Source organism: Tabrizicola oligotrophica (genome assembly GCF_011008935.1).
Lineage (GTDB): Bacteria > Pseudomonadota > Alphaproteobacteria > Rhodobacterales > Rhodobacteraceae > Tabrizicola_A > Tabrizicola_A oligotrophica.
Genome location: NZ_JAAIVJ010000007.1, coordinates 54,784 through 108,874, shown reverse-complemented (window position 1 = coordinate 108,874; position 54,091 = coordinate 54,784). Strand labels below are relative to the sequence as shown.

58 protein-coding genes and 1 tRNA gene (2 of these 59 running past the window's edge) are annotated in these 54,091 nt (G+C 64.5%); 29 read left to right on the top strand and 30 right to left on the bottom strand.

Annotated elements, in window-relative coordinates; translation table 11 throughout:
* Positions 1–506, bottom strand: the 5' portion of a protein-coding gene (locus tag G4Z14_RS12730; RefSeq protein ID WP_164626311.1) for a FliH/SctL family protein. The gene continues 82 nt to the left of window position 1, outside the view; the window shows 506 of its 588 coding nt (coding positions 1–506); it begins with the start codon at positions 504–506; its stop codon lies beyond the left edge, outside the window.
* On the bottom strand, positions 506–2,098 hold the full coding sequence (fliF, locus tag G4Z14_RS12725) for a flagellar basal-body MS-ring/collar protein FliF (RefSeq protein WP_164626309.1): 1,593 nt from the start codon (positions 2,096–2,098) through the stop codon (positions 506–508). Before fliF ends, G4Z14_RS12730 begins: the two co-directional genes overlap by 1 nt.
* Positions 2,099–2,221: 123 nt before the next feature.
* Here fliF and G4Z14_RS12720 point away from each other — a divergent pair, with 123 nt between their 5' ends.
* From G4Z14_RS12720 to G4Z14_RS12675, 10 genes are all read left to right on the top strand, one after another.
* Complete coding sequence (locus G4Z14_RS12720) at positions 2,222–2,701, top strand: flagellar basal body-associated FliL family protein (RefSeq protein ID WP_227751713.1); 480 nt, start codon at positions 2,222–2,224, stop codon at positions 2,699–2,701.
* A gap of 12 nt (positions 2,702–2,713) precedes the next feature.
* On the top strand, positions 2,714–3,100 hold the full coding sequence (locus G4Z14_RS12715; RefSeq protein WP_164626305.1) for a DUF6468 domain-containing protein: 387 nt from the start codon (positions 2,714–2,716) through the stop codon (positions 3,098–3,100).
* Entirely contained in the window at positions 3,097–3,657 is a 561-nt protein-coding gene (locus G4Z14_RS12710; protein ID WP_164626303.1) for a MotE family protein, read from the top strand. Before G4Z14_RS12715 ends, G4Z14_RS12710 begins: the two co-directional genes overlap by 4 nt.
* Positions 3,658–3,713: 56 nt before the next feature.
* Positions 3,714–4,583 (top strand): flagellar motor stator protein MotA, encoded by an 870-nt coding sequence (gene motA, locus G4Z14_RS12705; protein ID WP_164626301.1) that lies wholly within the window; start codon positions 3,714–3,716, stop codon positions 4,581–4,583.
* Entirely contained in the window at positions 4,580–6,793 is a 2,214-nt protein-coding gene (locus G4Z14_RS12700; protein ID WP_164626299.1) for a hypothetical protein, read from the top strand. The genes motA and G4Z14_RS12700 overlap by 4 nt, the downstream gene beginning before the upstream one ends.
* 109 nt (positions 6,794–6,902) lie before the next feature.
* Positions 6,903–7,541 carry a lytic transglycosylase domain-containing protein gene (locus tag G4Z14_RS12695; RefSeq protein ID WP_164626297.1) on the top strand — a complete coding sequence of 213 codons (639 nt, stop codon included), beginning with the start codon at positions 6,903–6,905 and terminating at the stop codon, positions 7,539–7,541.
* Complete coding sequence (flhA, locus tag G4Z14_RS12690; protein WP_164626295.1) at positions 7,542–9,614, top strand: flagellar biosynthesis protein FlhA; 2,073 nt, start codon at positions 7,542–7,544, stop codon at positions 9,612–9,614.
* Positions 9,611–10,384, top strand: a complete 774-nt coding sequence (locus tag G4Z14_RS12685; RefSeq protein ID WP_321573045.1) for a flagellar biosynthetic protein FliR — start codon at positions 9,611–9,613, stop codon at positions 10,382–10,384. Before flhA ends, G4Z14_RS12685 begins: the two co-directional genes overlap by 4 nt.
* The gene (gene flhB / locus G4Z14_RS12680) at positions 10,381–11,457 is read left to right on the top strand and encodes a flagellar type III secretion system protein FlhB (RefSeq protein ID WP_164626293.1); all 1,077 of its coding nucleotides are present in this window, start codon (positions 10,381–10,383) and stop codon (positions 11,455–11,457) included. Before G4Z14_RS12685 ends, flhB begins: the two co-directional genes overlap by 4 nt.
* A complete protein-coding gene (locus tag G4Z14_RS12675; RefSeq protein WP_164626291.1) occupies positions 11,454–11,792 on the top strand; it encodes a hypothetical protein in 339 nt (112 codons plus the stop codon). Before flhB ends, G4Z14_RS12675 begins: the two co-directional genes overlap by 4 nt.
* Before the next feature lie 6 nt (positions 11,793–11,798).
* Here G4Z14_RS12675 and G4Z14_RS12670 read toward each other — a convergent pair whose 3' ends face one another.
* Genes G4Z14_RS12670 through G4Z14_RS12630 form a run of 9 tightly spaced genes read right to left on the bottom strand, consistent with a single transcriptional unit; the run spans position 11,799 to position 16,277 of the window.
* Positions 11,799–12,281 (bottom strand): flagellar basal body-associated FliL family protein, encoded by a 483-nt coding sequence (locus G4Z14_RS12670; RefSeq protein ID WP_164626289.1) that lies wholly within the window; start codon positions 12,279–12,281, stop codon positions 11,799–11,801.
* A gap of 6 nt (positions 12,282–12,287) precedes the next feature.
* On the bottom strand, positions 12,288–13,007 hold the full coding sequence (gene flgH, locus G4Z14_RS12665; protein WP_164626287.1) for a flagellar basal body L-ring protein FlgH: 720 nt from the start codon (positions 13,005–13,007) through the stop codon (positions 12,288–12,290).
* Between the two features lie 11 nt (positions 13,008–13,018).
* Positions 13,019–13,441, bottom strand: coding sequence for a flagellar basal body P-ring formation chaperone FlgA (gene flgA, locus G4Z14_RS12660; protein WP_164626285.1), 423 nt, complete (start codon positions 13,439–13,441; stop codon positions 13,019–13,021).
* Complete coding sequence (flgG, locus tag G4Z14_RS12655) at positions 13,441–14,226, bottom strand: flagellar basal-body rod protein FlgG (RefSeq protein ID WP_164626283.1); 786 nt, start codon at positions 14,224–14,226, stop codon at positions 13,441–13,443. Before flgG ends, flgA begins: the two co-directional genes overlap by 1 nt.
* A 3-nt stretch (positions 14,227–14,229) precedes the next feature.
* A complete protein-coding gene (locus G4Z14_RS12650) occupies positions 14,230–14,940 on the bottom strand; it encodes a flagellar hook-basal body complex protein (RefSeq protein ID WP_164626281.1) in 711 nt (236 codons plus the stop codon).
* Positions 14,941–14,943: 3 nt separating this feature from the next.
* Entirely contained in the window at positions 14,944–15,210 is a 267-nt protein-coding gene (locus G4Z14_RS12645; RefSeq protein WP_164626279.1) for a flagellar biosynthetic protein FliQ, read from the bottom strand.
* Positions 15,207–15,491: a flagellar hook-basal body complex protein FliE gene (gene fliE, locus G4Z14_RS12640; protein ID WP_164626278.1), complete on the bottom strand. Its 285-nt coding sequence runs from the start codon at positions 15,489–15,491 to the stop codon at positions 15,207–15,209. Before fliE ends, G4Z14_RS12645 begins: the two co-directional genes overlap by 4 nt.
* A 12-nt stretch (positions 15,492–15,503) precedes the next feature.
* Complete coding sequence (gene flgC, locus G4Z14_RS12635) at positions 15,504–15,884, bottom strand: flagellar basal body rod protein FlgC (RefSeq protein WP_164626276.1); 381 nt, start codon at positions 15,882–15,884, stop codon at positions 15,504–15,506.
* A 9-nt stretch (positions 15,885–15,893) separates the two neighbouring features.
* The gene (locus tag G4Z14_RS12630; RefSeq protein WP_164626274.1) at positions 15,894–16,277 is read right to left on the bottom strand and encodes a FlgB family protein; all 384 of its coding nucleotides are present in this window, start codon (positions 16,275–16,277) and stop codon (positions 15,894–15,896) included.
* Between the two features lie 80 nt (positions 16,278–16,357).
* Here G4Z14_RS12630 and G4Z14_RS12625 point away from each other — a divergent pair, with 80 nt between their 5' ends.
* A complete protein-coding gene (locus G4Z14_RS12625) occupies positions 16,358–17,659 on the top strand; it encodes a FliI/YscN family ATPase (RefSeq protein WP_164626273.1) in 1,302 nt (433 codons plus the stop codon).
* A 74-nt stretch (positions 17,660–17,733) separates the two neighbouring features.
* Here the strand turns inward: G4Z14_RS12625 and G4Z14_RS12620 are convergent, their stop codons facing one another.
* From G4Z14_RS12620 to G4Z14_RS12595, 6 genes are all read right to left on the bottom strand, one after another.
* Positions 17,734–18,549 (bottom strand): DUF1217 domain-containing protein, encoded by an 816-nt coding sequence (locus tag G4Z14_RS12620; RefSeq protein ID WP_164626271.1) that lies wholly within the window; start codon positions 18,547–18,549, stop codon positions 17,734–17,736.
* Positions 18,546–18,950: a flagellar biosynthesis repressor FlbT gene (gene flbT / locus G4Z14_RS12615; RefSeq protein WP_164626269.1), complete on the bottom strand. Its 405-nt coding sequence runs from the start codon at positions 18,948–18,950 to the stop codon at positions 18,546–18,548. Before flbT ends, G4Z14_RS12620 begins: the two co-directional genes overlap by 4 nt.
* A complete protein-coding gene (gene flaF, locus G4Z14_RS12610) occupies positions 18,947–19,327 on the bottom strand; it encodes a flagellar biosynthesis regulator FlaF (RefSeq protein ID WP_321573042.1) in 381 nt (126 codons plus the stop codon). The genes flbT and flaF overlap by 4 nt, the downstream gene beginning before the upstream one ends.
* Before the next feature lie 68 nt (positions 19,328–19,395).
* Positions 19,396–20,928, bottom strand: a complete 1,533-nt coding sequence (locus G4Z14_RS12605; protein WP_164626267.1) for a flagellin N-terminal helical domain-containing protein — start codon at positions 20,926–20,928, stop codon at positions 19,396–19,398.
* Between the two features lie 218 nt (positions 20,929–21,146).
* Positions 21,147–21,467 (bottom strand): hypothetical protein, encoded by a 321-nt coding sequence (locus tag G4Z14_RS12600; RefSeq protein ID WP_164626265.1) that lies wholly within the window; start codon positions 21,465–21,467, stop codon positions 21,147–21,149.
* A complete protein-coding gene (locus G4Z14_RS12595; protein WP_164626263.1) occupies positions 21,454–21,750 on the bottom strand; it encodes a rod-binding protein in 297 nt (98 codons plus the stop codon). Before G4Z14_RS12595 ends, G4Z14_RS12600 begins: the two co-directional genes overlap by 14 nt.
* 1,639 nt (positions 21,751–23,389) lie before the next feature.
* On the opposite strand from G4Z14_RS12595, the gene fliK reads away from it, so the two are divergent.
* Together fliK and G4Z14_RS12585 are read left to right on the top strand one after the other, a co-directional pair.
* The gene (gene fliK, locus G4Z14_RS12590; protein WP_164626261.1) at positions 23,390–23,803 is read left to right on the top strand and encodes a flagellar hook-length control protein FliK; all 414 of its coding nucleotides are present in this window, start codon (positions 23,390–23,392) and stop codon (positions 23,801–23,803) included.
* A 12-nt stretch (positions 23,804–23,815) separates the two neighbouring features.
* Complete coding sequence (locus G4Z14_RS12585; RefSeq protein WP_164626259.1) at positions 23,816–24,484, top strand: flagellar hook capping FlgD N-terminal domain-containing protein; 669 nt, start codon at positions 23,816–23,818, stop codon at positions 24,482–24,484.
* On the opposite strand, the gene ubiB is transcribed toward G4Z14_RS12585, so the two are convergent.
* Both ubiB and ubiE read right to left on the bottom strand, forming a co-directional pair.
* A complete protein-coding gene (gene ubiB, locus G4Z14_RS12580) occupies positions 24,481–26,010 on the bottom strand; it encodes a 2-polyprenylphenol 6-hydroxylase (RefSeq protein WP_164626257.1) in 1,530 nt (509 codons plus the stop codon). The genes G4Z14_RS12585 and ubiB overlap by 4 nt on opposite strands.
* On the bottom strand, positions 26,010–26,768 hold the full coding sequence (gene ubiE / locus G4Z14_RS12575) for a bifunctional demethylmenaquinone methyltransferase/2-methoxy-6-polyprenyl-1,4-benzoquinol methylase UbiE (RefSeq protein WP_164626255.1): 759 nt from the start codon (positions 26,766–26,768) through the stop codon (positions 26,010–26,012). The genes ubiB and ubiE overlap by 1 nt, the downstream gene beginning before the upstream one ends.
* A 76-nt stretch (positions 26,769–26,844) precedes the next feature.
* On the opposite strand from ubiE, the gene mutM reads away from it, so the two are divergent.
* The 10 genes from mutM (at position 26,845) to G4Z14_RS12525 (ending at position 38,385) form a co-directional block, all read left to right on the top strand.
* Positions 26,845–27,696 carry a bifunctional DNA-formamidopyrimidine glycosylase/DNA-(apurinic or apyrimidinic site) lyase gene (gene mutM / locus G4Z14_RS12570; RefSeq protein WP_164626253.1) on the top strand — a complete coding sequence of 284 codons (852 nt, stop codon included), beginning with the start codon at positions 26,845–26,847 and terminating at the stop codon, positions 27,694–27,696.
* A 59-nt stretch (positions 27,697–27,755) separates the two neighbouring features.
* Positions 27,756–28,532: an enoyl-CoA hydratase gene (locus G4Z14_RS12565; RefSeq protein ID WP_164626251.1), complete on the top strand. Its 777-nt coding sequence runs from the start codon at positions 27,756–27,758 to the stop codon at positions 28,530–28,532.
* 148 nt (positions 28,533–28,680) lie between these two features.
* Positions 28,681–28,956, top strand: coding sequence for a 30S ribosomal protein S20 (gene rpsT / locus G4Z14_RS12560; protein ID WP_164626250.1), 276 nt, complete (start codon positions 28,681–28,683; stop codon positions 28,954–28,956).
* 563 nt (positions 28,957–29,519) lie between these two features.
* Complete coding sequence (gene dnaA, locus G4Z14_RS12555; protein ID WP_164626248.1) at positions 29,520–30,905, top strand: chromosomal replication initiator protein DnaA; 1,386 nt, start codon at positions 29,520–29,522, stop codon at positions 30,903–30,905.
* A 118-nt stretch (positions 30,906–31,023) separates the two neighbouring features.
* Positions 31,024–32,142, top strand: coding sequence for a DNA polymerase III subunit beta (gene dnaN, locus G4Z14_RS12550; RefSeq protein WP_164626245.1), 1,119 nt, complete (start codon positions 31,024–31,026; stop codon positions 32,140–32,142).
* A 69-nt stretch (positions 32,143–32,211) separates the two neighbouring features.
* A complete protein-coding gene (recF, locus tag G4Z14_RS12545; RefSeq protein ID WP_164626243.1) occupies positions 32,212–33,309 on the top strand; it encodes a DNA replication/repair protein RecF in 1,098 nt (365 codons plus the stop codon).
* A complete protein-coding gene (locus tag G4Z14_RS12540; protein WP_164626241.1) occupies positions 33,306–33,740 on the top strand; it encodes a VOC family protein in 435 nt (144 codons plus the stop codon). Before recF ends, G4Z14_RS12540 begins: the two co-directional genes overlap by 4 nt.
* Positions 33,737–34,357, top strand: a complete 621-nt coding sequence (locus tag G4Z14_RS12535) for a LysE family translocator (RefSeq protein WP_164626240.1) — start codon at positions 33,737–33,739, stop codon at positions 34,355–34,357. The genes G4Z14_RS12540 and G4Z14_RS12535 overlap by 4 nt, the downstream gene beginning before the upstream one ends.
* Before the next feature lie 81 nt (positions 34,358–34,438).
* Entirely contained in the window at positions 34,439–36,889 is a 2,451-nt protein-coding gene (gene gyrB / locus G4Z14_RS12530) for a DNA topoisomerase (ATP-hydrolyzing) subunit B (RefSeq protein WP_164626238.1), read from the top strand.
* Between the two features lie 14 nt (positions 36,890–36,903).
* On the top strand, positions 36,904–38,385 hold the full coding sequence (locus G4Z14_RS12525; protein ID WP_164626236.1) for a P-loop ATPase, Sll1717 family: 1,482 nt from the start codon (positions 36,904–36,906) through the stop codon (positions 38,383–38,385).
* Positions 38,386–38,396: 11 nt separating this feature from the next.
* Here G4Z14_RS12525 and G4Z14_RS12520 read toward each other — a convergent pair whose 3' ends face one another.
* Together G4Z14_RS12520 and G4Z14_RS12515 are read right to left on the bottom strand one after the other, a co-directional pair.
* Positions 38,397–38,957 (bottom strand): dimethylsulfonioproprionate lyase family protein, encoded by a 561-nt coding sequence (locus tag G4Z14_RS12520; protein WP_164626234.1) that lies wholly within the window; start codon positions 38,955–38,957, stop codon positions 38,397–38,399.
* A 21-nt stretch (positions 38,958–38,978) separates the two neighbouring features.
* Positions 38,979–39,054, bottom strand: a tRNA-Arg gene (locus G4Z14_RS12515).
* A 214-nt stretch (positions 39,055–39,268) separates the two neighbouring features.
* Here G4Z14_RS12515 and G4Z14_RS12510 point away from each other — a divergent pair.
* Positions 39,269–40,321 carry a LacI family DNA-binding transcriptional regulator gene (locus G4Z14_RS12510; protein WP_164626232.1) on the top strand — a complete coding sequence of 351 codons (1,053 nt, stop codon included), beginning with the start codon at positions 39,269–39,271 and terminating at the stop codon, positions 40,319–40,321.
* A gap of 1 nt (position 40,322) precedes the next feature.
* On the opposite strand, the gene G4Z14_RS12505 is transcribed toward G4Z14_RS12510, so the two are convergent.
* The 5 genes from G4Z14_RS12505 to G4Z14_RS12485 all read right to left on the bottom strand — a co-directional run bounded on the left by G4Z14_RS12505 (position 40,323) and on the right by G4Z14_RS12485 (position 47,011).
* A complete protein-coding gene (locus G4Z14_RS12505; protein ID WP_164626230.1) occupies positions 40,323–40,508 on the bottom strand; it encodes a DUF2783 domain-containing protein in 186 nt (61 codons plus the stop codon).
* A 4-nt stretch (positions 40,509–40,512) separates the two neighbouring features.
* On the bottom strand, positions 40,513–42,117 hold the full coding sequence (locus G4Z14_RS12500) for an FAD-dependent oxidoreductase (RefSeq protein ID WP_164626228.1): 1,605 nt from the start codon (positions 42,115–42,117) through the stop codon (positions 40,513–40,515).
* A gap of 9 nt (positions 42,118–42,126) precedes the next feature.
* A complete protein-coding gene (locus G4Z14_RS12495) occupies positions 42,127–42,669 on the bottom strand; it encodes a VOC family protein (RefSeq protein ID WP_164626226.1) in 543 nt (180 codons plus the stop codon).
* A gap of 128 nt (positions 42,670–42,797) precedes the next feature.
* Positions 42,798–46,052: an efflux RND transporter permease subunit gene (locus G4Z14_RS12490; RefSeq protein ID WP_164626224.1), complete on the bottom strand. Its 3,255-nt coding sequence runs from the start codon at positions 46,050–46,052 to the stop codon at positions 42,798–42,800.
* Entirely contained in the window at positions 46,049–47,011 is a 963-nt protein-coding gene (locus G4Z14_RS12485; RefSeq protein ID WP_164626222.1) for an efflux RND transporter periplasmic adaptor subunit, read from the bottom strand. Before G4Z14_RS12485 ends, G4Z14_RS12490 begins: the two co-directional genes overlap by 4 nt.
* A 158-nt stretch (positions 47,012–47,169) precedes the next feature.
* Between G4Z14_RS12485 and G4Z14_RS12480 the strand changes: the two genes are divergently transcribed.
* From G4Z14_RS12480 to paaK, 3 genes are all read left to right on the top strand, one after another.
* The gene (locus tag G4Z14_RS12480; RefSeq protein WP_164626220.1) at positions 47,170–48,198 is read left to right on the top strand and encodes an LLM class flavin-dependent oxidoreductase; all 1,029 of its coding nucleotides are present in this window, start codon (positions 47,170–47,172) and stop codon (positions 48,196–48,198) included.
* On the top strand, positions 48,195–48,605 hold the full coding sequence (locus G4Z14_RS12475; protein WP_164626218.1) for a PaaI family thioesterase: 411 nt from the start codon (positions 48,195–48,197) through the stop codon (positions 48,603–48,605). Before G4Z14_RS12480 ends, G4Z14_RS12475 begins: the two co-directional genes overlap by 4 nt.
* A 98-nt stretch (positions 48,606–48,703) precedes the next feature.
* On the top strand, positions 48,704–50,011 hold the full coding sequence (gene paaK / locus G4Z14_RS12470) for a phenylacetate--CoA ligase PaaK (protein ID WP_164626216.1): 1,308 nt from the start codon (positions 48,704–48,706) through the stop codon (positions 50,009–50,011).
* A 17-nt stretch (positions 50,012–50,028) separates the two neighbouring features.
* Here the strand turns inward: paaK and G4Z14_RS12465 are convergent, their stop codons facing one another.
* Genes G4Z14_RS12465 through G4Z14_RS12450 form a run of 4 tightly spaced genes read right to left on the bottom strand, consistent with a single transcriptional unit; the run spans position 50,029 to position 52,325 of the window.
* Complete coding sequence (locus G4Z14_RS12465) at positions 50,029–50,472, bottom strand: MarR family winged helix-turn-helix transcriptional regulator (protein ID WP_164626214.1); 444 nt, start codon at positions 50,470–50,472, stop codon at positions 50,029–50,031.
* Positions 50,469–51,299, bottom strand: a complete 831-nt coding sequence (locus G4Z14_RS12460) for a carbon-nitrogen hydrolase family protein (RefSeq protein ID WP_164626212.1) — start codon at positions 51,297–51,299, stop codon at positions 50,469–50,471. Before G4Z14_RS12460 ends, G4Z14_RS12465 begins: the two co-directional genes overlap by 4 nt.
* A gap of 3 nt (positions 51,300–51,302) precedes the next feature.
* Positions 51,303–51,557 (bottom strand): glutaredoxin 3, encoded by a 255-nt coding sequence (grxC, locus tag G4Z14_RS12455; RefSeq protein ID WP_164626209.1) that lies wholly within the window; start codon positions 51,555–51,557, stop codon positions 51,303–51,305.
* A gap of 36 nt (positions 51,558–51,593) precedes the next feature.
* A complete protein-coding gene (locus tag G4Z14_RS12450) occupies positions 51,594–52,325 on the bottom strand; it encodes a double zinc ribbon domain-containing protein (RefSeq protein WP_164626208.1) in 732 nt (243 codons plus the stop codon).
* A 30-nt stretch (positions 52,326–52,355) separates the two neighbouring features.
* On the opposite strand from G4Z14_RS12450, the gene G4Z14_RS12445 reads away from it, so the two are divergent.
* Positions 52,356–53,168, top strand: coding sequence for a methyltransferase domain-containing protein (locus G4Z14_RS12445; protein ID WP_164626206.1), 813 nt, complete (start codon positions 52,356–52,358; stop codon positions 53,166–53,168).
* Positions 53,169–53,217: 49 nt separating this feature from the next.
* Positions 53,218–54,091: the 5' portion of a ferrochelatase gene (gene hemH, locus G4Z14_RS12440; RefSeq protein ID WP_164626204.1), read on the top strand. Its footprint extends 185 nt past the window's final position; the window shows 874 of its 1,059 coding nt (coding positions 1–874); it begins with the start codon at positions 53,218–53,220; its stop codon lies beyond the right edge, outside the window.

The following is a 54,091-nucleotide window of genomic DNA, read 5'->3' as shown; positions in this document are numbered from 1 at the left end:
TTTTCCGCGCCGCCGAAGCGCAGGTAGACCTGCCCCTCTCCCAGCGAGGCCTCTTCCTCGATGCTCAGGGGCAGGCCGGTTGCCGCGGCGATGAGCGGCTCCACCGCCGGTCGGGCCAGCGGGTTCAACACCAGCGTAACGGGCGTTTCCGCCATGTCGGCGGCCAGAGGCATCAGTTGCTCCAGCACGATCCCGCCCAGCGCCTCGCGCGCAATGGCAGGAAGCAGCTTGCCGGCCATCGCTTCGAGCAGGGGTTCCAGCGCCCGCAGCACATGGCTGCGCGCCTCCTGATAGGTGAAGGACAGCGCCTGCAGACTGCGGGCAAGGTCTGCCCCGATCCGCGCCTGATCGCCGCTTTGCGCCGCCGTTGCATCTTCCCAGCCCGCCGCATAGCCGGAATCGTAGGAGGCCAGACGCGTCTCTTCCAGCGCCGAGGTATCAAGAACAACGGTGTCGGAGGCTGGTCCGCGCGCCTCGCTTTCAAAGACCTCAAGCCGCAGGACCATCAGGCGCGCTCCTCATCCTGCTCCATCCAGCCGCGCAGGATCTCGACGGTTTCGGCCTGGCGTTCCTCGATCAACCGGCGCAGACGCGAGACCGGATCGCCGGGCAGGCTTTCCTCGGCAAGCGTCAGCGCCGCGTATTCCGGCCCTTCCGCAATCTCGCCGGTCAAGACCTCGGCCCGGTCAGCCGCCAGGCCGGAGGCAAAGCCGGCGCCCGGCAGCTGAAGCGGCGCAGCGTCGGCCTGAAGCCGCGACCGGGACGTCAGAACCGGGCGCAGGACGAAGAGCCCCAGAACCAGCACGACCAGCGCCAGAACCACCATCTGGATTATCGACATCAGGTCGACAGGCTCCATCCCGGCAAGGATCCCGGCCTCGAGCAGCTCTCCGACTGCCGGATCTGGCCGGAAAGCCAGGGACTTGATGGTCAGGACATCACCGCGCGCCTCGTCAAGGCCGACCGCCGAGGCGACGAGTTCGCGCAGGACGGCCAGTTCATCCTCCCCGCGCGGTTCGATGCCCTGAGTGCCGTCAGCCGCCGTCACGCTTTGGCCATCTACCAGAACGGCCACGGAAATCTTCCGGATCGCGCCAGGGGTGCGCAAGACCTCGCGCTGGGTCTCGGACACCTCATAATTCACCCGCTCGCGGCTTTCGCTGGTCTCGCTCTTGCCGGCCGCCCCCGCCCCGGCATCCCCATCCGGCAGGTTCGAAGCAACCGTGACCGCCCCGCCCGGCTCGTTTGCCGTACCGCTTCGGTTTTCGGTTTCCTGCGAGATCGCCACCCGCCCCTGCGGGTCGAAGGTACGCTCGGTGATGGCTTCGCGCTCGGTTACCACCTCGACCGCGACCTCGACCACGGCTTTGCCCGCACCAACCCGCGCCTCCAGCAGGCGTTCGACGTTGCGGCGCAACTCGGCCGCGCGCGCCTCGCCGGCCGCATCCGGGCGAAGGCTGGCGTCTTCCCCCGGCAAGAGACCGGCCACGGCGTCAATCACCGCCACATCCGCGGGCTGCATGCCGGGAACTGCGGCGGCGACCAGATGCCGCAGTGCCCGCGCCTGCTCGGCCGGAAGCCCGCCAGCCGCCGTTGAAACCGTTACCGAGGCCTTGGCCTTCTGATCCTGCTGGAACGGTTTCGATGGCGCCTGCGCAATGTGCACGCGCGCGGCCCGGATCATCGGATTTGCCAGAATGGTCCGGGCAATCTCGCCCTCCTTGGCCCGCCAATAGGCCGCGTCGAACATCTGCGAAGTGGTGCCAAAGCCGGAAAGGCCGTCAAGGAGTTCATAGCCGGTGCCGGAATTGGCCGGCAGGCCCTGGGTTGCCAGCACCATGCGCAGGCTGTCCCGCCGGCTGCTGTCGACATAGATCGATTCGCCGCGCACTTCGAACACCACGCCGTCCTGTTCCAGGGCCGCCACCACTTCGCCTGCGGCGGCGCCCTGCAAGCCGGAATAAAGCAGCGACATGCCCGGCGTTCCGGCGACGCGCGCCAGCGCCAGAACCGCCAGAAACACCGCGATCGTCGCCCCGGCCACAATCGCGCGTTTTCTTGCATCAAGCGCCTGCCAGAGTGAGATCAGGTTTTGCACGGGTCACCTCATTGCGGACTTCTGCCCTGGTCCCAGCTTTGGATGACGGGGATTAACAATCGGTTAGTGACCTTCGATCTATTTTTGTTCCCGAGGACGATTCTTGCAGAACGGGCGATTCCCTTGGCTGATGTCGAAGAACCGAAGGATGCGGCACCCCGGAAGAAATCCGGAAAGCCGCTCATCATCGGGCTGGTTCTGGCCCTTCTTCTGGGCGGAGGCGGCTTCTATGCCACCTGGTCGGGTTTGATTCTCGGGCCAGCGGATGCGGGCCATGACCCGGCCGAGGCTGATGCCCTGCCCGACATCGCCTTCGTCCCGGTTGACCCCCTGGTCATCACCCTTGGCACGGGCGAGACTGTGCGGCACCTGCGCTTCACCTCGCAGATCGAGGTCGCCGCGCCCCACGCGGCCGAAGTCCAGCTTCTGTTGCCGCGCATCATGGACGTGCTGAACGGCTACATGCGCGCGGTTGATGTCCAGCAGCTGGAAGATCCCGCTGCGCTCGTCCGCATTCGTGCGCATCTGTTGCGGCGCATCCAGCTTGTCACCGGAGAGGGGCGCGTGCGCGACCTGCTCGTGACCGAATTCGTGCTGAACTGAAAGGAACCGGGGATGCAGGTGATTGCAGATGTCCTGATGACGGCGGGCGCCTTTGGCGCGGCGATCTATTGCTATGTTCTGGCCGGACGGCTGAAACGCTTCACGACGCTGGAATCGGGCATGGGCGGCGCAATCGCAGTCCTCTCGGCCCAGGTGGATGACATGACGCGCGCGCTGGAAAAGGCGCGCAGTGCCGCAAATGGTTCGGCGGCAGGGCTGGAATCGCTGGTGTTGCGGGCCGAAGGCGTCACCGGCAAGCTGGAGCTGCTGGTCGCCGCCATGCATGACCTGCCCGAAACCGCCGCTGCGCCCCCGCGGCCACCTGACCTGCAGGACGACCGCAAGCTGCGTGTCGTCCGGCGCCGGCAGGCACGGCCCGAGTTGGAGGGGGCGGAATGAAGCGGGCAAGTCGTGGAGCGCTGGTCATCCTGGCGTTGTTTCTGGCGTCCTCAGGCGCCTTGCGGCTTGGCGGGGTGGCTGGCCAGGCCTTTGCCAAGTCCAGTTCCGACCAGCCGGCGCCAGAAGAGGCCGCGCCCGTCGAATGCCCGGCACCGCCTGCCGCGCTCTTGCAGGCGATGAACGACCGCGACGCACAACTGCGCGCGCAAGAAGCCGCCGCCGCCGATCGCCTGGCAGCCTTGACCCTGTCCGAAGCCGCCATCGCCCAGCGCATGGCAGAACTGACGGCGGCCGAAGCCAGTTTGAAGGAGGTTCTGGCAATCGCCGACGGCGCCGCCGAGCAGGATCTTGCGCGTCTGACGGCAGTCTACGAAGCCATGAAACCCACCGATGCCGCGGCGCTTTTCGATGCCATGGCGCCCGAATTCGCCGCCGGCTTCCTTGCCCGCATGCAGCCCGCGGCGGCGGCGGCTGTCATGGCCGGCATGCCCCCGGACAAGGCCTATTCCGTGTCGGCCCTGATCGCGGGGCGCAACGCGATGGCCCCGACGGAATAGGCAGATTCTTAACCTGTCACTGGCAATCTGCGCGCAAACGGAAGGGATCCGGGTTCATGTTCGGCATTGTTGGCATCGTCGTCATCCTCGTCATGGTTTTCGGCGGCTATACGATTCACGGTGGCAAGATGGGGCCGATCATCGCGGCCCTACCCTTCGAGATGATCATGATCGGCGGGGCTGCCGTGGGGGCCTTTCTGGTGTCGAACGACCTGGCCGCCGTCAAGCACACGCTGAAAGACATGGGCAAGGTGTTCAAGGGCGTCACCTGGAAGCCGTCCGACTATCGTGACCTGCTTTGCCTGCTGTTCGAGCTTGTCCGCCTGGCGCGCTCAAACCCCGTTGGCCTTGAGGAACACATTGAAAACGCCCATGATTCTTCGATTTTTGGCCGGTATCCGAAAATCCAGCACAATCACGAAGCGGTCGAGCTGATCTGTGACACGCTGCGCGCGGCTTCCATGAATTACGACGACCCGCATCAGGTCGAGGAGGTGGTCGACAAGCGGCTGGAGGCGACGCTGACCCATGCCATGCATTCCTCGCATGCGCTGCAATCCATGGCGGATGCCCTGCCCGCGCTTGGCATCGTCGCCGCGGTCCTGGGCGTGATCAAGACCATGGGCTCGCTCGACCAGCCGCCGGAAATTCTTGGGCAGATGATCGGCTCGGCCCTGGTCGGCACCTTTCTGGGGGTGTTTCTTGCCTATGGGATCATGGGGCCCTTCGCCAGCCGCGTCAAAGGCGTCGTCGAAGAGGACGCGCAGTTCTACCGGCTGATCCGCGAAGTTCTGATTGCAAACCTGCACCGCCATCCGCCCAACATCTGCATTGAAGTCGGCCGCCAGAACACCCCGCATCACGTGCGGCCAACCTTCTCGGCCCTTGAAGACGCCCTGCGCGCCCTGAGGCAGGAGGCGGCATGACCCGGCTCCTGGCTGTCCTGCTTTTCGTTCTCGCCAGCCCGGCCTTGGCGCAACCCGTGCGGGTAAGTTCGGGCGAGCATGACGGATTCACGCGCCTTGTGTTCGACTTCGGCCACCCCGTCGATTGGCAGGTCGGGCGCAGCGCGGACGGTTACCTGATGCATCTGTCCGGGCCGAAACCCGCCTATGACCTGACCGAGGCGTTCGACCTGATCGGAACGTCGCGCCTTGCCGCGATCTGGGCTTCGGAGGCAACCGGAGATCTGCAGGTCGGCCTCGCCTGCGCTTGCCACGCCATTCCGTTCGAATTTCGCCCGGGCATTGTCGTCATCGATCTCAAGGATGGCGCTCCGCCAAAAGGCAGTGCGTTCGAGATGCGGGTCGAGACACCGCTTGCGACATCGGGCGACGTGATCGCCCACCCTGCCCCCGCTGGCGCCGGTGCGAACCGGGATCCCGGCTTTGACTGGAAGGATGCTCTTTACGGCTCTCTTGCAAGGCGGGAAGCGGTGCAGGCCGTTCGCCCGCGGCAGCCCGGTCCGGATCGCGCTTTGCCTTTGCCCGACCCAACGCTGCAGCCGCTGCGCGACTCGATCCTGTACCAGTTTTCCAGAGGCGCCGCCCAGGGTGTCGTCGACATGGTCGAAATGCCCAAGGCCGGGCCTCTGATCGGGCCCGACATTCCTTCGGTGCAGATGCGCATCGGCGAAGCCCCGACGCGGGTTGGACAAGCGGATACCTCTGTCAGGGCCGATCTGGGAGCAGAAGGCGCGCGCTGCGTCGACGATGCCGTTCTTGAGATTGCCAGCTGGGGTCAGGAAGCAATACCGTTTGCCGGCCAGATCGCCGACACGCGCAGGAATCTCAGTGTCGAACTTGACAAGGCTGACCCCGAAGCAGTCGCCAGGGCCATCAGGTTGCAGCTCTATCTGGGTTTCGGCGCCGAGGCCCGCCAGATGCTGAAGGCTTTCGGCCTGGAAAGTCATGATGCCAATATATTGAAATCGCTAAGCTTCATCATAGACGGCGACCCCGACCCGGGCCAGGTTTTCGTGGGCCTCGCCGCATGCAAAGGTCCGGCGGCGCTTTGGGCCCTGCTTGACAGTCCCTTGCTGGCGAGAGGCGACCCCCTCGATGAGGGCGCCATCCGGTTGGCCTTCTCGGGCCTGCCGCTCCACCTGCGCAGGTATCTTGCCCCGAGGCTTGCAGAGCGCTTTCTTGCCCTGGGCAAGCAGGATGCGGCGCGCGCCGTGCGCGATGCCATCACCCGGGCCCCCGGTGACCCTGGTCACGGTGCCAGGCTGCTGGAGGCTGAGCTGGACCTGCGCCGTGGCGATGCGGCCAAGGCGGAAACTGCGGCACGGTCTGTTCTGTCTGATCCGGGACAGAGCCAGCCCGAAGCCCTGATCGCCCTGACCGAGGCCCGCATCACACAGAGACTTCCGATCGCGCAGGATGTGCTGCTGGCGCTGCAGGCCCACCTTGAAGACCAGCGCGGCACGCCCCTGGAGACCCGGCTGCAGGAGGCCGTGCTGCTGGCTCAGGCGGCTTCGGGAAATTTCGCGGCCGCCTTCGAGGCCTTGCCAGCCCACCCGAACCGAACCCGCGAGGTCTGGGATCTTGCCGCCAGCCTTGCGTCCGACGATGCCTTCCTTGCCGTTGCCGTGCTTGCTGTCGACGCCACTCCCCCCCATCTGCCGGACGCGACAATCAGTGCCGTTGCCCGCAGGTTGACCGATCTCGGGCTGACCGCCGCGGCGCAACCCTGGCTGGAGGCAACAAACAGACCCGACCCACTACTTGCTGCCGAAATCGCCCTGGGCCAGCGCGACGCGCATGCGGCCCTGGCCCAGTTGAAGGGCATTGAGACCGAGGTGGCGCAAGGTTTGCGGCTTCAGGCGCTGAACCTGCTCGACGCGCATCTCTTGCGCGCGGAGCTTCTGGCAAAGACCGGGGACCAGACCGCCGCCACCGTCGCCCTTGCCCGCGCCGGAGCGTGGGAGCGTTTGAAGACCGCAGGTGAAGGCCCCTGGCAGTCTGTTTCGCAGCGCCTTCGCCCGCCGGCAGACGCCACCACGACACCGGATGCACCTTCCCGGACTGGCACCCTTGCCAAGGGCCATGCCCTTGTCGACAGCGCCAGAGAAACCCGCGCCGCGATTGATACCCTGCTGGCAACCGTCAGCCTGCCCGAATCGGTGTCCCAGTAACCATCTGGTAAGCAAGACATTCTAGCCTGTCCGCAAGGAAGCAGAGAATCTGCGGCGTCAGGAAGAAATCATGAAACACAGCCCCTTGCTTGCGCTTCCCCTTTGCTTGATGGCCTTGCCAGCGCCGGCCTATGATCTGTCCGCATCCTGTGATGCAGCAGCCCTGCATGCCGCCGCCGCACATGGCGTCCCGCCGCACCTCTTGCTGGCCATCACGCGGGTCGAAACCGGACGATACCGCAACGGGGCCCTGCAACCCTGGCCATGGGCGGTGAATGAGGGAGGCGAGGGCCATTGGTTCGACAGCCCGGCCGAGGCTGCCGAGCATGTGCAGAGTGCGATTGCGGCCGGGCAGTCGAACATCGACGTCGGCTGCTTCCAGCTGAACCTGCGCTGGCACGGCGGGCGGTTTTCCTCGCTCGACCTGATGTTCGATCCCGAAAAGAATGCCGACCAGGCCGCGCGATTTCTGGTCGAGAACCACCAGCGCAAGGGCAATTGGGTGGACGCGGTCGCGGCCTATCATTCCGCCACGCCCGAACATGCCGAAGCCTATGTGCAAAAGGTCGAAGCCGTGCTGACCGACCTCGCCGCGGGCGATGCGACCGCAACGTCGGTCATGGCGGACAGTCCCGCCGCGGTGCAGGAAAACCGCTTCCCGCTGCTGCGCCCAGGAGCCAGCGGAACCATGGCCTCGCTGGTGCCCGCCGGCGGTAATGCCAGCCCGCTATTCCTTGCGATGCGTTGAATGCAGACCCTGGCCCGTCCCGCCCGATTGTTCCAGCCGACGATCCTGCTGGCGCTCGCCCTGATGGCAGTGATCGTCATGATGGTCCTGCCGGTGCCCGCCCTGCTCCTCGACATCGGTCTGGCACTGTCCTTTGCCCTTGCAATCCTGATGCTGACGGTGGCGCTGTTCATTGAGCGACCGCTGGATTTCTCGGCCTTTCCCACCATTCTTCTGGCCAGCCTGATGCTGCGCCTATCGCTGAACGTCTCGTCCACCAAGCTCATCATCGGCCAGGGCCATACCGGGACCGATGCTGCCGGCCATGTGATCGAGGGGTTTGCCCAATTCATCATGGGGGGCAACCTGCTCCTCGGGGTGGTGATCTTCTGCGTCCTGCTGATCGTCAACTTCGTGGTCATCACCAAGGGCGCCGGTCGCATGGCGGAAGTGGGCGCGCGCTTTGCGCTGGATGGCATGCCGGGCAAGCAGCTCGCCATTGACGCCGACATGTCCGCCGGAGCGATCAGCCATGCCGAGGCCAAGGCGCGGCGGGAAAAGGAACTGGCCGAGACCACGTTCTTCGGCTCGCTCGACGGCGCGTCGAAATTCGTCAAGGGCGATGCCGTGGCGGGCCTTCTGATCACCGGGCTGAACATCGTGATGGGGTTGGTGATGGGGGTGGTGGTGCATGGAATGCCGTTCTCGGAAGCCTTTGAAACCTACTCCATTCTGACGGTCGGTGACGGCCTGGTGGCGCAAATCCCGGCGGTGGTGATATCGGTCGCCGCCGCCCTGCTGCTGTCGCGGGGGGGCGTCAGCGGGGCGGCCGATGTTTCGTTCTTTGCCCAGCTTGGCCGTTATCCCGGCGCGCTCGGGACGGTTGCGGTCCTGATGGCCCTGATTGCCCTGATGCCCGGCCTGCCCTTCCTGCCCTTCATGTTCGGGGCGGCGGTGCTTGGATATGCCGCGTGGCGGGCGGCAAAACGGCCTGCCACCGCGGCCGAACTGCCGGTCGAAACCATTGCCCCCAAGGTCAAGCCGATCGGCGACATTCTGGACTTCGACGAAATCCACATCGAATTCGCGCCAAACCTCGTCGCCATGGCGCTTGATCCGGCAACGGGGCTTGAGGCGCGCATCGCCAACATGCGCAATCATGTGGCCGCCAGCTATGGGCTGATCCTGCCGGAAATCCGCCTGACGGACGAGGCAGCCCTGCCCGCGGGCAGCTACCGGATTCGCCTTCAAGGGGTTGAGCGTGTCCGGGACAGGCTCTTGCCGGACCGCGTTCTGGTGCTGCTGGCCGAAGGAGCTTCGGCCCCCGACGGCATCGACGTGCGCGAGCCGGTCTACGGCGCCCCGGCACGCTGGATCCGGCCGGACGATCAGGAAGAGGCAGCCCTTCAGGGCCTGACCGTGGTTTCCCCCCCCGAGGTGCTTGCCACCCATCTGCTTGAAATCATTCGCGGCAGCCTTGCTCGACTGCTTTCGCTGCGCAGCCTGCGCCGGCTGCTGGACGAGTTTGTCACCCTCAGCGACGGCCAGCGCGCCGAAACCAACAAGCGTCTGCTGGACGAGCTGATCCCGGACAAGGTGCCGATCGATCTTCTGCTGCAAGTCTTGCGGCTTTTGCTGGACGAACGGGTTTCGATCCGCAACCTGCCCCTGATCCTCGAGGCCATTGCCGAGGCGCGCGGGCTGGCCCAGCCCGATCTGATTTGCGAGCATGTCCGCCAGCGCCTTGGCTTTCAGCTTGTGGCCGAACTGAAACGGGACGACGGCACCATTCCGCTGATCCAGCTCGCACCGGAATGGGAAAAGACCTTTACGCAATACCAGATCGACGGCGAACGCGCCGCCCAAAGTGTTGCGCTGCCCCCCGACCAGTTCAGCCGGCTGGCAAACGGGTTGGCGGAAAAGTTCAACCGCGCGGCGGAGGCGGGCGCGGCGCCCGCGCTGGTCACATCGACCCTGCGGCGGCGGTTTCTGAAAACGGTTCTGGTGGCGAAAGGGCTCTCGGCGCCGGTGCTGTCCTATGAGGAAATCGGGCTGGAGGCGCGGCCGGCCATGCTCGGAGTGGTTGCGCCGTGAGGTTCGACGCCGCCACGCTGGCCGACCTGCTCGGAATCGGCGAGGCCATGGCGATCGCCGCGCTTCTGGTCTTCCTTCGGATCGGGGCGGCCCTGGCGCTGCTGCCCGCCTTTGGCGAACATTCGGTGCCCCAGCGCATCCGCCTTGTCCTCGCGCTGGCCTTCACGGCGGTTGTCACCCCCGCCGTCGCCCGGCAGATGCCGACCGAGCCCGGGCTGGCCTCGGCCTTGGCCGAAGTCGTTGCCGGGCTTGCCCTCGGCGCGGCGTTCCGTTTCTTCATCCTTGCCCTGCAGGTCGCCGGCTCGATGATCGCGCAGGCCACCTCGCTGTCGCAGATAGCCGCCGGCGCCGCACCCGAGCCGCAACCGGCTGTCGGCCATCTGCTGACGACGGCCGGATTGGCGGTGGCGGTCATGGCCGGGCTGCACATCCGGGTGGCCGAGACGCTGATCCTGTCCTATGCGGCCTTCGCTCCCGGCGCCTTTCCCTCGGCGGCTGATTTCGCCGGTTGGGGTTTGGCGCAAGCCGCCCAGGCCTTCCAACTGGGGTTTGCTTTGGCGGCCCCCTTCACCATCGCCGCCCTGATGTACAACCTCGCGCTTGGCGCCATCAACCGCGCCATGCCCGCGCTCATGGTCTCCTTCATCGGGGCGCCGGCCCTTTCGGCGGCAAGCCTTGCGGCGCTTGCGCTGTTGACGCCCGCCCTGCTCACGGTCTGGGCGATGGCCCTTGATGGCTTTCTCGCCTCCCCATTCGAGGTTCCCCGATGAGTGAGGAAGACGACGACAAGGCGTTCGAGGCAAGCCAGCGCAAGCTGGACGAGGCGCGCAAGCGCGGCGAAATCGCCCGTGCCCCGGATGTGAATGTCGCGGCCGCCTATGCCGGGCTTTTGCTTGCCATCCTGGTCGGCGGTGCAACTTTGATGCAACAGGGCGGCGCGGTCGGCCAAACGCTGCTTGACGGTGCGGACCGCGCCTCGACCCTGTTTGCGGCGGGCGGCCAGGCGGCGCTCGGGCCGGTGCTTTCGGCGGTGGGGTGGGTGATCCTGCCGGTCTTTGCCTTGCCAATGGGCGCTGTCCTGCTTGCCCTTGTCGCCCAGCGCGCGGTGATCTTCACCCCGGAAAAACTGGCACCCCGCCTGTCCCGAATCTCGCCTTTTGCAACGGCAAAGCAGAAATTCGGCCCGCAGGGTCTGTTCGAGTTCGGCAAGAGCGCGGTCAAGCTGGTCGCGGTCGGCCTGATGCTGGCGCTGCATCTCTGGCACCGCTCTGCCGAGATCGCCGCAAGCCTGGGTCTGCCCGCGCCGGCCTCGATCGCGCTGATGCTGCGACTGATGGTCGAATTCCTGAGCCTGATCCTGCTCCTGGCCGCCGGTTTTGGCCTTGTCGATCATTTCTGGCAGCAGGCGCAGCACCGCAAGCGCAACCGCATGTCCTACAAGGAAATGATGGACGAGGTGAAAGACAGCGAGGGCGATCCGCATGCCAAGGCCGCCCGGCGCCAGAAAGGTCAGGAAATCGCGCTCAACCGGATGTTGCAGGACGTGGCCAAGGCCGATGTGGTGATCGTCAATCCGACCCATTATGCGGTGGCGCTGCGCTGGAAACGCAGCGACCGGAACGCGCCGGTCTGCGTGGCCAAGGGGGTTGACGAGATCGCCGCCCGCATCCGCGAGAAGGCCGCCCTTGCCGGCGTGCCCCTGCATTCCGATCCGCCAACTGCACGGGCGATCCATGCCGCGGTCGAGATCGGCGAGCCGATCCGCCCCGAGCATTACAAGCCGGTCGCGGCGGCCATCCGCTTTGCCGAGGCGCTGAAGAAACGCCGGAAAGGACGCTCATGAATCCCAAGGACCTGTCGCGGCTGACCGGTCTGGCCGAGATGATGCTGGACCATCGCCTTGCCCAGCTGCGCCTCGCCAGCGAAGCCAAGGCAAGGTCAGAGGCGGCCCTTGCCGGGCTTTCCCGGTCTGCACCGACCTCGCCCGGCGACCTCGTCGGCGCCTCCGCCGCGCTGGCCGGCGTCGCCTATGAACGCTGGGCGGATTCGCGACGCGCCGAAATCAACCTCGTCCTGGCCCGGCAGACCCGGCACTGGCTTGATGTCCGCGACGGGGCGCTTGAGGCATTCGGCAAGGCCGAGGCGCTGCAACGGCTGCGGGAAAAGCTGGCCAGATGACGCCGGTCAGCTGTCCTGCCGGGCGATGTCACTGATCAGCACGTCTTTCACCACTTCGCCGATCACCGACATCGACGCCTCATGCAGCGCCCTGCGCAGCAGGACAAGGTTCGATCCATCGGTAAACGAACCCTGGAAGCCGCCGGCATTGGCGTGATCGAACAGCACCTGCAGGAACACATCACGCAGTTTCGGCTCGCGGGCATAGACATCCTGGCTCTTGCCCGGCTCGATCTCAAGGCTCAGGGACAGGATCACCATGGAGATGACCTTGCCGTCCTCCATGACTGGAACGACGAACTGGTTGTTCAGCTTGACATATTCCGGCGGCACCTCCGGCTCGGCCGCGTCCTGCGGCTCTGCTGCCGGGGCTTCGGCTGCGTCCCCGGCCAAGGGCGGTTCGGGGACGGGGCGCAGGATCAGACCCGCGCCTGCGCCAATGGACAGCCCCACGAGGGCCAAGAGAACGGGAAGAAGCTTGCGGATCATGGCGGCTCAGAACGGCAGAAGGATATCGGCCACCTGCTGGCCATATCGGGGTTGCTGGACATCGGTGATCTGGCCGCGCCCGCCATAGGAAATCCGCGCGCCCGCGATCTTGTCATAGGTGATCTCGTTCTGGCGGCTGATGTCGATCGGGCGCACATAGCCTGAGATGAGGAGTTCCCGCAGCTCATAGTTTACCCGCACTTCCTGCTGGCCCTCGATGCGCAGGACGCCATTCGCCAGCTCCTCCACCACCGTCGCCGCCACCCGCAGGGTCAGCTTTTCATTGCGCGAGACATTGCCGCTGCCCTTGTAGCTCGACGCGCCGTTGGTACTGACCGCTTCGGCCATGCTGGCGCCTTCGGGCAGGGTTTCATCCAGCCTCTGCGGAATGCCGAACAGGCTGGGCATGCCCATGCTTTCGCTGCCCGCCCGGCTGCGCCCCGTCGAATTGGAAATCTCGGCCTTGTCGTCGATCTCGATCACCACCGTCAGGATATCGCCGCGCTGCGCCGCGCGCCGGTCGCCGAAAAGCGAGCTTCGCCCGGCCGTCCACAGCGACGAGACATCGGTCGGCCCTTCGGGCGGCAGGTCTTCGGGCAGCGGCGTCGAATACATCGCGTGGTGCTGGTAAGACCCTTCCAGCGGCGTGAACGCAGGGGCCTTGCCCACCTGTTCCAACCGGCCGCAGGCCGTGACGGCAATGAGGGCAATGAAAACCGGGCGCATGGGAATATCCTTTACGGGGTTGGTTGCGGGCCGACCGCAATGCCACCATCGGCACCGACGCGGCCAGTGATCTTTGTCCGTGAAGCCAGGTTCATCACCTCGATGACATCCCCCACCCCACCGCGCGCCAGCGCCCGGCCTTCGGTGCGGATGGCAAGTCCGCCGGCCTGATAGGTCAGCGTCACGATCTGGTTGCGATCCACCACGGCGGCCGGACCAAGGGTGCCGGCCAGAACCGGGCGGCCGGGATAGATGGCTACGCGGGCTTCCTGGCCGATGGCCTGTGCCGGATCGGTCAGCGCGCCGGGAATCTCGGCGGCAACCAGTGTCACGTCTTCGGCCACCAAGGCGGTTTGTGCCTTGATGACGCGGGCGGCGACGAGGCTGTCGGCCATGCCGGCCGTGGGAACCAGCAAGAGCAGCAGACGCCACATCAGCGCACCTGCGTGGTGGCCGACAGCATCTGATCGGCCGCCGTGATGACCTTGGCGTTCAACTCGTAGCCGCGCTGCGCCTTGATAAGTTCGGTGACTTCCCGCACTGCATCGACCGAGCTTTCCTCGAGATAGCCCTGCCGCAGCACACCAAGACCCTCCGCGCCCGCCGTGCCAACCAGCGGCGGTCCCGAGGCCGGGCTTTCCAGAAACAGGTTCGAGCCGATCGCCTCCAGCCCCTTTTCATTGCTGAAGCCGACAAGGTTCATCTGGCCCAGCAGTTGCGGTTCGACCTGCCCGTCGAAATAGGCGTAGACCTCGCCATTTGCGTTGATCGAGACCGACCGCGCGTCGGAGGGAATCGTCACCCCCGGCGCGACCGGGTGGCCATCCGAGGTCACGATCAGCCCGTCCCCCGTGCGTTTCAGGGCGCCGTCGCGGGTATAGGCCGACCCGCCCGAGGGCAGGGTGATCTCCAGATAACCTTGCCCTTCGATGGCCACGTCGAGATCGCCCCCCGTGGCTGCAAGCGTGCCCTGCGCCAGCACCACCGACACCGCGGCCGGGCGCACGCCAAGGCCCATCTGCACGCCGGTTGGCAGCATCGTGCCATCTTCGGCCGCAATGCTGCCGGGCCGCGCAAGCTGTTGATAATGCAAGTCGGCGAAGTCGGCCCGGCGGGCGTTGTAACCCGTGGTCGACATGTTGGCGAGGTTGTTGGACACCACATCCACCCGCATCTGCTGGGCGCTCATGCCGGTGGCGGCGATCTGCAGGGCCTTCATGGTTTACCTCCCGAGAGTCTGGATGACGCCGCGCATGCGCTGGTCCTCGGCATCCATGAATTTCTGGCCCATCTCATAGGCGCGCTGCACTTCGATCATCCGGGCGATTTCCGAGACAGGCTCGACGTTGCTGTCCTCAAGAAAGCCCTGAAGGATCGTCGCGCCGTCCAGCGGCTGCATCTCACCGGCGGCAAAGACCGTGCCAGACTGATGGCGCAAATCCGCCGGATCCACCGGCCCCCAAAGACCGATGCGGGCAACGGGCTGCCCATCGGCGGAAACCGTGCCGTCCTCGGCCACGGCCACTCTGGCCGCGCCGGGCGGGATGAACACCGGCGCACCGCCCTGATCGAGCAGCCGGTTGCCATCGGGGGTGACAAGCTCGCCCGTGGCCGAGGGGGTGAAGGCCCCGGCGCGGGTCAGCGCCTGCCCGCCCGGGGTTTCGATCAGGAAAAACCCGTCGCCCTGAATCGCCAGATCGTAGGTCCCGCCGGTCTGGCTGACGCCGGCCTGCGACAGGTCCACCAGACGGGCATTGCCGTTGGCCATCGACAGCGAGGGCCCCTCAGCCATGCGGGTAACATGTTCCGAAAAGATCACCCCTTCACGCCGAAAGCCGGTGGTCGACAGATTGGCGATGTTGTTCGCCACCACCTGCATTTCCCGCATCAGACCGGATTGGCGTGTCAGCGCGGTATATCCTGCGGCATCCATGGCTCAGCCCCCGGCGATCATCGGGATGACCCGGTCGGTGAAGAACGACACCAGCGTCGCGGTCATGAAGCTCATCGACACCCAGAACACCGCGATCATCAGCCCGGCTTTCGGCACGAAAGTCAGCGTCGCCTCCTGAATCGAGGTCAGGGCCTGAAACAGCCCCACCACCACGCCCGCAACCAGGGCTACGGCCAGAAGCGGCGAGGAAATCAGCACCGAGGCCCAAAGCCCCTGCCGCAACACATCGAACAGCGCTTCCTCGGTCATATCGGCATCCTCAGGATTTCCTGATAGGCTTCGACCACCTTGTCGCGCACTGTGGCCACGGTTTCGACGGCAAGCTGGCTGGAGGCGAGCGCCTGCACCAGCGCATGCGGATCCGCCCCGCCGGTCATGGCTGCCCGGGCGGTCTGCTCGCCCTGCGCCAGGGTTTCGGCGAAACTGCCGGCGAGCCGGGCAAACCCCGCCTCCGCCGCACCGGGTTTCGGCGCGGCGGCGCTGCGGGCCTGCGCATAGCTTTGCGTGGCAAGCGAGGTTCTGACATCCATGGCTCAGCCCCCTTATCGGCGCAGAAGATCGAACAGGCTTTGCGTCATCTGCCGCGCCTGATCGAACATCCTGAGATTCGCCTCATAGCTGCGCTGCGCTTCGCGCGCGTCAGCGATTTCGATCACCAGATCGACGTTCGATCCATCATAATGACCGGTCTCGTCGGCCAGCGGGTGGCCGGGGTCGTAGACGCGCAGCAATTCGCTGCCATCCAGCGTCACCGGGCCGGTCTTGACCTGCCCGGTCTGCATTTCTTCCTGAAAGGACACCACTTTCCGGTGGTATCCGGGAGTATCGGCATTGGCGATGTTTTCCGAGACATGCCGCAGCCGCATGGCCTGCGCCTCCATGCCCGAGGCGGCGAAGGACAGGGATTTGAGAAGATCGCTCATTCACCCCCCCTATTTCCGGCCCAGACTGGCGCGGATGATGTCAGAGGTGTTGCGATAGATGGCGAGCGCCATTTCATGGTCTTGCCGCGCGCTGGCGGCCTTGACCATTTCCTCTTCCAGCGAAACCGAATTTCCATTCGGCGCCTCTGCCCCGCTGGTTTGACGCGGGGTGGTCAGGGTTTCGGCCTCAAGCCCGCCAAGATGCCCGACGCGGGTTTGCCGCAGCGCGCCGGGTTCCGCCGCGCGGTAGGCTTCGGCGAACGAGGGCAGGTCCATCGCCTTGAAGCCGGGCGTATCGGCATTGGCGACGTTCTGCGCAATCAGGCCCATTCTGGCCCCGGCATGCGAAGCCATGGATTGCGCCATGGCGGTGATCTGCAATTTTTCAAACATCGGGGCTTCTCCCCTTGCCTCTTTCATCAAGGCTTAAGGGTGATTCCTTTAAAAAGCGTAAGGAACAAAGGGAGAATCCCATGGCCGATGTTTTCAGCCCGCTGCGGACCCGGATTTCTGCGATTCCTGTCGTCGCCCCGATCGGGCGGGTCGCCGGCATTTCCCGGGGCACCCTTCGGGTGCGCGGGTTGGAAAGCCTTGCGCATCAAGGCGATCAGGTGCGGCTGGGAAACCTGGAGGGAGAGATCCTGCAGCTTTCGCCCGACGAGATGGTCGTCCTGACGGATGGCACGGCCGACGGTCTTGCGATCGGCCTGCCGGTGGAACTGGCCGGACCCGCAGAAATTGCCCCTGATGACAGCTGGATCGGCCGGATCGTGGATCCGAACGGGAGGCCGCTTGATGGCAAGCCGCTGTTTCGCGGGCCGGTTGGCCGGCCGCTCAGCCGCGCGGCGCCCGCTGCCGCGCAGCGCCGACCTCTCGGAGCCCGGCTTTCGACCGGAACGGCGGTATTTGACACGCTGCTTCCCTTGGTGCGCGGGCAAAGGATTGGGCTTTTTGCCGGATCCGGCGTCGGCAAATCCTCGCTGCTGGCCAAATTCGCGCGCGGGGTATCGGCGGATGTCGTTGTGATCGCCCTGATCGGAGAACGCGGGCGCGAGCTGCGGGAATTCACCGAGCGGGTGCTGGGACCGACGGGCATGGCGCGGTCTGTGGTGGTGGTGGCGACCTCGGACCAGCCGGCGCTGACACGGCGGCGCTGCCTTTATGCCGCGATGGCCGCTGCCGAGCATTTCCGCGATCAGGGGCTGCATGTGCTGCTCCTGGCCGATTCGATCACGCGTTTTGCCGAGGCGCATCGCGAAGTGGCGCTGGCCGCCGGGGAAAGCGCCGCCCTACGGGGGTATCCGCCCTCGCTCAATCAGGCGATCATGGGGCTTGCCGAGCGCGCCGGGCCGGGGCCGGAAAACGCCGGCGACATCACTGCGGTCTTTTCGGTTCTGGTCGCCGGCTCCGACATGGAAGAACCCGTCGCCGATATCCTGCGCGGGGTGCTTGATGGCCATGTGGTCATGGATCGCAAGATTGCCGAACGCGGGCGCTTTCCGGCGATCGACCTTTTGCGTTCGGTCTCGCGCAGTCTGCCAGAGGCGGCGAGTGGAGAAGAAAACACCCTGATCGCCGAGGCTCGGCGGCTTCTCGGGGCCTGGGACCGGGCGGAACTGATGGTTCAGGCCGGGCTTTATGCCAAGGGATCGGACGTCACCATTGATGCCGCGATCCGGATCTGGCCGGCGCTGGATGCGTTTCTCGCCGAAGACGCCCCGGCCGAGGGAGTTGCGGGCAGCTTCCGGCGCCTGGCGTCAGTGCTTGGACCGTGAGCTCATCGAGCCCTGACGGGCACTCTTCGCCCGCCGCGCCGTTGGCGTCCGGGTCTCACCTCCCGCGCGGCAGATCACCTGCTGCGCGCGAAGGTCACGGCATTCGACATCAGCGTTAACGCGGCGCTGGCACCGAACTGGCTGCGATAAGCCTCGGCCTCGGAACGGATGAGAAACCGGCGGAGGAGTTTTTCCATGGTCGCCGGGTCGCCAAAATCGGCAATCTGGTCGGTGCCGAACTGTGACCTGGCCTTGTCCTTCATGGCTTCAAGCTGGCGGTCGATATCCAGGCTTGAGAAGGCCCTGGGCAGGCCCAGCGCCTTTTCAAGAACACGTCGCAGCGGCGGGCTGCCCAGAACGGAATACCAGCGCGCATCGTTCGAAGTGGTGGACTTGGCCGCAAGCGTGGCCATTTCGCGTTCGGCATTCATGGCCAGACGCAGATCCTCGTTCTGGGTGCCAACGGCGACCTCGAAGCTGCGCACCTTGTAGGCAGCGAGGATCTTGTCGGGAAAATCCGAAAGCTTGTTTCTTGGCGTCTTGAAATCGCCAAAGCCGAAGCTTGCCGACAGTTTCTGATACTGCTTGTCGGCAAGCTTGTTGGCCAGGCTGCCAGCCTGCAAGGTTCCCCCTTCCAGCACCTTCTGGATGAAAGCCTTGCTGTCGATGTCATGTTCCAGACCGAAGGCGCCGAGCGCGACTTTCAGCAGGCGGCGATCGGCAACCAGCTCTGCCGCCGTATCGATCTTGCCGATGTTTTCACGGAAGTAGGTCTCATCGCGTCGGGCCTCGGGCTGGGCGTTCAGCACGGTTTGCTGGGTCGTGGCCGTTCGCTTCAGGAACACCCACCCGGCATATCCCGTCAAGGGCAGGGCGGGTGTAAAGGTCATGACCGGCGCGCCGCGAGAAGGCGCCCTTCGCGCGGCAAGAGACCGCGCAGAGCTTTCAACGCCTGATAGTGCTGATCCTCCAGAACGGCGGCGGTGGCCTGGGTCAGCAACGCGCGGCTGTCATGGTCGGTCAGGACCTGGCTGAGCTGTTCGATCCCGCGCAAGAGTTGCATCCTTGCGTCGGCAGGCTCGGCATCCCCCGACAGGACCAGTTGCGAGATGTAACAGACGCGCCGAACCGGGGTGTTGACCTCTTCCGGGTGGATCGCATCGCGCAGCCGCAGGATATTGGCATGCGGCGTCATGATGGCAAGGCGCGACCGTTTGTCCCCGTTTTCAATCACCGCACCGTTGATCAGCACCCGCTCATGCGGGCCAAGCTTCAGGACAAGACCGCTCATGTCACCGCTCCTTGTCCGCGCAGGCCGCGCATGACGGCGGTGTTGATATCGATCAGCACCTCGACCGAGGCCCCCTTGTCGCGCACGGCGCGGCTGTGCAGCGCGGTGAATTCGTAAAGATAGAACAGCTGGGCACGCAGCTTTTGCGGCAGGCCGTTGCCGGGCTCCGCGACATCTGCGGCGAGCGTGGACCAGAGCCGCTGGTTTTCATCCAGCGCCGCGAGAAGTCGGCCATAGCGCGGGCCATCCTCGTGCATGGCCAAGGTCAGGGCCTTGGTGGCGCGGGCCAGAAGATCGTATTCCAGGGCCCGAGGGTTGCGCTGTGGCGCTTCGGGGCGGGCATAGGCGGCCTGGGCCGCCGCGGATTGGGCAATCACGGGAAATCCCTCCTGGGATCATGGGGCGAGAGAGAAAAGGCCGGGGGAGCGGCCCCCGGCCCCCGTCATCAGCGGAAGAGCGCCATGATGTTCTGGGGCGCCTGATTGGCGATCGAAAGCGCCTGGGTGGCCAGTTGCTGCTGGACCTGCAGCGCCTGCAGGCGGGCCGAGGCTTCTTCCATGTCGGCATCGACCAGCGTGCCAATCCCGGCCTTCATCGCATCCGTCAGCTTGCCGACGAAGTCGTTCTGGATGTCGATGCGGTTCTGCGCCGAACCGAAGGCCGCTGCCGCGTCGATGGACCGGGTGATCATGGTCTCGATATTGGTCAGCGCTGCATCGGCACCGGCATTGGTCCGCACATCGATGGAATCCAGACCGAAAAGCCCGCCCGAGGCCTCGCCGCCGGCATTGCCGGTGCTGGAGAAGGCAAGGCTGGCCGAGCCGCTGCCGTCGTTGTCGACGTTCAGCTGCCAGGCCCCGGTGTCACTTTGGGCAACCGAGGTCGTCACACCGGAAAGACCCGCGGAGTCGATGGCGACCTTCAGCCCGCGCGCGACGTCTTCCATGGTTTCGCCCTTGCCTGCAATGTAGTTGTAAGACGCCGTCCCGACGGTCACCTTGTAGCCGTCGCCTTCGTTCACGGCAGCCGTGGTCGAAAAGTCGATCCGCTCCGCGCGCTGCGAAATGGTCGAACTCGTGGCGGTGTTGCTCCCTGCGGGCGCGGCCCCGTTGACCTGGGTGATGTTCGACGTGCCGTCGCCCGCGGTGGTCGATGTCTGGGTGACCGACAGGCCCTCAAAGGCCCGGGTCGAGGTGATGGTCAGCACGCCCGCCGAATTCGACGCCGTGACCCCTTCCAGGCCAAGTGCATTGATGGCCCCTGCAAAGGCCGTCGCGATGTCGGTCACCGAGGTTCCGGCGGCGGAATGGGAGACATCGACGCCGGCAATCGACAGCGACGCCGTGTCACCCGCGGCCCAGGTCGCCGCAAAGGTCACCTGCGCGGTGTTGCCGGTCGAGGCAATCGCCGAGGCGCTGTCGGCCACCACCGCGTTGGCAGCCAGCGACGTGCCGCTGCCATAGGTGCCTGCCGTTGTCGAAAGATCCTGGCGGTTCACCGTGATGTTCGAGGCGGTCACGTTGCCGTTGGCCGCCCGATCCAGCGAGGACAGCACATTCACATCCTCGGTGCCCTGGATCAGGTTCAGCCCGTTGAACTGCGCCGCCCCCACCACCGAGGCGATCTGGTCACGCAGCGCGGTGATGTCGGTCTGCATCTTGCTGCGATCGACGTTTTCTTCCTGCGCCGCGACGATCTTGCCTTTGATCTCGGTCAGCAGATCGGTCACGGTTTCCGAGGCCTCGCGGGCGACCGCGATGGTGGACGAGCCCAGCGAGAGGCTGTCGGAGATCCCCTTGAAGCCCTTCACGTCGGATTCCATCACCTTGGAAATCGCCCAGACTGCGGCGTTGTCCTTGGCGGTTGCCACGGTCTTGCCGGTGGAAATCTCCTGCTGGGTGCGGTTCAGGCTGGTGTTGATGTTCTTCATGGTCTGAAGCGCGACCATGGCACTGGTATTGGTCAGAATGGACGACATGTCCTGATCCTTTGCGATCTGCCGGCGCTTTTGCGCAAGGCGGGTTGCGCCACGGCAGGGCGCCGCGGCTGGCTGGTCCTTTGGTCCGGTACGGCGGGCGGTCTTCCCGGCGTGCCATCCCGTCATGGGATGCAGGGCGATTGAAGGGCGCGAACCTCTAAGAGAGTCCTAATTGCGATCCAGGATTTGCGCGGCATTTGAGCGATCGGCCCAGCGCATCAGAATCGGCCGGCGGTCAGGCCCGCCGCCAGGATATCGGCGCGTTTTCCTGTGTTGTCATAGGTTTGCAACGATCGCGTCGCGCTGCGGGCCTCTTCCACCCGGCGACGGGCCGCGCGAATGCCGCGGCGCGCGGCCTCAAGCAGGGCGGCGTTCGTTGCCGACTTTTCCTGCAGCCGCAGCAGGGCCTCCCTGCCGATGGAAAGATCAAGGGTGGCGCTGGCGGCTTCGATCGCAGGCGTCAACTGGGTAAGCCGTTTGAAATCCGCCCGCCGCAGGGCTGCCCGCACCTCCTCAAGCAGGGCCTCAAGGGTTTCCATCGCGCTGCCCCTCTCTGGATTTCATCGATTCGAAGATGACTTCGGCAAGCCCGATCCCGCCGCGCGCGACCATCAGCCTTGCCTGTTCCGCCCGCAGGAATGAGGCGAACTGCTCTTCGCCGGCACCGCCGCCAAAGCTTTCGCTCGGAGTGGAAAGCCCGGAAAAGGAAAGCATTTCCGCCAGAAACGCGGCCTCAAGCTCCTGCGACTTGCGCAAGAGTTGGGCGTCGCGACCCTGCGCGCCGGGCAAGGCGGAAAGCGGTGACGGATCGGCTGAGAACATCCTGCCCTCGGTTGCGTTGAATTTTCTGCACTATGGGGGCAAGCGGTAAACAACCGGTAAGGATCCATCGGCCAAAAAGGGGCACACGGCAGAAGTCGGAGGGTCCATGTTGTCTGTCATGCCAGATTTCCCCTTGCTCCCCCAGCGGGCGGCAGGCCGCATACCCGAGACCGAAGATGGTGCAACACCGGAGTCAGGGTTTCTCGCCGCGGTTTCAGAGGCCGAGGCCGAGCCTGACGTGGCGCAGGAACCGCAGATCATCCCCGATCTGCCTGCGGGCGCCGGGGCGGCGGCACTGCCCCCCTTCGCCGGCCTCGTTTCGAAAATGGCGGAAGGCGCGAGGGGTACGGACGGGGCCGCCGCGCCGGCGTACCATACCCGGGACTTGCCTCCGGCGGACCCGGGCTTGATGGAGCAAAGTGCCGAAGCAGCGGCTTCGAAGCGGACGCCGACCGCGCCTGAAAAGTATGCGCGCGCGCCGTCGCTGGCGGCAATCGGGCAACTCGGTTCGGCACGTCCGGCACCGGAGCCGCCCACTGCCCGACAGAGGGGCGAAATCCTTGAGCCTGCGGGCACCCTCCCGTCCTGCGTCAGCAAGACAGCTTTGGGCCCGCCAGGAAGCGGGCCGCATCTGGCCGGGCAGCCGCGGGCCGAAGCGGTGGCCGCGCCCCCGGCTGGTGCAGATCTGGCCGGCTCCGGGCTTGCGATTGCAGAGGGTGAAAAAGCCTGTCTGACGGGTTCGGACCCTGCCCCGGACACTCCGCCTGCCCGTCCGGACCGCGCAGCAAAGGATGCCTCGGCGGGCGATGACGACGCGCCCGAGATGCCACAGGCCACCCTGCCTCTCCCGCCCGACGCGGCAGAAGGAAACAGCGCCGAGCCTGCCCTCCCCCCGTCGGACACGTTGGCTGTTCATGTCAACGCGCCGCGCGGGCCGGTTCACGGCGATGGATTGCCTGAACAGGCCGCGACGAACGGGGTGCGCGCCGGCATCCCCTTCCGTAACGATGCCACCCCTGCGGGCGCCGGATCGCAGGCCGTCGCGCACCGTTCGGCCCGCGCGACCGAAGTTTTGCAGGCTTTGAGCCAGCAGAAATCCGACCTGGGGGAGCCCAATTCACGGCCGCATCAGGGCCAACCCGCTTTTCTTGCCGGACCGGCCCATCCGACCCCGCCGCAAGGCCAAATGCATTCGAGTGTGGCGGAAATCGCGATCCGGCTTTCCGGTGCGGCGGAGGCTGCGTCTGGTGAAAGCGGTCCGGACCCGACGCCGCCGCCTGAACCTGCGCGTGCCCGCCGGGACATGGGCTTGCCCGCGTCGCCCCTGACGATTTCGACGGAGACAGCGGGGCTAGATCCGGTTCCTGACGAGGCAGAGCCTGCCACCGGTGACGTTGCTTCCGCCCGCACGCGCCCTGGCTTTGGCCTTGACGGCATGCCCCCCCTTGCGAATTCCGCGCCGCCGACCGAGCCCCCGCCAGCCCCTGCCGAGGCCCCGACGCGCGCCACCCCTGCGGATACGCCGCCCTTGATCCTTTCTGCAGTCTCTCAGGGGGCGGGGACATCTGTTGCCGCGTCGGCTCCGGCGCCGGCCGCCGCGGACCCGCCCTTGCCCCCTTGGCAGCAGGCCTTACGGGCCTTGGCAAGTCTGGCCCACGTCACTCAAGCGCCGTCCAGTCACCCCTCGGCAAACCTGACGACCGATCAGCCCGGCCGCATCGAGCTGACGCTTGCCCCCGAAACCCTCGGCCGCCTGCATTTCGACATGCGTCCCGAGGGCGCCGGTCTCAGCATCACGCTTTCGGCCGAACGGGCCGAAACGCTTGATCTCATGCGCCGCCACCTGCCCGAGCTGGCGGCGGAACTGAAGCAGCTGGGCATTCAGGCCGGCAGCTTTTCCTTTGGCGGCTGGAGCGACGGCCGACAGCCACGCGCGGAGACGACTTTTGACACCCGCGCCCCGACGACAGGCGCGACCCCGGATTTCACCCCGCCCGCGCCGGTCTCGCACAGGCCCATGGCGGCGGCCGGGGCGCTTGATCTGCGCATTTAGGGAAACCACCATATGACAACCTCTGCCATCACCACGGCCACGACCTCGGCGGCGCCTCCCTCCAGCGCCAAGCCGCTGATTTCATCGGATTTCGACACGTTCCTGAAAATGCTCACCGCCCAGATGCAAAATCAGGATCCGCTGAATCCCATCGATTCCACCGATTACGCCACGCAACTGGCCACCTTTTCCGGGGTGGAGCAGCAAGCCCGCACCAATGAGCTTCTGGCAAGCCTTGGCGGCCAGATGGCGGTCCTGGGCATGTCGCAGCTTGCGGGATGGGTCGGGCAAGAGGCGCGGGCCGAGGCCCCGGTCTGGATGGACGGCGATCCGGTCACCATGCAGCTTTCCCCGGCGATCGGGGCGGACAGTGCGGTTCTGGTGGTGCGTGATTCGTCGGGGGCACTGGTCTCGCGCGAAGATGTGCCGGTCGAGGCCGGGCTTTACGACTGGCTCGGCGGCGATGCGGCGGGCGATCCGCTGCCCGACGGCGCCTACAGCCTCTCGCTGGAAAGCTTTTCCGGCGAGACGCTGCTGGGGGAGGCGCCGATCGAATCCTATGCCCGCATCATCGAGGCCCGCAACGGCCCGGCCGGGGCGATGCTGGTGCTGGAAGGCGGGATCGAGGTGCTGTCGTCGAAGATCACCGCGCTGCGGGTGCCCGAAGCGCTGGACGGCTAAAGCACCCTGCCAAGCCAGAGGCCAAGGCCAAATACCGCCAATGCCAGCCCGAGTTGCGCCAGGCGACGGCGGGTGCGCGACGCCTTGACCGGCGGGGGCAGTACGGCCTGCGCAATCAGGGCCTGCTCCACCAGCCGCGGCAGGCGGGGGCCAAAGCGTGACAACACCCGCGCGGTCAGCGTCAGATCCCGCAAGAACGCCAAGGGGCCCAGATTGCCGGTGATATAGCTTTCGACCACGGGCCGGGCGATTTCCCAGATGTTGATATGGCGGTCCAGCGACCGCGCCACGCCTTCGACGACAACCATGGTGCGTTGCAGCAGGATCAGCTCGGTCCGCGTCTCCATGCCGAATTTTTCGGTCACTTCGAAGAGGAAGGCCAGAAGCCGCGCCATCGACACCCGGCTTGCCTCCATCCCGAAGATCGGCTCGCCCACGGCGCGCAGCGCACGCGCGAATTCGTCGATGTCGCGGTCGGCGGGAACATAGCCAGCCTCGAAATGCACCTCGGCGACGCGGCGGTAATCGCGGCGGATGAAGCCGTAAAGGATCTCGGCATAGACCCGGCGGGTATAGGCATCAATCCGGCCCATGATTCCAAAATCATAGGCGATGATATCGCCATTCTCGGCCACCTTCAGGTTGCCCTGATGCATGTCGCCGTGGAACAGGCCGTCGCGCAGCGCGTGCGACAGAAACAGCGACAGGACCCGCGCGCCCAGAGCCACCCGGTCATGGCCCGCCGCATCCAGGGCCGGATTGTCGGACAGCGCGATGCCCTCAGCCCAGCCAAGGGTCAGCACGGTGCGGCCCGACAGTCGCCACAGCGGCGTGGGCACCTGAAATCCCGCATCATCCCTTGTGTTTTCCGCGAATTCCGAGGCGGCGGATGCTTCGAGCCGCATGTCCAGCTCGCCCATCACCACGCCTTCGAAATGCGCGATCACATCGACGGGGCGCAGGCGACGCGAAAACGGGGCAATGTATTCGATGCTGCGGGCGGCAAAATAGAAGGCGTCGATATCGCGGCGGAAGGCACGCTCGATGCCCGGTCGCAGGACTTTGACCGCGACTTCCTGCCCCGTCTCGATCACCCGCGCCCGGTGAACCTGCGCAATCGAGGCTGCGGCGACGGGTTCGGAAAAGCTTTCGAACAGCGCCTCGACCGGGGAGCCCAGTTCAGTGGCAATCGCCTTCTTCGCATCCTCCATGCCGAAGGGCGGCAACTTGTCCTGCAGATATTTCAGCTGGTCGGCCAGCTCGTCACCTACGATGTCGGGCCGGGTAGAAAGGATCTGGCCGAACTTGATATAGGCCGGGCCAAGGGCGGTGAGCGCCCGTGTCACCGGCGGCAGGGTCGGATCACCCTTGACGCCCAGCCATTTGAAGGGCCAGCCCAACAGCCGGGCGGCAAAGCGCAGCCGGGCCGGGGCCTCCATCGCCTCCAGAACCACGGCCATCGCGCCGGTGCGTTCGAAGGTCGCACCAGTACGGATGAGCCGCCAGATGTTGTGGGGTCCGCGCATCAGATCTTCCAGCCCGAATGCAGGGCGGCGATCCCCATGGTCAGGTTGCGATACTTGCTCTGGGCAAAGCCGGCAGCCCGGATCATGCCAAGGAAGGTATCCTGGTCCGGAAACTTGCGGATGGATTCGACCAGATACTGATAGCTGTCGCGGTCATTCGCCACGATCTGCCCCATCACCGGGATGACGTTGAACGAGTAGAGGTCATAGGCCTTCTGCATCAGGTCGTTCGGAATCTGGCTGAACTCCAGCACCATCAGACGCCCGCCGGGTTTCAGCACCCGGTAGGCTTCCTTCAAGGCGTCGGGAATGCGCACCACATTCCGGATGCCGAAGGAGATGGTGTAGACATCGAAGGAATTGTCGGGGAACGGCAGGGCCATGGCATCGCCCACCACCCAGTCGAGGCTGTCGGCCATGCGCTCGGCCTCGGCCCGCTTGCGACCCTCGATCAGCATGGGCTCGGTCATGTCGCAGACCACCGCCGTCGCGCCCGGCGCGCGTTTCAGGAAACGGAAGGCCACGTCTCCGGTGCCCCCTGCCACGTCCAGCAGGCGCTGGCCGGGCCGCGGCGCCAGCCAATCCATCATGGCGTCCTTCCAGACCCGATGGATGCCCATGCTCATCAGGTCATTCATCACGTCATATTTCGACGCCACGCGGCTGAAGACGCCATGCACCATCCCGGCCTTTTCGCCCTCTGGCACGGTCTGAAAGCCGAAATGGGTGGTGCTGTCGCCAGCCTTGTCTGCGGTCATCGGGGCTTGCCCTTCCTTTGTCTTGGCCACCTTATAGGGGGGAAGCCCCCACTCCTCAATGCCGCCACGAGGTCGCATGCCCGAACTGCCCGAAGTCGAAACCGTCCGCATGGGGCTATTGCCTGCGATGGAAGGGCGGCGGATTGAAAAGGCCGCCGTGAACCGGCCCGATCTGCGCTGGCCGTTCCCGCCCCGCATGGCGGAACGGCTGACCGGCGCGCAGGTTCTGGGGCTGCGGCGGCGGTCGAAATATATCCTGGCCGATCTGTCCACCGGAGAAACCCTGCTCATCCATCTGGGCATGTCGGGCCGGATGCTGGTTTCCGGCGTTCAGGCGGGGCAGTTTCACCATGACCACCCTGCGCCGGCAAAGCATGACCATGTGGTTCTGGACATGGAGGGCGGCGCGCGGGTGACATTCAACGACGCCCGCCGCTTTGGCGCGATGGATCTGATGGCAACCGCCGCTTGCGATGCCCACCCGCTCCTTGCCGCCCTTGGCCCCGAACCCTTGGGCAACGATTTCCATGAAACCCATCTGGCGGCCCGCCTGAAGGGCCGCGCGACACCGATCAAGTCGGCGCTTCTGGATCAGCACAACATCGCGGGGCTGGGCAACATTTATGTCTGCGAAGTGCTTTTCCGGGCACAGATCAGCCCGCTGCGGCTGGCCCGCGACGTGACGTCAGCCGAAGTGGTGCGGCTGGTGCCGATCATCCGCGAGGTGTTGACCGAGGCGATTGCCGCGGGCGGTTCCTCGCTGAAGGATTACCGTCAAGCCGATGGGGAACTTGGGTATTTTCAGCATACCTTCCGCGTCTACGACCGCGAAGACAGCCCCTGCCCGACCCCCGGCTGTTCCGGCACGATTGCGAGGACCGTCCAATCGGGCCGGTCGTCTTTTTACTGTCCTGCCTGCCAGAGGTGACTTGATAACGTCCGCGTTACTGCTAGAGGTCGCGCAACAAACCACCGGGAGCCACTGCCATGGCCTATGAAACCCTGATCGTCGAGATTGAAGACTATACCTGTCTCATCCGGCTTAATCGCCCTGACGCGATGAATGCGCTGAACACCAAGCTGATGGTGGAACTCGCCGAGGCAATGACGGCGGCGGACCGCAATGACAAGATCCGCTGCATCGTGCTGACCGGCTCGGACAAGGCCTTTGCCGCCGGGGCCGATGTGCGCGAGATGGCCGGGAAGTCCTATGTCGATGTCTATTTCGACGATCTTTTCGGCCCCGAAGCCGAAGCGATCGCCCGCGTGCGCAAGCCGGTGATTGCGGCGGTTGCCGGCTATTGCCTTGGCGGCGGCTGCGAATTGGCGATGATGTGCGATTTCATCATGGCCGCCGATACCGCCAAGTTCGGCCAGCCCGAGATCAACCTTGGCATCGTTGCCGGGATGGGCGGCACCCAGCGCCTGACCCGTCTGGTCGGCAAGTCGAAGGCGATGGACATGAACCTGACGGGCCGCTTCATGGATGCTGCCGAGGCGGAGCGGGCTGGCTTGGTCAGCCGCATCGTGCCTGCCGCGCAACTGCGGGACGAGGCGCTGAAGGCGGCAGCCAAGATTGCCGAGAAATCTGCGGTCATCGCGATGACGGTGAAGGAATCGGTCAACCGCGCGCTGGAAACCACCCTGCGCGAAGGGCTCTTGTTCGAACGCCGCGCTTTCCATGCCGCCTTTGCGACCGAAGACCAGAAGGAAGGCATGGCCGCTTTCATCGAAAAGCGCCAGCCGCAGTTCCGCGACCGCTGAATCCGGTTGCAAAGTTCGGCGGCGCGGGCTATGCGCCGCCCCACATGCGCGTGGGCCCGCTTAAGGCGTGAACGATTCTCCTTCTGATGAAGGGGGCTTCGGGCTTTCGTGCGATCAGATAGACACAAGACCGAAGAGAGTTCAGCCCATGGCAAATACCGCCCAGTCCAAAAAGCGCGCCCGTCAGTCCGAGGCCCGTCAGGACGTCAACAAAGCCCGCCGCTCGCGCATCCGCACTTTCCTGCGCAAGGTCGAGGAAGCTCTCGCTTCCGGCAACGCCGATGCCGCCGCAACCGCTCTGGCCGCCGCTCAGCCCGAGCTGATGCGCGGTGTGACCAAGGGGGTTCTTCACAAGAACACCGCCTCGCGCAAAATGTCGCGCCTGACCTCGCGCGTCAAAGCGCTGTCGGCGCCGGCCGCCTGAGTCACAGGCCAGCCGATTCTCGGTAAGGGGCGCTCCGCGAGGGGCGCCTTTTGCATTTCCCGGCCCTTCCCCCCGGCGATGCCCGGCGCCATTTGACGATTTCCGACCTCGCTCCAGCCGCCGGCGTTGCCAATTTGCACAGCCGCTCCGATTCCATCGGCCGATCACCTGTCAAGCGCATAGTTCGGTTGCGCGCCTTCATGCCGAGTTGCTAGCTTGACCCTGCGATTCACTTCGACTTGGGGGACAGAGCGCGACCTTGAACGAAAGTCCGACTGGCACTGCCAGGCCATTCGGCCAATGACAAATAAAAATCGTTCAGGATTATCGCGTTAATCAGTCTGCCGTTTATGCGGCCTGACATACGGAATACATGGGCATCGGGAGATTTTCCTGATGGGCTTTTTTGTGTTTCGTGACCGGACTTTGAGCGCATGGCCGCCAGAACGCGGGCATGGGTTGGCAGCCCGGTGTCCTCTGTGTTGCGGGATCGCAGGACGGTGAAACAACAAGATCAAGGCACCGCCCGGCTGCTCGGGCAAGGGCCAGGGACGGAAAAAAGAATGACGATTGAGGCCTGGGGTAAATTGCGCGAAGAACTTATCAAGCGCGTTGGCCGCAACAACTACACCACCTGGATCGAGCCCATTCGTCTGGCTGAACTGCGTGGCCCGCTCGCCCGCTTCGAAGTCCCGACCACGTTTTTCGGCGACTGGGTGTCGCGCAACTTTTCCGACCACATCCTGCACCAGCTGAATGCCTCGGGGCAGGATGTCTCGCGGCTCGAATTCTTTGTCCCGACGGTCAGCCAGCCGCGCGCCGTGCGGGCTGCCGCCTCAGCCCCGGCGCCCGGCCCGGCCAAGCCCCTGCCGCGACTGGCGCAACGCCGGGCCGCCAATGATGACGAGTTGCCCGGCGCGACGCTGGACGCGCGCTTTACCTTTGACAGTTTCGTGGTTGGCAAGCCGAACGAACTGGCCCACGCCGCCGCGCGCCGCGTTGCGGAAGGTGGGCCGGTCACCTTCAACCCGCTGTTTCTTTATGGCGGCGTCGGTCTCGGCAAGACCCACCTGATGCACGCCATCGCCCATGAACTGCAGGCTCGCCAGCCCGAGCTGCGGGTGCTTTACCTGTCGGCGGAACAGTTCATGTATCGCTTCGTTCAGGCGCTGCGCGACAAGCAGATCATGGATTTCAAGGAAATCTTCCGCTCGGTCGACGTGCTGATGGTCGATGATGTGCAATTCATCGCCGGCAAGGATTCGACGCAAGAGGAATTCTTCCATACCTTCAACGCGCTGGTGGACCAGAACAAGCAGATCATCATCTCGGCCGACCGCGCGCCGGGCGAAATCAAGGATCTGGAGGACCGCATCAAGAGCCGCCTGCAATGCGGCCTTGTGGTGGACCTGCACCCGACCGACTACGAACTGCGCCTTGGCATCCTGCAGCAGAAGGCCGAGTTCTACCGCCAGCAATACCCCGGCCTGCAAATTGCCAATGGCGTACTGGCGTTCCTCGCCCACCGCATCACCACCAATGTCCGTGTGCTGGAAGGCGCGCTGACGCGGCTGTTCGCCTTTGCCTCGCTGGTCGGCCGTGAAATCACGCTGGAACTGGCGCAAGACTGCCTTGCCGATATCCTGCGCGCCTCGGATCGCAAGCTGACGATCGAGGAGATTCAGCGCAAGGTGGCCGAGCATTACAACATCCGCCTTTCCGACATGATCGGCCCGAAGCGGCTGCGCAACATTGCCCGGCCGCGTCAGGTGGCGATGTATCTGGCCAAGCAACTGACCCCCCGCAGTCTGCCCGAGATCGGGCGGCGCTTTGGCGGCCGCGATCACACCACCATCATGCACGGCGTCAGGAAGATCGAAGAGCTGATGGCCACCGACAGCCAGCTGAACGACGATCTGAACCTGCTGAAGCGGCTCTTGCAGGGGTAACTCCCGCCCGGGCCTTGACGGGCAGGGGAATCCCCCGCAATGTCCCGAAAACACTTGTAACCGGCTTTTGCCGGGCTGGCTCCGTGTCCCTTCAGGCACGGGCAAGGGGATGGGAAGAATGAAGCTCTCGATCGAACGTGGCACGCTGTTGAAGGCGCTGGCTCAGGCGCAATCCGTTGTCGAGCGCCGGAACACCATTCCAATCCTCGCCAACGTGCTGATCGAGGCCGAGGGCGCGCAGGTTTCCTTCCGGGCAACCGATCTGGACATCGAAGTCGTGGACCGCGCCGCCGCCATGGTAGAACGCCCCGGCGCCACCACGGTTTCAGCAGTGATGCTGCACGAGATCGTGCGCAAACTGCCGGACGGGGCGCTGGTCAACCTGACGGAAGACGCAACCTCGGGCCGGCTGACGATCACGGCCGGACGCTCGACCTTCTCGCTTGCCACCCTGCCGCGCGAAGATTTCCCGGTGATGGCTTCCAGCGAATATTCTTCGAACTTCTCGGCCAAGGCCCCGGAGTTGCGCCGCCTGTTCGACAAGGCGAAATTCGCCATCTCGACCGAGGAGACACGCTATTACCTGAACGGCGTCTACATGCACACCTCGACCGGCGAAAGTGGCCCGGTGCTGCGCTGCGTGGCGACCGACGGGCACCGGCTGGCGCGGATCGACGCCACCCTGCCCGAGGGCGCGGCCGGCATGCCGGGCGTGATCGTGCCACGCAAGACGGTGAACGAGTTGCGGAAGCTCCTGGACGACGACGAGGCGACGATTGCGGTCTCCGTCAGCGAAACCAAGGTGCGTTTCGCGACGCCCGCAATCACCCTGACTTCAAAGGTCATTGACGGCACCTTCCCGGATTACACCCGCGTCATTCCGCAGAACAACACCCGGCGGCTGGAAGTGGACGCGACCGAATTCGCCAAGGCTGTCGACCGGGTGGCGACCGTGTCGTCCGAACGCTCGCGGGCCGTGAAGCTGTCGCTCGACGAGGACCGGCTGGTCCTGTCGGTGAACGCGCCGGATTCCGGTGCGGCCGAGGAAGAACTGGCCGTGGCCTACGCGGACGAGCGGCTGGAGATCGGTTTCAACGCCAAGTATCTGCTGGAAATTGCCAGCCAGGTCGATCGGGAAAACGCGGTGTTCCTGTTCAACTCCTCGGGCGACCCGACCCTGATGCGCGAAGGCAATGACACCAGCGCCGTCTATGTCGTGATGCCGATGCGCGTGTGACCGCGCGCCGGGGGTTTCACACCCCCGGTCCCCCGTGGGATATTTGAACCAGTATGAAAGGGCTTGGCGTTGAGTGGGCTTGCCATCACATCGCTGAGCCTGTCGCATTTCCGCAGCCACAAGGCGGCGCGACTGGCGTTTGATGGGCGGCCAGTGGCCTTGGTCGGGCCGAACGGGGCGGGCAAGACCAATATTCTGGAGGCTGTATCGCTGTTGTCGCCCGGTCGCGGCCTGCGGCGGGCGGCGGCGGAAGATTTGCCGCGACGGCCGGAGCGGCTGGGCTGGAAGGTGTCGGCGGAAGTGCTGGGGATCGCTGCCGCCCATGACCTTGAAACCGGGGCCGAGGCGGGTGAGGCGCGGTTCGTTCGGATTGACGGCAAGGCGGCAACGCAGGCCGCCCTGGGGCGGGTGCTGCGGGTCCTGTGGCTGGTGCCGGCGATGGACCGCCTGTGGATCGAGGCGGCGGAGGGGCGGCGGCGGTTTCTTGACCGCATCGCGCTGTCGTTCACGCCGGACCATGCCGAAGTGTCCTTGGCCTATGACAAGGCGATGCGCGACCGCAACCGGCTCTTGAAGGATCAGGTCGGCGATGCGCGCTGGTATGCCGCGCTCGAAGGCCAGATGGTCGAGGCCGGCACGGCGATCATTGCCAACCGGCAGGCGGCCCTGATGCGGCTTCGGGTGGCGCAGGAGGGCGCCTCGGCTTTTCCCCGGGCGGACATGGCGCTGGTCGGGCCGGAGGGTGGCGCCGATCTGCCCGCCGAAGATCTGGCCGAGGCCCTGGCTGACGGGCGGCGGCGCGACATGGCTGCGGGGCGAACGCTGCTGGGGCCGCATCGCAGCGACCTGCAGGCGGTCTATGCGACCAAGGGCGTGGAAGCCGGGCAATGTTCCACCGGCGAACAGAAGGCGTTGCTCATCAGCCTGATCCTGGCCAATGCCCGCGCCCTGGCTGCCGATCTGGGACGCGCGCCGGTTCTCTTGCTGGATGAAGTGGCAGCGCATCTGGACATCCAGCGCCGCGCAGCTCTTTATGACGAAATCTGCGCCCTTGGCGCGCAGGCGATCATGACCGGCACCGAGGCGGAGTTGTTCGACGCCCTGGGCGACCGGGGGCAGGTGATGGCGGTGCGCGATGAGGGTGGGCAATCGAAGGTGACGGCATGACTCCGCAGCGCGTGACCCTGATAACCTTGGGCGTGGCCGATCTGGCCGACGCCAAGGCCTTTTATGGCAGGCTTGGCTGGCAGGAGCATGGGGCACAGGCGGGCGTCGCGTTTTACCAGATGCACGGGCAGGTTCTGGCCTTGTTCGGGCGGGCGGATCTGGCCGCCGATCAGGGGCGGACGGGCGCCAGCCTTGGCACTGGCGCGGTGACGCTGGCGCAGAATTTCACCACCGAGGCCGAGGTGGACGCGGCCTTCGCCGCGGCGCTGGCTGCGGGAGGCACAGCCCTGAAAACCCCGGAAAAGGTGTTCTGGGGCGGCTATTCCGGCTATTGGGCCGATCCGGACGGCCATGTCTGGGAAGTGGCGATGAACCCGTTCTGGCCCTTGAATCCCGACGGAAGCCTGACATTGCCCGAGACAGGTGCATGACGATCAGCTGGTATGAGCTGGGCATCTATGCCCTTGGTATGGTTGGGCTTTGGGCGGTTCCCGGCCCGGTCTGGGTGGCCTTGATGGCGCGGGCCTTGTCGGGTGGGTTTGCCGCGGCCTGGCCTTTGGCGGTGGGCGTTGCCCTGGGCGATCTGGTCTGGCCGCTTCTGGCGATCCTCGGGCTATCCTGGGTTGAAAGCACCTATGGCGATTTCCTGTCGGTCCTGCGCTGGGTGGCGGCGGTGATCTTTCTCATCATGGGCTACATGCTGATCCGCAAATCCGGCAAGCTTGGCGATGCCGACAGCCGCCTGACCAGACCCGGCCTTTGGGCGGGGTTTTCGGTGGGCTTGGCGGCGGTGATCGGCAACCCGAAGGCGATCCTGTTCTACATGGGCGCGCTGCCAGGATTCTTCACGCTGGGCAGCCTGACGTCGGTGGACATCGGGCTCATCATCGGGGTGTCGGCATTGATCCCGATGGCCGGAAACCTGGGCCTTGCGGTGTTTCTCGACCGGGCGCGGCGGCTGGTGTCCAGCCCGGCAAGCGTCCATCGGCTGAACGTCATTTCCGGCGTGCTGTTGATTGGGGTGGGGCTGGTCATTCCCTTCCTTTGACCACCAAATCTTGTGTCCAAGGCGTGACATTCCCCCCCTGAACCGCTATAAATCGCGGACAATTCAGGGGATGCAGACCACATGGCCGAAGAGCCCAAGAAGACCGAAAGCTACGGCGCAGATTCCATCAAGGTTCTCAAGGGCTTGGAGGCGGTTCGCAAGCGTCCCGGCATGTATATCGGCGACACCGACGATGGCTCGGGCCTGCACCACATGGTCTATGAGGTCGTCGACAACGGCATTGACGAGGCGCTTGCCGGTCATGCCACCGCCGTCACGGTAAAGATTCACGCCGACAGTTCGGTTTCGGTGCGCGACAACGGACGTGGCATCCCGGTCGACATGCACAAGGAAGAGGGCGTTTCGGCGGCCGAGGTCATCATGACCCAGCTGCACGCAGGCGGCAAATTCAACAACACCGATGAGGGCGGCAATGCCTACAAGGTGTCGGGCGGCCTGCATGGCGTGGGCGTTTCGGTGGTGAACGCGCTGTCGGAATGGCTGGAACTGACGGTCTGGCGCGATGACACGGAATACCGCGCCCGCTTTGAATATGGCGAATGCACCGTGCATGTGCATGAGGTGGGGCCGGCACCGGGTTTGCGTGGGACCGAGGTGCGGTTTCTGGCCAGCGCCAAGACCAATACGCCTGAAGGCACGTTTTCGAACCTCGATTACAGCTTCAAGACGTTGGAGCACCGGCTGCGCGAACTGGCGTTCCTGAACTCGGGCGTGCGGATCATCATCGAGGACGAACGCCCCGCCGAGCCGCTGCATACGGAGCTGTTCTATGAGGGCGGAGTCCGGGAATTTGTGAAATACATAGATCGGTCAAAGACGTCGGTGATGTCTGAGCCGATCTACATGATCGGTGAGCGGGCCGGGATTACCGTTGAAGTCGCGATGTGGTGGAACGACAGCTACAATGAAATGGTGCTGCCCTTCACCAACAACATCCCGCAGCGCGACGGCGGCACGCATCTTGCGGGCTTCCGCGGCGCCCTGACCCGGACCATCAACGCCTATGCCCAGACCTCGGGCATCGCGAAGAAGGAAAAGGTGGATTTCACCGGCGATGACGCGCGCGAGGGGCTGACTTGCGTGTTGTCGGTCAAGGTGCCGGATCCGAAATTCTCGTCCCAGACCAAGGACAAGCTGGTGTCCTCGGAAGTGCGGCCCTCGGTCGAAAATCTGGTGAACGAAAAGCTGAGCGAGTGGTTCGAGGAGAACCCTGGCCCTGCGAAGATCATCGTCGGCAAGATCATCGAAGCGGCCTTGGCCCGTGAAGCGGCCCGCAAGGCCCGCGAACTGACCCGCCGCAAGACCGCGCTCGACGTGGCCTCGCTGCCGGGTAAACTGGCGGATTGCCAGGAACGCGATCCTGCGAAGTCGGAACTGTTTCTGGTCGAGGGGGACTCGGCCGGCGGTTCGGCCAAGCAGGGCCGGTCGCGCTCCAATCAGGCGGTGCTGCCGCTGCGCGGCAAGATCCTGAACGTCGAACGCGCCCGGTTTGACCGGATGCTGGGCAGTCAGGAGATCGGCACGCTCATCACCGCACTTGGCACCGGCATTGGCCGGGATGAATTCGACATCGGCAAGCTGCGTTACCACAAGGTCGTCATCATGACCGACGCCGACGTCGACGGCGCGCATATCCGCACGCTTCTGCTGACCTTCTTCTTCCGGCAGATGCCGCAATTGATCGAGGGCGGTTATCTCTACATCGCCCAGCCGCCGCTTTACAAAGTGGCGCGCGGCAAGTCCGAGGTCTATCTGAAGGATCAGGCGGCGCTGGATGACTACCTGATCGAGATGGGCATCGAGGGTGCGGTGTTGCGGCTGCAATCGGGCGAGGAGATCGCCGGGGCCGATCTGGCCCGGGTGGTCGAAGGCGCCCGCGCGTTCCGGCGCGCGCTCGACAGCTTCCCCACCCATTACCCCCGCGCGATTCTGGAGCAGGCGGCCTTGGCCGGGGCCTTTGATGCAGGCCGGGCCGATGCCGATCTGCAGGCCGTGGCCGATGCGGTGGCCGCACGGCTGAACATGGTGGCGGTCGAGTATGAAAAGGGCTGGACCGGCCGGATCACGCAGGACCATGGCATCCGCCTCAGCCGTGTGCTGCGCGGCGTCGAGGAGTTGCGCACGCTTGACGGCGCCGTCCTGCGCTCGGGCGAGGCGCGGCGGCTGGCCTCTTTGGCGGGGCAGCACCGGGAGGTGTACCGCCACCCGGCGCGACTGGTGCGCAAGGACCGCGAGCAGATGGTTCACGGCCCGATCGACCTGCTGAAGTCGATCTTGGCCGAGGGCGAAAAGGGCCTGACCCTGCAACGCTACAAGGGGCTTGGCGAGATGAACCCCGAGCAGCTTTGGGAAACCACGCTGGACCCCGAGGCGCGGACGCTGCTGCAGGTCAAGGTCGAGGATCTGGCCGATGCCGACGACATCTTCTCGAAGCTGATGGGCGACGTCGTGGAGCCGCGGCGCGAGTTCATTCAGGCCAATGCGTTGAGCGTCGAGCATCTGGACGCCTGATGGAGGTTAGAGCCTTGAAAAAGTTCTCAGACTACGTATTCGGCGATTACTCTGGAATGAGGGAGTACAGGCGTGATCCCGATTTCTTCGTAAAGAGCTTTGTCCAACCTGATGGCTTCTCTTTGGATAATCTTTCCAATAAATCGAACTTTATCATTGTAGGCAGAAAAGGGACAGGAAAGTCTTCGTGCTGCCTCAAAATCGCCCATGAACGTAAATTTGAAGGTGTAACATCTACTTTTTATAGTTTCTCTGAGGACTTCGGACGGCCCGACATCCGTGACGCAGTAGTAACGCAGGCTCTAAATCTCGAAGATCTCAGTTCAGGAAAACTATTTGACTCGGTAAAGGATTTCTATGATTTTAAGGAACTCTGGATCAGAAGGGTCCTACATTCCATATCTTCTGATTTACATCAGAGAGGTATTAATTCGAACTTTGTAAGATTCTGCCAGAGTGTCGAACTTTCTGAGCGGAGTATTGCGCAAGGCATTGGGCGCGGATTGACTCTTCCTCCACCACCTGATTTCGGGATACCGTGGTTGCGAGACGTTTTGTCGAATTATAAAGACAAAAAAATCATGCCCCTGAAAGACTTCAACAATTCATGTCTACGTCTGTTTGCAGAATCACATCAAAACTATCGGCATGTATTCTTCTTCGATGAGCTTAATATAAGCCAGGTTGACACCAAGTCCGATCAATACGATGTTTTGTTGGCGCTTGTTAGAGACATTGTGCGCGCTTCGGCCATATTGAACGATTTCTTTGTCGAGAAGAAAATTGACGTAAGTGTGATTTGCTGCCTTCGCCCTGAGGTTCGCAACAGACTCATTGAGCGTGACCCGGAGTTGAGCAAGACAATAGATTCTAACTCTGTGGACTTGAGTTGGCCTTATCGGAATGACTTTGAGAATCCACTCATTGGACTTTTGAAAGGCAAAATTAAGGCCGCAGGTGCAACCGAAGAGGAAGTCGAATCAATTGTACCGACAAGAGTGAAAGATATGGATGGACCGGGTGACATTGCTTTCCCAATGTTTTTCCTGAACCTAACATGGTATCGACCTCGAGATGTAATAAGAGTCTTGAAAGCCTATCAGGCTACAAACGGTTCGAGTACTTCGCTTTTCGCTGACGGTTATGACATGGATAAGTTCTTGCGCGAGTACTCACGAGTGAGCAAAACGGATTGCTTTGCAGAGCTTGAAGTCAAATACACTCCAGCTCTATTGAATCTCGCAATTTCAAAGATACGGTGGGCCAGATACGATAAAGGAGCTGGCGCGCTGATTGACGACCTTTCCGTATTGCAGAATAGGTTGGATATTGACGAGTTCATAAAAGATCTTTTCGAAGCGGGGGTCATTGCCAATCATCAGAAAGACGGAAAGCAGTATCAGATATACTCAGCTGCGCGAGGCGATAGTTACCTCAATCCAAATATTAGAATACTGGTTCACAGAGGACTGTGGAGAGCACTGCAGCTAGCGTGATCACTGGCAACTCAGATCGGCAGGAACCACAACGCCAGGAACGGCTTGTCGCCAGCCCGCATCGCGTGAAGGATTCCGGGCGGGTTGTAGATGAAGCCCGCAAGCCCCGGATCGGTCCAGTCCATCCCGGCATTCCACCATTCGCCTGCCGACAGCGGCAGGTAGACCTCGGCCGGGGGGTGGTTGTGGTCGGGGTAAAGCGTGCCGGGCGCCATGACCGTCGCGCCGACCCAGATGTCACTGCGGTCTTCAATCCCGCCGGGACCAAGGATCATGGCATTGGCATGGCCGTCCCAATAGGCCTTGTTCGCCGGATCGGCAGACCGTCTTCGGCTCCACGACAGTCGATGCTGCAACGCGCCAAAACTCGCGGCAAGGGGTGAGGTCTGCGCCGCAAGCGCCGGCGCGATCCAGTCGCAAACCGGCAGGCGATCCCCCCCTTGCCCCGCGCCCCCCGGCACCGCCCAGCGGCGGATGACCTCGGCGGCAACCTCGGCCCCCGGCCCTGTCACCCGGCCCAAGGCCGCCTCGGCAGCAGTCAGGAAGGTCTGCATTTCGGCACTACGGGTCATCTCGGGCCTCGGGGTCAGGGCTGGCGACCCCGGCAGGACTTGAACCTGCAACCTTCCCCTTAGGAGGGGGACGCTCTATCCGTTGAGCTACGGGGCCCGCAGGCTGTTTTTGCGCGGAAATGCGCCGGAAGGCAACCGGGCGCGCGGAAAATGATTGGGGGGCGGCCTTGGCCCTCCGCCCCCCATGGTCCGCCGTATCCGTTTGAGAGCTTGCAGGACACGAGGGAGTTTGAATCTTTCGACTGTTAGCGCTAACTTATCTTGTTTTCCGCCCTTGGAGAAGGGCTCATTTAACGCTAACAAGAAGAAAGATGACTTTCGGGGCTGCCAAATTGTCCAACACCTCCGCCCAAGACCCGCGCCGCACCCTGACCCTTCGCGATGTGTCCGAGGCCTCGGGTGTCAGTGAAATGACGGTCAGCCGCGTGCTGCGAAATCGGGGCGATGTGTCGGAGGCCACCCGCGAGCGGGTCTTGCAGGCGGCGCGTACGCTTGGCTATGTGCCGAACAAGATCGCCGGCGCCTTGGCCAGCCAGCGGGTGAACCTTGTGGGTGTGGTGATCCCGTCGCTGTCGAACATGGTGTTTCCCGAAGTGATGACCGGGATTTCCGAGGTTCTGGAAGATACCGGGCTGCAACCCGTTGTCGGTGTCACCAATTACTCGCCCGACCGCGAAGAGGCGGTGATCTACGAAATGCTCTCCTGGCGGCCGACCGGGCTGATCGTGGCCGGATTGGAACATTCCGAGGCCGCGCAGGCCATGCTGGCGCAGGCGGGGGTACCGATCGTCGAGATCATGGATATCGACGGCACTCCGGTAGACAGCGCGGTAGGCATTTCGCACCGCCGCGCCGGGCGCCAGATGGCCGAAGCGATCATCGCCGCCGGCTATCGGCGGATCGCCTTTCTGGGCACGCAGATGCCGAACGATCACCGAGCCCGCAAGCGGCTTGAGGGCTTTGAGGAAGCGCTGGCCAAGGCCGGGCTGGCGTTGGCCGACCGCGAGTTCTATTCGGGTGGCTCGGCGCTGCTGAAGGGCCGCGAGATGACCGAGGCGGTTCTGGCGCGCAACCCTGATGTCGATTTTCTCTATTATTCCAATGACATGATCGGCGCAGGCGGGCTATTGTACTGTCTGGAAAAGGGGCTGGATGTGCCCGGCAAGATCGGCCTGGCCGGGTTCAACGGCGTCGAGTTGCTGGACGGCCTGCCGCGCCGGCTGGCGACGATGGACGCCTGCCGGTTGGAAATCGGCCGTCGCGCCGCCGAAATCATCGCCGGCAAGCCGCATCTGGGTGTCGTTGGTGGCGAGGTGATCGAGCTTTTCCCGACGCTGCAACCGGGTGACACGATCCGCCATTGACCTAGAGCGCGGCCAGCGCCAGTGCTTCGGCCAAGATCTTCCGGTCGCCGATATGGTTTGCCAGGATCAAAACCAAACGGGCGTTCATATCGCTGGCGCTCGCTTCATCCAGATCACGCTGGGTGTCGGTCAAGTCCTGATAGAATCCATCCGGGTCCGGGATATTTGGTTTCAGAATCAATGTCATGGCATCAGCCTTTCGCAAGGGCGCGGGCAAGTGCGGCCTGCACCTCGACCGGGTTGAAGGACCGCCAGCGCGCGGCGACGTGCTGGTCGGGGCGGATCAGATAGACCGTGCCGGGCTGGGCGTCATAGCGCTTTACAAGCAACCGTTCGGTATCTTCCAGATCTTCTCCCACCCGCAGGACCTTGGCAGTGGTCCCTCCCACCGAAACCGCCTCTGCCTGCGTGCCGAAATCGAGCAGGGTAAAGCTCTTTCCGATCTGGCGCAGGAACCAGCCGGGCTGGCCCGCCACCATCACCGGCGCATCGCTGCACACCGTGCCGGGGGTCATCTTGCTGTGCCAGATGCCGGCGTCGGGTGTGTTGAGCGTGGACTGCACATAGGGCGTCGGCGTCGACAGACGGCCCGAGTTCACCAGCGGTCGGGCAAAGCTGGCCCTTTCGGCCAGATCCAGAACCGCGTTGCGGAACCGCTTCGACGCCGCGTTCTTCGGCGTGATGAAATCGGTCGAGCGGGTGGAATTGAGGATGTTGTCGTCGGCAGCGAAGGCGCGCTCATCGTGATAGCTGTCGATCAGCGCCTTGTCCGCGTCGCCGGCCAGCACCGCTGCCAGTTTCCACGACAGATTGTCGATGTCCTGCACTCCGGTATTCGCCCCCCGCGCGCCAAAGGGAGAGACCTGATGCGCCGCGTCGCCGGCAAAGATCACCCGGCCGTGGCGGAACTGGTCGATGCGGCGGCAGGCGAATTGGTAAACGCTGGCCCATTCCAGCTCGAACTCCACGCCCGGCAGCATGGCCTTGACGCGCGGGATGATGTTTTCCTCGCGCTTTTCCACCTCGGGATCGGCATCCCAGCCCAGCTGGAAATCCAGCCGCCAGACATTGTCGGATTGCTTGTGCAGAAGGGCTGACTGGTTGCGGTGGAAGGGCGGGTCGAACCAGAACCAGCGTTCGGTCGGGAAATCGGCCTTCATCACGATATCGGCGATCAGGAATCGGTCCTGAAAGAACTGGCCGGTGAACTCGGCTCCCACCATGCGGCGGGTGTCGGAATTGGCGCCGTCACAGGCGATCACCCAATCGGCCTCGGTCACGAACACCCCGTCGGGAGTTTCCACCGTCAGCATCGCGTGATCGGCCTCTTGCCGCAGCGACAGAAGCTTGTGCTTCCAGCGGATGTCGATCAGCGGGTTTTTCGCCGCCGCCTCGACCATGTAGTCTTCAAGGTAATATTGCTGAAGATTGATGAAGGCCGGGCACTTGTGGCCGCCCTCGGGCAGAAGGTCGAACTGGTAAACCTGCCGGTCGCCGAAGAACACCTTGCCCAGCTTCCATTCGACGCCCTTGGCGATCATCCGGTCGGCGACGCCGAGCCGGTCCCAGATTTCCAGCGGCCGCTTGGCGTAACAGACGGCGCGGCTGCCGACCGACACGGTGTTGTTGTCGTCCACCACCACCACGGGCACGCCCCGCGCGGCAAGGTCCAGCGCGGCGGTCAGGCCGACCGGCCCGGCGCCGATGACCACGACCTTGTGGCGGGCGGGCTGGCCAGTGGCCTGTTCGGCCGATTGCACATAGGGATAGACTGGCGCGTCATAGGTGCTGAACATCGCCGGCCCTCAGTGCTTCTGCAGCTCTTTGGCGTGCAGCCAGGCGGCGTGCTGAGGCGCCTTCTTGGTGCGGCTCCATTCGTCCAGCATGTCCCATTTCACCGAATCGAGCCTGGCCAGCAGCGCCTCCTCGTCCGGGTCCGGGCAGGCCAGTTCCACCCGGTGGCCGTTCGGATCGAAGAAATAGATCGAGTGGAAGATCGAATGGTCGGTGACGCCCAGCACCTCGACGCCGTTCTTTTCCAAATGCGCCTTGAACTCCAGAAGCGTAGCGCGGTCCTTCACCTTGAAGGCGATGTGCTGCACCCATTTCGGCGTGTTCGGGTCGCGCCCCATCTCGGGCTTGGTCGGCAGCTCGAAGAAGGCCAGCACGTTGCCGTTCCCGGCATCGAGGAAGAGGTGCATGTAGGGGTCGGGTTCGTGGGTGGAGGGCACATGATCTTCGGCGATGGCCAGCACGAAATCCATGTTCAGCATCTTGGTATAGAACTCGACCGTCTCCTTCGCGTCCTTGCAGCGATAGGCGACGTGGTGGATTTTCTCGATCTTCATGGCATCCTCCAAATTCGTTGCATATGCAACGATGTGTCGCGACGGTGCCACGAGACACTTAACAAATCAAGTCATTTCATTTGCAACGATCTGGGTGAAGGAAGACCACCCGAAGGTGGCCTTCTTGCTCAGGCTTTGCCCGGCTTGTCACCCCGGATGTAAATCGCTGGAATCACAAGCACCGTCAGCAGGGTCGACGAGGCCAGGCCGAACAGCAGGCTGATCGCCAGACCCTGGAAGATCGGGTCGGTCAGGATGGTGATCGCCCCGATGATCGCCGCCAGCGCCGTCAGCAGGATCGGCTTGAAGCGAATCGCCCCGGCCTCCAGCAGCACTTCGATCAGCGGCACGCCGGGTTTGCGGGCATGCAGGATGAAATCGACCAGCAGGATCGAGTTGCGCACGATGATCCCCGCCAGCGCGATGAAGCCGATCATCGAGGTGGCCGAAAATGGTGCGCCGAACATCCAGTGCCCGAGCATGATGCCGATGAAGGTCAGCGGCACCGGCGTGAGGATCACCAGCGGCAGCTTGAAGCTGCCGAACTGCGCCACCACAAGGATATAGATACCCAGCAAAGCCACGCCAAAGGCCGCCCCCATGTCGCGGAACGTGACCCAGGTCACTTCCCATTCCCCATCCCACAGGACGGTCGGCGCCGACTGATCCTCGGGCACGCCATGCATGCTGATTTCGGGTTTGGGCAGGGTGCCCCAATCCATTTCCTCGATGGCGCGGTCGACGGCAATGATGCCGTAAAGCGGCGCTTCGTAATCGCCCGCGAGCTCCGCCGTCACCATTTCGGCCGCCCGGCCGTTGTGGCGAAAGATCGGATGCGACTGCATCTCGGTCCGGATCTCCACTACATCGCCCAGCTCCACCACCGACCGATCCCCCGGCAGCAGGTTCGCCGGAATCGGCGTCGACAGCGCGCGTTCGTCCAGCACCATGTCGGCCTTGTCGGGGGCCAGCCGGATCGGCAGCGGCTGGCGGCCTTCGGAGCGGTGCGAATAGCCCACCGTCGTACCACCATAAAGCATGCCGATGGTCTGGAACACATCGCCCTGCTCGACCTTGTGGAAGTCAAGATTGGCGTCGTTCAGCACCAGCCTCTGACGCGCGGCCGGCACGCCGAAACTGTCATCCACATCGACGATATAGGGGATGGAGGCGAAGATCTCGCGCAGCTTCCCCGCCACCGCGCGGCGGGTTTCGGCGTCCGGCCCGTAGACCTCGGCCAGCAGGGTCGCCATGACCGGCGGGCCGGGCGGCGGTTCCACCACCTTGACGACAGCCCCCTCGGGCAGGTCCAGCGCCAGCACCCGCGCCCGCAGGTCCAGCGCGATCTTGTGGCTTTCGCGGTTCCGCTCGCCCTTGGGCGACAGATTCACCTGCAGGTCACCATAGCGCGGCTCGTTCCGCAGATAATAGTGCCGCACCAACCCGTTGAAGTTGAAGGGCGCCCCGGTGCCGGCATGGGATTGCACCGAGATGATCTCCTCCACCGGCTCCAGCGCCGTGGCGATCTGGGTCAGCACCCGGTCGGTTTCCTCGACTGAAGAACCGCGCGGCATGTCCAGCACCACGGCAAGTTCGGATTTGTTGTCAAAGGGCAGAAGCTTGACCGTCACCGACTTAGTGTAGAACAGCCCCATCGACAGCACCGTCGTCGCCGTCACCGCCAGAAGAAAGCGGTTGGCGTTGCGGCGAGAAGACAGGATCGGGCGGGCGACCCGGCGATAGGCCCGGCCCAGCGCGCCGCCATCCGAGGCCTCATGCTCGGCCAGATCGTCGCCCGCGCCATGGCTCTTGCCAAACTTCATCATCAGCCAGGGCGTGACCATGACGGCAACGAAGAACGAAAACACCATGGCCGCGCTGGCATTGGCCGGGATCGGGCTCATATAGGGCCCCATCATGCCGGAAACGAACAGCATCGGCAGCAGCGCCGCAACCACGGTCAGCGTGGCGACGATAGTGGGGTTGCCGACCTCGGACACAGCGTCGATTGCCGCCTGCGTGCGCGAGCGCCCATCCTTCATCGCCCAGTGCCGAGCGATGTTCTCGATCACCACAATGGCGTCATCGACCAGAATGCCGATGGAAAAGATCAGCGCGAACAGGCTGACGCGGTTCAGCGTATAGCCCATGATCCGCGCGGCAAAGAGGGTGAGAAGGATCGTCACCGGAATGACGATGGCCACCACCAGCGCCTCGCGCCAGCCGATGGCAACCCAGACCAGCGCCACGATGGACAGCGTGGCAAGCGCGAGATGGAACAGAAGCTCGTTGGCCTTTTCATTGGCGCTTTCGCCATAATCGCGGGTGAATTCGACGTTCAGGCCCTCGGGAATGATACGGCCTTCCAGCCCCGCGATGGCGTGACGGATTTCCTCGGCAATTGTCACCGCGTTGGCGCCGGGGCGCTTGGCCACGGCCAGCGAAACGGCGGGGAGCCGACCTTGGAACGCCTCGCCCTCGCGCGCCATGGTGAAAACCCGGTTCTCGCGCGGGTCTGTCTTGAGGCTGACGGTCGCCACATCGCGGACGTAGACCGGGCGGCCGTCGCGGGTGGTGACCAGCAGATTGGCAATCTGGTCAAGGCTTTGCAGGGTTTCCCCGGCGGCCAGATCAATCTGCTTGCCGTCTTGGCGGATGGTGCCAAGGGCAAAGGCCTTGTTCGCGCCCTCGACTTTGCCGGCCAGCGCCTGCAGCGTCAGGCCCGCCTGCGCCAGTCGCTCCGGGTCGGGCGAGATGCGGATTTCTTCGGGCTGCTCGCCGACCAGATAGGTCAGGCCGATATCGGGCAGCGCCGCGACCTCGACCTGCACCTCGCGCGCCACGCGCGTCAATTCGGCAGAGGACCAGCGGTCGGCCACCTCGGGCTTGGGCGACAGCGTGACGACCATGATCGCCACGTCGTCAATGCCGCGCCCGACGATCAGGGGTTCGGGAATGCCATCGGGAATGCGGTCCATGTTGGCCCGCACCTTCTCATGCACGCGCAGAATGGCCGCATCGCCCGAGGTGCCGACGACGAACCGTGCCGTAACCATCGCGCCATCGTCGCGGGTCTGGGAATAGACATGCTCGACGCCGGGGATCGACTTCACGATGGTTTCCAGCGGTTCCGTCACCAGCTTGACGGCATCCTCGGCCCGCAGCCCATCGGCGCGCAGGTGGATGTCCACCATCGGCACCGAGATTTGCGGTTCTTCCTCGCGCGGCAGGGTGACAAGGGCGACAAGGCCAAGCACCAGCGCCGCCAGCAGGAACAGCGGCGTCAACGGGCTGGTTATGAAGGCGCGCGTCAGCGTCCCGGCAATGCCGCTTGCCTTCAGCGCGTCAGCAGTCTCGGGGGCCTTCTTTTCCGGGGCACTCATGGGACGATCACCGCATCCCCGGCGCGCAGACCGGTGAGAATTTCGCGTAGCGCGCCATCAGGCCCAGCCACCTCGGCCCCCGGAATCACCGCAACCTCGGCTTCGCCCCCGGCTGTCCGGATCGTCACCAGATCAAGCCCGGCCCGCTGTTCGATGGCCGCCGCCGGCACAGCCAGCACCTGCCGGGCCGCGACCGGAACCCGCACCAGAACCCGCTGGCCGATGAAGCTGTCCGACAGACCTTCTACCGCCACATCGACGATGACCCGGCCCTGTTCGATCTGCGGGTAGATCTTTTCGATGGCTCCCGCGCCGCCGTCGACGTCCACCGCGGCCCCGACCGCAAGGTCCGAGGCGTGCCGTTCCGGGATCGCCAGCCGCAGGAACACGCCGCCGCCGGTGATGGTTGCCACCGCCTCACCCGGCATGACCACCGCGCCCAACCGGACCGGGACCGACAACACCCTCCCCTCCGCCGGTGCCAGTACGTTGCCATCCTCGATCAACGTCACCGTCACCTGCCGCGCCGCCTCCGCCTCGGCCACGGCATTGCGGGCAACTTCGACTGTCGTGCGCACCTGATCGACGCGCTGCACCGTTGTCGCACCCTTGGCCAGCAGCTCCTCATTGCGCGCCAACTCCGTCTCGGCGTTCTGCAACTGCGATTGCGCCGAAGCGATCCGCGCCTCGGCCGCGGCAAGCTGCGACATGAGCTTGGGGTCCGTGATGCGGGCGATCACCTGCCCGGCCTTGGCCTCGGACCCTTCAGTCACGTCCAGAGCGGTCAGCGTGCCGCCGATCCGACTGCGTGCGGGCACCACGAAACGGCTCTCGACACGCCCGAAAAGCGCTTTGGTTTCCATGACTTCTATGGGTTGCACCACAAGTTCGCCCGCCGCCAGCGGCGAGCCGGAGAGCGCCGCCACAAGGCCGGCCCAGATCAAAGAACGAAGTGCCAAAGCGCGCCCTTTCTGTTTCGTTTGGATCGGACTAACACATCCGATTTAAACATTCAAACTATTATATGTGTTCTGCACAACCGCTGTGCAAGCCCCCCGACTTCCCCCCGCTCCTCGCCCCGCCTATGTTAAGCCCCGAAGTCACGAAAGGGTGCAGGATGACAGCCGTGGAACTGGGACTTGATAGCTTTGGCGATGTCAGCCTTGGTGCGGATGGCCAGCCCAAGCCGATGGATCAGGTCTTGCGCGACGTGGTCGATCAGGCGGTGCTGGCCGACGAGCTGGGCATCCATTTCATCGGCCTTGGCGAACACCACCGCCCGGATTTCGCCATCTCCTCACCCGAGATGCTGCTTGCCGCCATTGCTGCGCGCACCAGCCGGATCAAGCTGGGGACGGCGGTGACAGTGCTGTCTTCGGATGATCCGATCCGGGTATTCCAGCGGTTCTCGACCCTGAATGCGCTGTCGAATGGCCGGGCCGAACCCATTCTGGGCCGCGGCAGTTTCACAGAGAGCTATCCGCTCTTTGGCTACGACCTGCGCGACTATGACGTGCTGTTCGAAGAAAAACTCGACATTTTCGCCAAACTGTCAAAAGGCCAGCCGCTGACATGGTCCGGCCAGCACCGCAGCCCGCTGAGCAATCAGATGGTCTACCCGCCGCTGGGCCAGCCGATGACGGTCTGGGTCGGCGTCGGGGGCAGCCCGGAATCCGTGGTGCGCGTCGTGCGACAAGACCTGCAGCTGATGCTTGCCATCATCGGCGGCGACCCGCGCCGCTTCGCGCCCTATGTCGATCTCTACCAACGAGCCTGCGCCCAGCTGGGTCAGCCGGTGCGCCCGATCGGCATCCATTCGCCGGGGTTCGTCGCCGCCACGGATGAAGAGGCCCGCGAGGCGCTCTGGCCGCATTACGCCGAGATGTTCGGCCGCATCGGCCGCGAGCGCGGCTGGCCGCCCACCACCAAGGACCGCTATCTGGACGAGGTGGAACATGGCTCGCTTTACGTCGGCAGTCCCGAAACGGTGGCGCGCAAGATCGCCTCGGCGGTGCGTGATCTTGGGGTGCAGCGCTTCGACATGAAATACGCGACCGGCCCGATGCCGCATGCACAGCTTATGGACTGTCTGCGACTTTACGGCGAAAAGGTCATCCCGATGGTACATGAGTTGCTGGCCGAATGAGCGAAAAGATCACCCCGCAGATGCAGGCCTTCTGGGCCGATGACCCGGCCCCGCAGGAAATGGGGGTGGAACTGATCCGGGCGCACGACGGGCGGGCGAAACTTCGGCTGGCGCTGGAGCCGCGCCACCTGAACGGCCATCGCACGGCGCATGGCGGCGTGGTGCATCTTCTGGCCGATTGCGCCGCGGGCTTTGCGGCGAACTCCACCGGGGAACAGGCCGTGACCCAGACCAACACCATCACCTTTGTCAGCCCCGGCAAGGCGGGTGAAACGCTGGTTGCCACGGGCGAATTCCTCGCGCGGTCCGGTCGCTCGGCCCTGTTTGACGTGAGGGTGACCGGCGGAGACGGCAGGACGGTTGCGGTGATGCGGGCACAAATGCGTTACATTTCCCCCAAAAAATAGGGATCTTTCTGGGAAATCCCGGTCCTGTCATGACAAAGCCCAATTCTCCTGCTTTTGCAGGAATGTCGAAGGTGCGCTGTTTTGCGAAGGATGCCCCCATGCTTGAACTTGGCCCACGCCGCCAGACCCTTGAGCCGATCGAAACCGCCTCGCGCGACGAGATCGAGGCCCTGCAGCTGAAGCGCCTGCAATGGTCACTGGCCCATGCTTTCGCCAATGTGCCGCATTACCGGGCCAGCTTTGCCGCGGCCGGGGTGCATCCCGATGACCTGAAAACGCTCGATGATATCCGGCGCTTCCCCTTCACCCTGAAATCGACGCTGCGCGACAATTACCCCTTCGGCATGTTCGCCGTGCCGCGCGAGCAGGTCGTGCGCCTGCATGCCTCGTCCGGCACCACAGGCAAGCCGACCGTCGTGGGCTATACGGCGCGTGATCTGGACATCTGGGCGAGGCTGATGGCGCGGTCGATGCGGGCGTGCGGCACAAGACCCGGCGATGTGGTGCATCTGGCCTATGGCTACGGTCTCTTTACCGGGGGTCTCGGATTTCACTACGGGGCCGAGAAACTCGGCTGTACGGTGGTGCCGGTTTCGGGCGGCATGACGCCCCGGCAGGTGACACTGATCGAGGATTTCGGGGCGACCACCATCGGCGCGACCCCGTCCTACATGCTGTCGATTCTGGATGAATACCGCGCACAGGGCCGCGATCCGCGCAAATCGCCGCTGCAGGTCGGCATCTTCGGCGGCGAGCCCTGGACGAACGCGATGCGCGCCGAGATCGAGCAGGCCTTCGACATGCACGCGCTGGATTGCTACGGCCTGTCCGAGGTGATCGGGCCGGGCGTGGCCATCGAATGCGTGGAAACCAAGGACGGGCTGCATCTTTGGGAAGATCATTTCCTCGCCGAGATCATTGACCCGGATACCGGCGCGGTGTTGCCCGACGGGCAGGTGGGCGAGCTGGTGCTGACCTCGCTGACCAAGGAGGCGCTGCCGATCATCCGCTACCGCACCCGCGATCTGACCCGGCTTCTGCCCGGCACGGCGCGGTCGATGCGGCGGATCGAAAAGCTGCGGGGGCGCTCGGATGACATGATCATCCTGCGCGGCGTCAATCTGTTCCCCAGCCAGATCGAAGAGCAATTGCTTGCGGTACCGGGCCTGTCGCCCCATTTCCAGATCGAGTTGCTGCGCGAGGGCCGGTTGGACACCATGGCCGTCTGGGTCGAAACCACCGAAGCCACGGCGGACGAAACCCGCGCCGCCCATGCCCGCGCCTTGCAAAAGCGCATCAAGCAAACCCTCGGGATCACAGTCGAGGCCCGCGTCGGCCAGCCCGGCGAGGTTCCGCGCAGTCAGGGCAAGGCGGTGCGCATCGTCGACAACCGGTCCAAGGCCTGAACCACGGGCGACGGGCGTTAGCCCTCGCCTTCCAGCTTGACCCGCATCTCGCGCAGGATCGGCAACACGGCGCGCACCTTGTCGGCGCCAAGCGCCTGCACCACGTCGCCGATCATCGGGATGACGGCGGCCACGGCGGCATCGCGGGCAGCACGGCCCGAGGGCGAGATGGCGACGAATTTCTGCCGGGCATCGTCCCAGTCGGGGCGGATATGGATGTGTCCGGCCCATTCGAGCTTGGTCAAGGTGTTGGTCATCGCGCCCCGGGTGACGTGAAACGCCCGCGCCAGCTGCGCCGGGGTGCGTTCGTCATTGATGCGCGCCAGATGGTTCAGCACCGAAAAATGCGACAGCTCCATCCCCTTGGGCAGCGCCTTGGACACGCGGTTGCGCGCCAGCTGGTCGGCCATGAACAGCTCACCAAACAGCGTCACCGCCAGATCGTCGGTACGGTCGTTCATGGCCCGGTGAACCCGCGGTCATGCGACAGGCTTGGCACGCGGGCGCGGGCCTTGCTGACTTCGGTCAGGTCAAGGTCGACAAAGGTCACCCCCGGCTCGACGCCCGCATCGGCCAGCACCTCACCCCAGGGCGCAATGGCAAGCGAATGGCCATAGGTCCGTCGCCCCTTGCCGCCCGTTTCGCCATGAAAGCCAGTCTGGGCCGGGGCCAGAACAAAGCAGCCGGTCTCGATGGCGCGGGCGCGCAAGAGAACCTCCCAATGCGCCGCGCCGGTGATGTGATTGAAAGCGGCCGGAACCGTAAGGATCTGTGCGCCCGCCTGGGCAAGACGGCGGAAAAGCTGCGGGAAGCGCAGATCATAGCAGACCGCCATGCCGATCTTCGCAAAGCCCGCGTCGGCGAGAACCGCCTTGTTCCCCGGACGATAGGCCGAGGATTCGCGATAGACCTCGGTTTCCGTGACATTCACGTCGAACATGTGGATCTTGTCATAACGCGCGGCGATCTCGCCCGTCGGGGAGACAAGGAACGACCGGTTGGCAAACCGGCCATCGGCGTCATGGGTCAGCACGCCCAGCGAGCCGACCAAAAGCCAGACCCCGGCCCGCGCCGCCTCATCCCGCAGCGCCGACAGCGTGGGATCGTCCTCCTCGTGGCGCAGCACGGCACGCTGATGCGCGCGGTTGCCCGACAGCGCATTGGTGCATTCCGGGGTCAGGACAAGACCGGCCCCGCCCGCCGCGGCCCGGCGGATGTGATCGACCGTCACCGGCAGGTTGGCTGCCGGATCGTCGCCCACGGTCAGTTGCACCAGCCCCGCGCGCATCGGTCAGGCCAGCATCGGGTCAAGCTTGCCGGCATGGTCAAGCGCGTGGATGTCATCGCAGCCGCCGACATGCGTGCCGTTGATGAAGATCTGCGGCACGGACGTACGCCCACCGGCACGCTGCGTCATCGCGGCGCGCAACTGCGGCTGCCCGCCAACGTCGATTTCCTTGAAGGCGACGCCTTTCTTGGTCAGCAGCCGCTTTGCGGCGATGCAATAGGGGCAGGTCTGGGTGGTGTAGATTTCGACGGATCTCATTGCGGTGTCCTTGGCAGTTGCGGCGACTATAAGGATTTAGGCATCCTTCGCAACGCGTGCCATGGTCACAACCGAAACCGCCCTTGCGCCGCCTGCAACGCAGGCCTCGGCCGCGGCGGCAAGGGTCGCGCCCGAGGTCATGACGTCATCCACCAAAAGCACATGCCGGCCCTCGACCCGCGGCGCCCGTTTGGGGTGCAGCGCGATGGCGCCAGACATATTGGCAAAGCGGCCGTCGCGCCCCTTGCCGTCTTGCGAGCCCGTGGGGCGGGGTCGGATCAGGAGATCGGGGCAATGCTCCAGCCGGGCGGGGCGGGCAATGGCCTTGGACAGAAAGGCCGACTGGTTGAAGCGGCGCCGGAACAGCCGCATCCAGTGCAGCGGGATTGGCGCAACCAGCATGCCCGGCTCCAGAATCGGCGCGGCGGCACGCAGCATCCACCCGGCGGCGGGCCGCACCAGATCCAGCCTGTCGCCGTGTTTCAGGGCCAGCACCATCGCGCGGGCCTTGTCCTTGTAAAGCAGCGCCGCGCGCCCGCGCGACCAGGGCCGGGCAAGGGTCAGGCAGTCGTCGCAATGTTCGGGCTTGCCGGTCTCCTCACCCGGCAAGGGCAGGCCGCAAAGGTCGCAGACCAGCCCAGAGATGAAGGGCGTATCGCGCCAGCAGGAACCGCAGAGGCCAAAGTCCGTCGTCACCAGCGCGCCGCAGACAAGACATTGCGGCGGGTAGATCAGATGCAAGACCTTTTGTGCCAGTGTCGCTTGCATTCCCTTGCCCGCCCCCTATGTTCCCCCGCCATGAGCCCGACGCCGCCGCTTCTGACCGACCGCAAGGCGCTTGCCCTGCACCGCGCCCGCGCCAAGGCGCTGTTTCTGCAGGCAGAGGCCGTGCTTGAGGTTCAGGAGAGACTCATCGAGGTTAACAGAACCTTTACAGCCCCGGTGGTGGTGACGGCTTTTCCGGACCTGTGGCAGGATTTCCGCTGCATCCCGGATGAGGACACCCTCGCCCTGCACGAGGGCGGGCAGGATCTGGTGATCCACGCCCTGACGCTGCATTGGGCCAATGATCCGGTCGGGCAGCTGGTGCAATGTCGCCGTGCCCTGCGCCCCGACGGGCTGTTCATCGGGATGATGTTCGGCGGCCAGACGCTGAACGAGCTGCGCGCGGCACTGGCCGAGGCGGAAAGTCAGCTGACGGGCGGGCTGTCGCCGCGGGTGCTGCCGATGGGCGAGATCCGCGATCTGGGCGGTCTGCTCCACCGCGCGGGCTTTGCCCTGCCGGTCGCCGACAGCTTCACCAAGACCGTGCTCTACCGCGACGCCTTCCACCTGATGCGCGATCTCAGGGCGATGGGAGAGGGCAATGCGCTCGCCGCCCGCCTGCGCCGCCCGACCCGGCGCGACGTGTTCCTGCGGGCAGCAGAGATCTATCAGGGCCGTTACGCCGATGCCGAGGGTCGCATTCCCGCGACCTTCGAGATCATCTGCCTGACCGGCTGGGCGCCGCATGACAGCCAGCAAAAACCGCTGCGCCCCGGATCGGCGGCGGCACGGCTGGCCGATGCACTGAATGCCGCAGAGACCCCGTTGCGCGACCAAAAAGGTTGACCCTGCGGCGGCGCGCTTTATCTCGGGGTGAGCCAAAGCAGGAACTCTCATGACCGACGTCACGCCCGGAACCGACCGCCTCGCCCACGCCCCTGCCGACCATCCGGCCGTGAAGGCCCCGAAGATCGGAATCCTGTTGGCCAACCTCGGCACGCCGGACCATTACGATTACTGGTCGATGCGGCGCTATCTGAACGAGTTTCTGTCTGACAAGCGGGTGATCGACATCCCGAACTGGAAGTGGCAGCCGCTGCTGCAACTCATCATCCTGACCAAGCGGCCCTTTTCGTCCGGCGCGAATTACAAGTTGATCTGGAATCACGACAAGGGCGAAAGCCCCCTGATGACGATCACCAGGAACCAGACGGCAGCACTTGCTGCGACGATGCAAGCCGCCCATGGCGACAAGGTGATGGTCGATTTCGCCATGCGCTATGGCAATCCCTCGACCGAATCGAAAGTGCGGGACATGGTGGCGGCGGGCTGCGAGAAGATCCTGTTCTTCCCGCTTTACCCGCAATACGCGGGTGCCACCTCGGCCACGGCAAATGACGCCTTCTTTGCCGCCCTGATGAAGGAAAAGCGCCAGCCCGCCGTGCGGGTGGTGCCGGAATATTTCGATCACCCCGCCTATATCGAGGCGCTGGCGCAATCCGTCGAGCGCGCCTATGCCAAGCTGGACCACCGGCCCGATGTGCTGGTGGCCAGCTATCACGGCATGCCGATCCGCTATCTGATGCAGGGCGACCCCTACCATTGCCAATGCGCAAGGACGACGCGGCTTCTGCGCGAGCGGCTGGGCTGGGAGAAGGCCGATATCGAGATCAGCTTCCAGTCTGTCTTTGGCCGCGAGGAATGGCTGAAGCCCTATACCGTCAAGCATGTGGCGGAATTGGCCAAACAGGGCAAGAAACGCATCGCGG

What these genes read in the sequence shown, in the direction of transcription:
- gyrB (WP_164626238.1), top strand. Translation starts at nt 34,439, where the DNA reads ATGGCCGAAGAGCCCAAGAAGACCGAAAGCTACGGCGCAGATTCCATC.
- G4Z14_RS12715 (WP_164626305.1), top strand. Translation starts at nt 2,714, where the DNA reads ATGCAGGTGATTGCAGATGTCCTGATGACGGCGGGCGCCTTTGGCGCG.
- G4Z14_RS12505 (WP_164626230.1), bottom strand. Translation starts at nt 40,508, where the DNA reads ATGACATTGATTCTGAAACCAAATATCCCGGACCCGGATGGATTCTAT.
- G4Z14_RS12675 (WP_164626291.1), top strand. Translation starts at nt 11,454, where the DNA reads ATGAATCCCAAGGACCTGTCGCGGCTGACCGGTCTGGCCGAGATGATG.
- G4Z14_RS12695 (WP_164626297.1), top strand. Translation starts at nt 6,903, where the DNA reads ATGGCCTTGCCAGCGCCGGCCTATGATCTGTCCGCATCCTGTGATGCA.
- G4Z14_RS12625 (WP_164626273.1), top strand. Translation starts at nt 16,358, where the DNA reads ATGGCCGATGTTTTCAGCCCGCTGCGGACCCGGATTTCTGCGATTCCT.
- G4Z14_RS12500 (WP_164626228.1), bottom strand. Translation starts at nt 42,117, where the DNA reads ATGTTCAGCACCTATGACGCGCCAGTCTATCCCTATGTGCAATCGGCC.
- flhB (WP_164626293.1), top strand. Translation starts at nt 10,381, where the DNA reads ATGAGTGAGGAAGACGACGACAAGGCGTTCGAGGCAAGCCAGCGCAAG.
- G4Z14_RS12605 (WP_164626267.1), bottom strand. Translation starts at nt 20,928, where the DNA reads ATGTCGTCCATTCTGACCAATACCAGTGCCATGGTCGCGCTTCAGACC.
- G4Z14_RS12645 (WP_164626279.1), bottom strand. Translation starts at nt 15,210, where the DNA reads ATGACCGAGGAAGCGCTGTTCGATGTGTTGCGGCAGGGGCTTTGGGCC.
- G4Z14_RS12540 (WP_164626241.1), top strand. Translation starts at nt 33,306, where the DNA reads ATGACTCCGCAGCGCGTGACCCTGATAACCTTGGGCGTGGCCGATCTG.
- G4Z14_RS12510 (WP_164626232.1), top strand. Translation starts at nt 39,269, where the DNA reads ATGACTTTCGGGGCTGCCAAATTGTCCAACACCTCCGCCCAAGACCCG.
- flgH (WP_164626287.1), bottom strand. Translation starts at nt 13,007, where the DNA reads ATGCGCCCGGTTTTCATTGCCCTCATTGCCGTCACGGCCTGCGGCCGG.
- dnaA (WP_164626248.1), top strand. Translation starts at nt 29,520, where the DNA reads ATGACGATTGAGGCCTGGGGTAAATTGCGCGAAGAACTTATCAAGCGC.
- G4Z14_RS12630 (WP_164626274.1), bottom strand. Translation starts at nt 16,277, where the DNA reads ATGTTTGAAAAATTGCAGATCACCGCCATGGCGCAATCCATGGCTTCG.
- G4Z14_RS12700 (WP_164626299.1), top strand. Translation starts at nt 4,580, where the DNA reads ATGACCCGGCTCCTGGCTGTCCTGCTTTTCGTTCTCGCCAGCCCGGCC.
- G4Z14_RS12495 (WP_164626226.1), bottom strand. Translation starts at nt 42,669, where the DNA reads ATGAAGATCGAGAAAATCCACCACGTCGCCTATCGCTGCAAGGACGCG.
- G4Z14_RS12600 (WP_164626265.1), bottom strand. Translation starts at nt 21,467, where the DNA reads ATGGAAACCCTTGAGGCCCTGCTTGAGGAGGTGCGGGCAGCCCTGCGG.
- dnaN (WP_164626245.1), top strand. Translation starts at nt 31,024, where the DNA reads ATGAAGCTCTCGATCGAACGTGGCACGCTGTTGAAGGCGCTGGCTCAG.
- G4Z14_RS12480 (WP_164626220.1), top strand. Translation starts at nt 47,170, where the DNA reads ATGACAGCCGTGGAACTGGGACTTGATAGCTTTGGCGATGTCAGCCTT.
- G4Z14_RS12650 (WP_164626281.1), bottom strand. Translation starts at nt 14,940, where the DNA reads ATGGATGCCGCAGGATATACCGCGCTGACACGCCAATCCGGTCTGATG.
- G4Z14_RS12535 (WP_164626240.1), top strand. Translation starts at nt 33,737, where the DNA reads ATGACGATCAGCTGGTATGAGCTGGGCATCTATGCCCTTGGTATGGTT.
- mutM (WP_164626253.1), top strand. Translation starts at nt 26,845, where the DNA reads ATGCCCGAACTGCCCGAAGTCGAAACCGTCCGCATGGGGCTATTGCCT.
- G4Z14_RS12595 (WP_164626263.1), bottom strand. Translation starts at nt 21,750, where the DNA reads ATGTTCTCAGCCGATCCGTCACCGCTTTCCGCCTTGCCCGGCGCGCAG.
- G4Z14_RS12490 (WP_164626224.1), bottom strand. Translation starts at nt 46,052, where the DNA reads ATGAGTGCCCCGGAAAAGAAGGCCCCCGAGACTGCTGACGCGCTGAAG.
- ubiE (WP_164626255.1), bottom strand. Translation starts at nt 26,768, where the DNA reads ATGACCGCAGACAAGGCTGGCGACAGCACCACCCATTTCGGCTTTCAG.
- flgC (WP_164626276.1), bottom strand. Translation starts at nt 15,884, where the DNA reads ATGAGCGATCTTCTCAAATCCCTGTCCTTCGCCGCCTCGGGCATGGAG.
- G4Z14_RS12565 (WP_164626251.1), top strand. Translation starts at nt 27,756, where the DNA reads ATGGCCTATGAAACCCTGATCGTCGAGATTGAAGACTATACCTGTCTC.
- ubiB (WP_164626257.1), bottom strand. Translation starts at nt 26,010, where the DNA reads ATGCGCGGACCCCACAACATCTGGCGGCTCATCCGTACTGGTGCGACC.
- fliE (WP_164626278.1), bottom strand. Translation starts at nt 15,491, where the DNA reads ATGGATGTCAGAACCTCGCTTGCCACGCAAAGCTATGCGCAGGCCCGC.
- paaK (WP_164626216.1), top strand. Translation starts at nt 48,704, where the DNA reads ATGCTTGAACTTGGCCCACGCCGCCAGACCCTTGAGCCGATCGAAACC.
- flhA (WP_164626295.1), top strand. Translation starts at nt 7,542, where the DNA reads ATGCAGACCCTGGCCCGTCCCGCCCGATTGTTCCAGCCGACGATCCTG.
- flgG (WP_164626283.1), bottom strand. Translation starts at nt 14,226, where the DNA reads ATGAAGGCCCTGCAGATCGCCGCCACCGGCATGAGCGCCCAGCAGATG.
- G4Z14_RS12620 (WP_164626271.1), bottom strand. Translation starts at nt 18,549, where the DNA reads ATGACCTTTACACCCGCCCTGCCCTTGACGGGATATGCCGGGTGGGTG.
- G4Z14_RS12460 (WP_164626212.1), bottom strand. Translation starts at nt 51,299, where the DNA reads ATGCGCGCGGGGCTGGTGCAACTGACCGTGGGCGACGATCCGGCAGCC.
- G4Z14_RS12475 (WP_164626218.1), top strand. Translation starts at nt 48,195, where the DNA reads ATGAGCGAAAAGATCACCCCGCAGATGCAGGCCTTCTGGGCCGATGAC.
- G4Z14_RS12670 (WP_164626289.1), bottom strand. Translation starts at nt 12,281, where the DNA reads ATGATCCGCAAGCTTCTTCCCGTTCTCTTGGCCCTCGTGGGGCTGTCC.
- G4Z14_RS12450 (WP_164626208.1), bottom strand. Translation starts at nt 52,325, where the DNA reads ATGCAAGCGACACTGGCACAAAAGGTCTTGCATCTGATCTACCCGCCG.
- G4Z14_RS12445 (WP_164626206.1), top strand. Translation starts at nt 52,356, where the DNA reads ATGAGCCCGACGCCGCCGCTTCTGACCGACCGCAAGGCGCTTGCCCTG.
- G4Z14_RS12585 (WP_164626259.1), top strand. Translation starts at nt 23,816, where the DNA reads ATGACAACCTCTGCCATCACCACGGCCACGACCTCGGCGGCGCCTCCC.
- flgA (WP_164626285.1), bottom strand. Translation starts at nt 13,441, where the DNA reads ATGTGGCGTCTGCTGCTCTTGCTGGTTCCCACGGCCGGCATGGCCGAC.
- flbT (WP_164626269.1), bottom strand. Translation starts at nt 18,950, where the DNA reads ATGAGCGGTCTTGTCCTGAAGCTTGGCCCGCATGAGCGGGTGCTGATC.
- G4Z14_RS12465 (WP_164626214.1), bottom strand. Translation starts at nt 50,472, where the DNA reads ATGAACGACCGTACCGACGATCTGGCGGTGACGCTGTTTGGTGAGCTG.
- grxC (WP_164626209.1), bottom strand. Translation starts at nt 51,557, where the DNA reads ATGAGATCCGTCGAAATCTACACCACCCAGACCTGCCCCTATTGCATC.
- motA (WP_164626301.1), top strand. Translation starts at nt 3,714, where the DNA reads ATGTTCGGCATTGTTGGCATCGTCGTCATCCTCGTCATGGTTTTCGGC.
- G4Z14_RS12520 (WP_164626234.1), bottom strand. Translation starts at nt 38,957, where the DNA reads ATGACCCGTAGTGCCGAAATGCAGACCTTCCTGACTGCTGCCGAGGCG.
- rpsT (WP_164626250.1), top strand. Translation starts at nt 28,681, where the DNA reads ATGGCAAATACCGCCCAGTCCAAAAAGCGCGCCCGTCAGTCCGAGGCC.
- G4Z14_RS12710 (WP_164626303.1), top strand. Translation starts at nt 3,097, where the DNA reads ATGAAGCGGGCAAGTCGTGGAGCGCTGGTCATCCTGGCGTTGTTTCTG.